Below are 56784 nucleotides of genomic sequence, written 5' to 3' on the forward strand. Positions count from 1 at the left end.
CCGCAATCGCGCCCACTGCGATCGATCCGCCCGCCGCGGTCAACGTCACCTGATTCGCGGTCACGCCGTGGCGAAAGAGCCAGTCGGTCAGCGGACGCAAGAGATTCTGAAAGCGGGGCTTGAGTGCGTAGAGGCTCATGAGACGGGTGGGATGTCGAAAACAAGGCGCTACTATCGCGGCCCTTTCCGCACGCGTCAAACGCTAAGGACGCCGAAGCTCAACATTTGAGCAGGTTTGTCACAGCATCACCGATATCTGGCAAATCTCGTCACTGCGCATTGCAAGCGAACGGCGGATGTGAAAGGAATAGCAGCCTGACAATCACTATTCGCACTCTTACCCGATGAAACTCATGCACGTCTGGCAGCGCGACCTGCTGCTCGCGCTCGTGCGGCTCGTTGCGGGCGCGTATCCGGTATGGCATTGCGCCGCGCCGACCGCCACGCAGAAGCTCTATTTTTCGAATCACACGAGCCATATCGACACGCTCGCGATTCTCGCCGCGCTGCCACGCGAATTGCGCGATGCCGTGCGCCCCGTCGCCGCGCGGGATTACTGGGACACCGGGCGCATCAAGCGACATATCGCGCGCAATCTGCTCAGCGCCGTATTGATCGACCGCCGCCGTGAGACGGAAGGCGATCCGCTCGATCCGGTGCGCGACGCGCTCGCCGACGGCCACTCGATCATCATCTTCCCCGAAGGTACGCGCGGCGCCGACGCGCTGCCGCAAGCGTTCAAGAGCGGGCTCTTTCATCTGGCGAGCGAGTTTCGGCAAGTGGCGCTGACGCCCGTGTATCTGGAGAACCTTCAGCGAATCATGCCGAAGGGCGCCATCTGGCCGATCCCGCTCATCTGCAAGGTGCACGTCGGCGCGGGCGAAACCCTACGCGACGGAGAAGACAAAGCGCCGTTTCTCGCCCGGATGCGCGACGCCGTGATCGCGCTCGCTCAATCAGCACATCGAAATTAAGCTATGCCGACTTCATTCTGGAATCTCGTCGCGGGCGTCGTGGGCACGCTGACCTTCGCCACGCTAATCGGCGCGCTCCTCGGCGCGCGCGCGAAGGGCACGAGCGCGACCATCGTCAACCTGAATCAGCGCATCCGTGCCTGGTGGGGCATGATCGCGGTGATGGTCGTCGCCATCGGTCTCGGCGACAAGGCCACGTTCGTCGTCTTCGCGCTGCTTTCGTATCTCGCGCTGCGCGAATTCATCACGCTCACGCCGACCACCGCGAGCGATCACACCACGCTTTTCGTCGCGTTCTTCGTCGCGGTGCCGGTGCAATACGTGCTGCTCGGCATCGACTGGTACGGCATGTATTCGATCTTCGTGCCGGTGCATCTTTTCTTCGCGATGTCGCTCGTCTCCGCGCTCACGCAGGACACGCGCGAGTTCCTGAGCCGCAACGCGCGCATCAACTGGGCGCTGATGGTGTGCGTGTATGGTCTGAGCCACGCGCCCGCGCTGCTGACGCTCGATATTCCCGGTTATCGCGGGCAGAACGCGCTGTTGTTGTTCTACTTCCTGCTCGTCGTGCAGATCAGCGATGTGTTGCAGTACGTCGTCGGCAAGCTCTTCGGGCGGCGCAAGATCGCGCCGGTGCTGTCGCCTTCGAAGACCGTGGAAGGTTTCGTCGGCGGCGGATTGCTCGCGACCCTGTGCGGCGCGGCGCTGTATCGGGTGACGCCGTTCGGATTCGGCGCGGCGTTTCTCATGTCGCTCGCGATCGTGCTCGCGGGCTTCGTCGGCGGGCTCGTGCTGTCGGCGGTCAAACGCTCGCTCGGCGCGAAAGACTGGGGCGTGATGATCGCGGGACACGGCGGCATGCTGGATCGCGTGGATTCCGTCTGCTTCGCGGCGCCGGTGTTCTTTCACCTCGTCCGATATCTCTACGTTTGACGTTTGAGCGCCGCAAAAGAATGCGGCCCCTCGCGGGGCCGCCAAGCGTCATTGCGGGCGAAGTGCGGAGATCAGACCGCCATCACCGTCACCGACTTCGACACGAGATACGGCTCCAGCGCCTCGGGGCCGCCTTCCGAGCCGTAGCCCGAATCCTTCACGCCGCCGAACGGCATTTCCGGCCACGGCGTCGCGGGCTGGTTGATCCACAACATGCCCACTTCGAGCTGGTTCGTGAGCAGATGCACGTTTTTGAACGAGCGCGTGAACGCGTAGCCGGCAAGGCCGTACGGCAGGCGGTTGGCCTCGGCGATGGCGTCCTCCAGCGAATCGAAGCCGCGAATGGCCGCGACCGGGCCGAACGGCTCGTTGTTGAACACGTCGGCTTCGAGCGGCACGTCGGTCAGCACGGTCGGCGCGAAGAAGTTGCCCGCCGAGCCGATGCGCTCGCCGCCCGTCGCGATCTTCGCGCCCGCCTGACGCGCGTTCTCGACGACGCTCGCCATCGCGGTGATGCGCCGCGCGTTGGCGAGCGGTCCGAGCGTCGTGCCTTCGGCGAGGCCGTCGCCGACCGAGAGGCTTTCCGCGTGCTTGACGAGCGCCTTCGCGAAGTCGTCGCGCAGGCTGTTGTGAACCAGAAAGCGCGTCGGCGAGATGCAGACCTGGCCCGCGTTGCGGAACTTCGCCGCGCCCGACGCCTTCACGGCAAGCTCGACGTCCGCGTCTTCCGCGACGATCACGGGCGCGTGGCCGCCGAGTTCCATCGTCGCGCGCTTCATGTGCTGGCCGGCGAGCGCGGCGAGTTGCTTGCCGACGGCCGTCGAGCCGGTGAACGTCACCTTGCGGATGACCGGATGCGCGATCAGGTACTTCGAGATTTCGGGCGGATCGCCGAACACGAGTCCGAGCACGCCGTTGGGCACGCCCGCGTCGGCGAACGCGCGGATGAGTTCGGCGGGCGATGCCGGCGTCTCTTCCGGCGCCTTCACGATGAACGAGCAGCCCGTCGTGAGCGCGGCCGAGAGCTTGCGCACCACCTGATTGACCGGGAAGTTCCACGGCGTGAACGCGGCGACCGGGCCGACCGGCTCCTTCACGACCGTCTGCTGCGCGTTGACGTTGCGCGGCGGCACGATCCGGCCGTAGACGCGGCGCCCTTCGTCCGCGAACCATTCGATGATATCCGCCGCCGAATTCACTTCGATGCGCGCTTCGGCGAGCGGCTTGCCCTGCTCCATCGTCATCAGGCGCGCGATGCTGTCGGCGCGTTCGCGCACGAGCGCGGCGGCCTTGCGCATCAGCGAGGCGCGTTCGAGCGCGCTCATCTTGCGCCACGTCGCGAAGCCCGCTTGCGCGGCGGCCACGGCGCGATCCAGATCCGGAATGCCGGCGCGCGCGACGGTGCCGATTTTCTCGCCGGTGGCCGGGTTCACCACGTCGAGCGTGGCGCCGCCCTGCGCGTCGCACCATTCGCCGTTGATATAAAGACGCGTGTTCTGATACGTACCTGCAGTCATTGAGCACCTCTTGCTGGAAAGATGGTCCGCGCCGGTGCGTTTCCGGCGCGGCGTCTATTGCACGACGATTGCCGCTTCGGCGCTTCGGCGCATGCGCCGCGCTGCATCGTCGTCGAAAAGGAAAAGGATACGGATTAAATCGCGGGCGTGCATGGGTCGCCCTTCACTCCCCGCGCTTGCCGAAAAAGTCGATGAGCGCGTCGGTCGCGGCCTTGTCGTTCGCGAGCCGCGCGTAAAGGCCCGCCGCACCTTCGTAGATGCGATGTTCCGGGTACGCATCGCCGATGAACGCGGCGATCTCTTCCATCTCCGCGACCCAGCGATACGCCTTCGGCGGCATGCGCGGCACGTTACCTTCAAGCCACGCGGCAAGCTCGGGCTGGCTCTCGCGGAGCTCGTCGAAAAGCGCCTCTCCCGCGCCGTTGCGCATGGCGGCAAGCGCCATGGCCGAGCCGATCGCGGTCAGCCCCTTCGTGATGCCCGCGTACGACATCTTGAGCGCGGAGGCCGCGCCGACCGGGCCGTCGAGCACGCGCACGTTCAGGCCCGCGTCGCCGAGCACGGCTGAGCGCGCGGCGTGCGGTCCGGAGAGATAAAACTTCGGCGCCGACGGCGGCCCGATGATGGCGGCATCGACGAACGGCGCGCCGGTGGCATCGACCGTTCGGGCGATGGTCGCGGCGGTGTCCGGGCTGATGGCGTTGCAGTCGACGAAGACGGCTTTTCGGTCCGCCTGCGTGAGCGCGGGCGCGAGACGTTCGGCTGATTGCACGGCGACGGCCGGCGGCACGATGGAAAGAATGAAATCGCACGCGGCCAGTTCGGCGAGGCTCGCGTCCTCCATGCCTGCGTCTTGTGCACGAGCGGCGCTCGCGGCGCTGCGACCTTCGAGCGTCGTGAGCACGCGCGCGCCGGAGGCAGACAGCGCCCGGCCGACCGCCGATCCCATGCTGCCCGCGCCGAGCAGCGCAATGGTCAAACGAGTCAAGTGCGGCTCCTTGCGGATCGGTGACGAGACCCACAGGATACGCGGATGAGCGCGCGCTCGCAGCGCTCATCCGGCAACCGGACGCGTGGCTTTAAGCCTCGTCGCCCTTGATCTGCGGCAGCGCGGACGCCTCGCCCGGCGTGAGCAGCCCGACTTGCGCGTAGATGCGCAGCTTGTCGCGCGTATCGGTGATGTCGAGATTGCGCATCGTCAACTGGCCGATGCGGTCGCGCGGCGAGAACGTCGACGCCACTTTCTCCATCGACAGGCGTTCCGGCTGATACGTCAAGTTCGGCGACTTGGTGCTGAGAATCGAGTAGTCGTTGCCGCGGCGCAGTTCGAGCGTCACTTCGCCGGTGATCGCGCGCGCGACCCAGCGTTGCGCGGTTTCGCGCAGCATGATGGCCTGCGAATCGAACCAGCGGCCCTGATACAGCAAGCGCCCGAGGCGGCGGCCGTTCTCGCGGTATTGCTCGATGGTGTCTTCGTTATGAATGCCCGTCACGAGCCGTTCATACGCGATGTAAAGCAGCGCGAGCCCCGGCGCTTCATAGATGCCGCGGCTTTTTGCCTCGATGATGCGATTCTCGATCTGATCGCTCATGCCGAGGCCGTGACGCCCGCCGATGCGGTTCGCTTCAAGCAGCAACTCCACCGCGTCGGTGAACGTCTTGCCGTTCAGCGCGACCGGGCGGCCCTCCTCGAAGCGGATCGTCACTTCTTCCTTGTCGATCTTCACGTCGTCGCGCCAGAACGCGACGCCCATGATCGGATTCACGATCTTGATGCCCGATTCGAGGCTTTCGAGGTCCTTGGCTTCGTGCGTCGCGCCGAGCAGGTTCGAGTCCGTCGAATACGCCTTTTCCGCCGACATCTTGTATTCGAAGCCCGACTGGCGCATGAACTCCGACATCTCCGCGCGGCCGCCGAGTTCGTCGATGAACGTCTGGTCGAGCCACGGCTTGTAGATCTTCAGGTCCGGATTCACCAGCAGGCCGTAGCGGTAGAAACGCTCGATGTCGTTGCCCTTGTACGTGCTGCCGTCGCCCCAGATGTTGACGCCGTCTTCCTTCATGGCGGCGACGAGCATGGTGCCGGTCACGGCGCGGCCGAGCGGCGTCGTGTTGAAGTAGGTGACGCCCGCCGTCGAGATATGGAACGCGCCGCATTGCAGCGCGGCGATGCCTTCCGCGACCAGTTGCGCGCGGCAGTCGATCAGGCGCGCGCCTTCCGCGCCGTATTGCGTGGCGCGGCGGGGAATCGAGTCGTAGTCGTCTTCGTCGGGCTGGCCGAGGTTGCCCGTGTAGGCGTACGGCACCGCGCCCTTCAGGCGCATCCAGTGCAGCGCGGCGCTGGTGTCGAGGCCACCTGAGAACGCGATACCGACTTTTTGCCCAGTCGGAAGGCTTTCAAGAATTGTGCTCATTAGCGAAACCGTTAAGTCGACGTACGGGAAAAGGTGCAACTGGGCAGTATCAACCATGACCGGTGATATGACAAGTTTGCGCCAAAACCGCGTGTGTAGACGGTCGTTCGCCGCGAGCCGCCGTTAGTGCAGGATGTCGGTCGCCTTGTGCGTCGTGTCGACGCCGTCGATCAAGAACACCGCGCCGCGCGCGTGGCGGGTGCGCAGCGGCAGGATGCGCCGATACGCGTCGGACTCGTACCATCCGCGCGCGTGCGCGAGATCGGGAAACGCGATCGCGATGAGATCGCCGTGCCACTCACCCTCGCGCACGTCGCACGGCCCGCCGTGAATGATGAAACGCCCGCCGAACGGCGCGAGCGTGGCGTCGATCTGCTCCAGATACGCGACGATATCCGCGCACATGTCGACTTCATATAGATGGCCAACGGCGTAAGCGGTCATGTTGCGGCTCCTTCTTCTGTGTGGGGATGCCGCCGATCTTGCCCGCGCGTGCGCGTCGCGTCGATTACGTGCGAGGTAAAGCGAGTCAGCCGTTGCGAAACAGGTAGCTGTACGCATTGAGCGCGGGCACGCCGCCCAGATGCGCGTAGAGCACCTTCGATCCTTCCGGAAACTCGCCGTTGCGCACCATCTGGATCATGCCGTCCATCGACTTGCCTTCGTAGACGGGATCGGTCAGCACGCCTTCCAGCCGCGCGCACAGGCGAATGGCGTCGAGCGTGCCTTCGTTCGGCAGGCCGTATTCGGGGCCACCGAAGCGCGTGTCGAGAATCACGTCGTCGCGCGTGATGTCCTGGCCGAGATCGACGAGTTCCGCCGTGTGCTTCGCAATGCGCGTGATCTGATCGTGCGTCTGCTGCGGTTTCGCGGACGCGTCGATGCCGATCACGCGCCGCGCGCGGCCATCCGCCGCGAAGCCGACGACCATGCCCGCCTGCGTGCTGCCCGTCACCGAGCACACCACGACGTAGTCGAACTTGAAGCCGAGTTCGGCCTCCTGCTGCCGCACTTCCTCCGCGAAGCCGACGAAACCCAGCCCGCCCCGCGGATGCTCCGAGCAGCCCGCCGGTATCGGGAACGGCTTGCCGCCCGCCGCGCGCACGCTGTCCATCGCGTCCTGCCAGCTTTTGCGGATGCCGATATCGAAGCCGTCGGCAACCAGGCGCACGTCCGCGCCCATCATGCGCGACAACTGGATATTGCCGACGCGGTCATAGACGGCGTCCGAGTAGTTGACCCAGTTTTCCTGCACGAGCACGCACTTCATGCCGAGATGCGCGGCGACGGCGGCGACTTGACGCGTCTGATTCGACTGAATGCCGCCGATGGACACGAGCGTATCGCAGCCCTGTTCGAGCGCCTCGGGAATGAGATATTCGAGCTTGCGCGTCTTGTTGCCGCCGAACGCGAGACCGCTGTTGCAGTCCTCGCGCTTCGCATATAGCTCCACTTTGCCGCCCAGATGCGCGCTCAGGCGCTTGAGCGGCTGAATGGGCGTCGGCCCGAAAGTGAGCTTATAGCGGGGGAAACGTTGCAGGTTCATGGTCGGCATCCTGTGCGATTTGGGTCGGGCTGCCGCGCGTGATCCGCGACGCCTGACGGAAATCGTAGTCAATCTGGGAGAGGTCGGCGTTGCGAAGAAATTGGCTTTGGCCTAACGTGACCGCTTATCGGTTAGATAAAGCGCAGTTTTATTTCTTCGGATGGTGAATGCACGCAATGAAAAAAGCCACGCCGCGGCGAGAGCCGCCAGCATCGGGCATCGAGATCGATCGCGTCGATCGCGCGATCCTGCGTCAGCTTCAGCGCGATGCATCGATCTCCAATGTCGCGCTCGCCGCCAAGGTTCACCTGAGTCCGCCGGCGTGTCTGCGGCGCGTCGAGCGCCTGCGCGAAGCCGGGCTGATTCGCGGCACCGTCGCGCTATTGAACCCGAAGGCGCTGGATGCGGGCATGCTCGTGCTGATCGGCGTGGTGCTCGACCGCTCGACGCCCGAGTCCTTCACGGACTTCGAAAAGGCCGCGCAGAAGGTGCCGGGCTGCATGGAGTGTCACGTCGTTACCGGCGAGTTCGATTTCTTCATGCTGATTCGCACGCGCGACAGCGACAGCTTCAACCGGCTGCACGCGGAGAAGCTGCTGTATCTGCCGGGCGTCCGGCAGATACGGACCTTCGTGGTTCTGCGCGAGATTCTTTCGACGACAGCATTCCCCGTGTGACGCGCGCATGTGTCCTACCAGCGATAGTTCATGCCCGCGAACACTTGCCGCCCGTAGCCGAACGCGCACCAGCTTCCGTAGTAGCACGACGCCACGTACTCTTTGTCGAAGAGATTCTGCGCGTTGACATACAACTCCGCGCCTTTCAGCTGCGCGGCCGCGCGGCCGAGGTCATAGCGCAGCGTGGCATCGACCAGAAAGAAGCTCTGCACTTTGAAGTCGTTCTGCGTGCTGTACGTCGTGCCGGTGTATCGCCCGCCCGCGCCGAGCGAGAGGCCCGCAAGCGGCCCGCGATTGATCGTGTAATACGCCCACAACGACGCCTGGTTCTGCGGCACCGCCGGCAAATGCTTGCCTTGCAGGCCGCCGTTGTCCTTCGTGTAGACGGTATTCAAATACGTATAGCTTCCCGTCACGTTCAACGAATCGGTGAGACTGACCTTCGCTTCCAGTTCGACGCCGCGCGAGCGCGCTTCGCCCGTTTGCGACTGAAAGTTCGGGTTCGTGGCATCGACCGTCAGCAGGTTTTCGCGCGTCAGATCGAATAGTGCCGCCGTGAAAAGCGCGTCGTAGCCCTTCGGCTGATACTTCACGCCCACTTCGTATTGATGCCCGCGCTCCGGGTCGAACGCGCGGCCGTTGATGTCCGTGCCCACTTGCGGCGTGAACGACTCCGTGTAGCCCACATACGGCGCAATGCCGTTGTTGAATACGTACGTCAGACCGGCGCGGCCCGTGAACGCGCGGTCGGACTGGCTCGACGACGTGCCGAACGTTTCGTTGCGCGTCTTGCTGTTGATCCAGTCCTCCCGCCCGCCGAGCGTGAGGATCGCGTTGCCGAAACGCGCCTGATCCTGCGCATACACGCCGTATTGCGTGCCGCTCAAGACTTGCTTCGACAACTCGGGCACGGTAATGGTCTGGTTATACACGGGCGCGTACATGTCGATGGAAGGCGCCGTGCCGAAGCCGGAGACGAAGTTCGTCGCGTAGTGCTGATAGTCGAAGCCGACGAGCAACGTGTGGTCGATCGGCCCGGTCGAGAAGTTGCCTTCGAGTTGATTGTCTAGCGCGACGGTATTCAGATTGTCCTGCGAATAAGCGGTGCCGCGATCCAGCGTGCGCAGATCGGCTTCCAGCGCGCTCGCGTAGACGCTCTTGTAGTCCTGCGCCAGATGCATGTAGCGGCCGTTCGCGCGGAACGTCCACGCGTTGGTCAGGCGTCGGTCGAACTTATAGCCGACGGATTCCTGCACGCGGTTGAAGCTCTCGAAGCTCGGATCGCCGTCGTAGAAATTGCTCGGCAGCTTGCCCTTCGGGTTATAGAGGACGGTCCCTTGCGGCGGCACGCTGCCGTACGAAGAACTGCGCGGATCGTGCTGATAGAGGCCGAACAGCGTGAGCGACGTCTTGTTGTCCGGGCGCCACGTGAACGACGGCGCAATCGCAATGCGCTCGTTCTTCGTCATGGCAACCTGTCCGTCTTCCTTGCGTCCGATGCCGGTCACGCGGAAGAGATAGCGGTCGTCGCCGGCAATCGGCCCGGACAGATCGAACTTGCCCTGCACGTGCCCGTAGTTGCCGACTTCGACGCCCACTTCGTGCAGCGGCTCCACAGTCGGCAGCTTGCTTTCCATGTTGAGCAGCCCGCCCGCCGCGGCTTGCCCGTACAGCACGGACACCGGCCCTTTCAGGACTTCGACGCGATCCATCAGATACGGGTCGAGTTGCGGTGTCGAATACCAGCCGTTGCCGATGAGCTTCAGCCCGTTCCAGTACGTGTCGGCGTCGAAGCCGCGCACCTTCAGCAGATCGTAGCGCGTGGCGATGGCACCGCGCGTTTCCGGCGTCACGCCCGACACGTAGCGCACGGCGGCATTCAGCGTCTGCGCGTTCTGCTGATCCATCTGATCGCGCGTGACGACGGACACCGACTGCGGCGTCTCGATAATCGGCGTGCCGGACTTGAGCGCCGTCGAGCTGGACTTCGCGACGTAACCTTTCGTCGGTCCGTATGGCGCGTCCTGATCGCTTTGAGCCGTCACTTTCACCGCGGGCAGCGTGCTTTCCGCTGGTGCGGTGTCGGCGTCGACCGATTGCGCGTTCACGCACGCGCTCGCCGTAAACAAAAGCAGCGCCGCCGTTCTCAGCGGTCGCAGGGCGAACCGGCTGGTCTTGTCTGAATTCATGCTTCTTCTCGTAGCCGTCGTGGTTTTAAATGCGAATCATTATTATTCAACGGCGGATTGTGCCCGCTGGCTTTACGTTTGTAAAGCTAACGACGACGCGCGTTAATGCGAGCGTCGACGGGCGCAGTCAGAAGATCGCGATGAGGATGACGCCCGCGACAGCCAGGCCGGCGCCCAGCAGACGCAACGCGCTGGCCTCCCGCACTTGGAAGCCCATGAGGCCGAAGTGGTCGAGCGCGAGCGATGTCACGACAGCGGAGATGACGACGATCGTCGTGAAGGTGGCCGACCCGAGCTTTCGCGTGATGAGGAGCGAGCACATCAGAAAGAGCGCGTTGCAGATGCCGCCGACATACGCCCACCACGGCAGGCTGCCGAGGCGCGAGAGCGCGGGCCGCACGCCGAAGCCGAAGAACGGCACGCACACGGCAAGGCACGCCGCGCCGATCAGATAGACGATCAACGCGGACACGATCGGCTCGTGCAGCCCCTTGAGCAGCGCCGAGTTGCTGCCCGATTGCAGCGGGTTCGAGACGCCCGCCAGTACCGCGAAGACCGCGAGTAGCCAGTGCATGATGTGGCCTCAGACAGTGAGCCGGGCGTCGCGGAACGCGTCCCGCTCGGCGACGGCGGGAAGCTGCACCGGGCGATTTTCCGCCGCCGAGCGATAAATCGCTTCCATGATCCTTTGATCCTGCAGTCCCTCTTCGCCGGGCGTCGCGGGCGTCCTGCCGGTCAGGATGCATTCGGCCATGTGGTCGATCTCCGCGCCGAACTGGTTGGCGTCTTCGAGCACGCGCTCTTCGCGCACCTCGACGTCCTCGCGTTCCGGCGAGCGATGCTGCACCGACAAGCGCAGGCCTTTGTACGCGAACGCCGGATCGAGCACCACCGTCCCGCGCTGAAAGTGAAGGCGTGCGACGCGCGATTCGTGTGCATCGTAAGCGGCCGAGCAACGCGCGACGACGCCCGACGGAAAGCGCATCTGCCACGAAATGTTCTCTTCGACTTCCGCGAAGCGCGCGTCGCCCGGCGTGCTCCACGCCCAGGCCGACACTTCGATCGGCTCTTCGCCGGTCACGAATCGCGCGAAGTTCAGGCAATAGAGTCCGATGTCCGGCAACGATCCGCCGCCCGCGAGGCGCTTGTCGTGCCGCCATTGATCCGCCTCGCCCTGCACCTGACCGTTATGCGCTTCGATGATCTTCAGTTGTCCGAATGTTTTCGATCTCGCCAGCCGCGCGGCCTCGCGATTATGCGGCTCATACTGCAAGCGGTATGCGACCATCAGCATGACGCCCGCATCCGCGCATGCGCGAATCATCTCTTCCGCTTCGGCCGATGTATTGCTCAACGGCTTCTCGCACAGCACATGTTTGCCGATGCCCGCCGCCGCGATCACCTGTTCGCGGTGCAAGCCGTTGGGCGTCACGATATAGACCGCCTGCACGTCGTCGTTGGCGGCGAGGCGCGCCCATTCGTCGTAGCCGTACACCGCTTCGGCAGGCGCGCCGTATTGCCGCGCCACGCGTTCGCCCTTTGCCTTGTCGCCGGTCATCACGGCTGCGAGCCGCGCGAGCTTGGATGAAGCCAGCGCGGGCAAGATCGAATCGAGACTCAGACGGCCGAGGCCGACGATGGCGAAGCCCACCTTGCGATCAGGCGCAAGCGGCGGTAGCTCGACAGGCGAGCGCCGCTCCGAAGCGCCGACAAAGGGCGGGCGTGTCTCGGGTTTGTCCTGCCCGGTCGATGGCAAGCCTGACATGATGTGCTCCGTGAGTCGCAGTGCCGTATGGCGTTGGCATCAGCTAGAGCAACGGCTATTCCTGTCGATGATCGCCGGGTCTTCGATTGCGTCCTCGAGCAGAGCGACGAATGCCGCGACCGGCTGCGGCAGCGTGCGTCCTGCCATCGTCTGAATTTGCAGTGTGCGTTGATGCAGTTCGGGATTCGAGATCGGCACGGCGGCGAAGCCCTCCGCGCCGAGACGGCTGCGCACCGTGAGATAGCCGGTGAGCGTGATGGCGTCCGTGAGCCGCACGAAGCTTTGCAGCGCCATGTGGTAATTGCCGACGAAGACGGGCTCGAACACGAGTCCTTCGAGACTGCACGCGATGTCGAAGAGTTGTCGAAGCGTCACGCCCTGGCTATGCATCGCGAGCGGCCATGCATGCAGGTCCGCGAGTGACACCGATTCGCGCGATGCGAGCGGATGGTCGCGCCGCATCAGCGCATAGACCGGCGCGCGCTGCGCATACTGCACGTGCACGTCCGGCTCGGGCGCCATGCTGAAGCACACGGCGATGTCGTGCGAGCCGTCGCGCACGCGCTGTGTCGCGATGGACGGCGCGGACACGTCGAGCTGAAAGTGCGCGCGCGGATGCGTGGTCAGGAAATGCGCGAAGGCTTGCGGCAGGAAGTCGGGCGCCACGCCTTCCGAAGCCGCGATGCGAATCGTCGCGCGGCCGCTTGCGGCGAGTCCGCGAATCTCGTCGATCACGCGCTCGTCTTCCAGTTGACTGCGGCGCGCGTGATTGGCGAGCAGGCGGCCTGCTTCGGTCAGCACCATGCCGCGCGGGCGTCGCTCGAAAAGCGGCGTGCCCATTTGCTCCTCGATTTTCGCGATCTGCCGGCTGAGCGCGGACACCGCGACGAAGAGCCGCTCGGACGCCTTGCTGAGCGATCCGCTGCGAGCCACTTCGAGGAAATAGCGTAAAGCCGTCTGGTCCATGCGCCGTCCGTATCCGCGTTCGAAGTCGAAACCGCGCTTTGCCGAAAAGGCAAAGGTTCCTGAGAAATATTGTAATTGTCCAGAAATATCGGCGAGGTCAGCATGAATTGGTCGGCGGCTACGGCTGCCTTTTCAGCTTCGACGGAGACCGACGTGACCCGCGACACCGCCCTTCAGATTGCCGACCGCTACTTTCAGTCCGGCGCCTTTCTCGACGACTTGCAGCGGCGCGTCGCGTATCGCACCGAAAGCCAGGAGGCCGACAGCGCCGCGCGGCTCATGGCTTATCTCACCGAGGAACTGACGCCGACGCTCACGATGTGGGGCTTCCGCTGCCGCGTGGTCGAAAATCCTGTGGCTGGCGCGGGGCCGTTTCTTGTCGCGCATCGCCATGAAGGCGACGACCTGCCGACGGTGCTGAGCTACGGCCACGGCGATGTCGTGCGCGGCTACGACGCGCAGTGGCGCGAAGGCTTGTCTCCGTGGAGCGTGACGGTCGACGGCGACCGCTGGTACGGCCGCGGCACCGCCGACAACAAAGGGCAGCACTGCATCAACCTCGCCGCGTTGAAGGCGGTGCTCGACGCGCGCGGCGGCAAGCTCGGCTTCAATCTGAAGCTGCTCTTCGAGACCGGCGAGGAAGTCGGCTCGCCCGGCCTTTCCGCCATTTGCGAGCAGCTGCGCGACGAACTCGCCGCCGACGCGCTGATCGCCTCCGACGGACCGCGCCTCGCCGCCGACCGCCCGACGATGTTTCTGGGCTCGCGCGGCGTCATCAATTTCCGGCTCGACGTGAAGCTGCGCGACGGCGCACATCACTCGGGCAACTGGGGCGGCCTGCTGCGCAACCCGGGCATCGTGCTCGCCAACGCGATCGCGACGATGGTCGACGAGAACGGCAAGATTCTGATCGAAGGCTTGCGCCCGCCGCCGATTCCCGATTCGGTGATTCGCGCGCTCGCGGACATTACTGTCGGCGGCAATCCGGGCGAACCGGAAGTGGACGCCGATTACGGCGAGCCGGGACTCACGCCCGCCGAGCGCGTGTTCGGCTGGAACAACATGGAAGTGCTGGCCTTTCGCACGGGTAATCCCGACAAGCCGGTGAACGCCATTCCCGCGACCGCGTTCGCGCACATGCAGATCCGCTTCGTGGTCGGCACGGACTGGCGCAATCTGCAGCAGATCGTGCGCGATCACCTCGATGCGCACGGCTTCCCGATGGTCGATGTCGAAGTGGAGCGCGGCATGCCCGCGACGCGCGTCGATCCGGACAATCCGTGGGTCAAGTGGGCGCTGCGCTCGCTCACGCAGAGCACGGGCACGCGGCCCGTGCTCTTGCCGAATCTCGGCGGCACGCTCCCGAACGACGTCTTCGCCGATGTGCTCGGCATGCCGACGCTGTGGGTGCCGCATTCGTATCCCGGCTGCTCGCAGCACGCGCCGGACGAGCATTTGCTCGGGTCGGTCGCGAGCGAAGGGCTGCGCATCATGGCGGGCCTCTTCTGGGATCTCGGCACGCGCGAAGGCGATGCCGCCAACGGCAATCCCGCCGATCATCTGCCGCGCAAGACGAACGGAGGGCTTCGCCATGAGTGATTCGGTCACGATTTCGACGTCGCCCAAATCGCACGGCAAGGAGCTCGGCGTCGCACGCCTGATCGTCGCGACATCGATCGGCAACGCGCTCGAGTTCTACGATCTCGTCGTGTACGGCTATTTCGCCGGAACCTTGTCGAAGCTCTTTTTCCCGACGCAGGATCACACGGTCTCGCTCTTGCTCACGCTCGGCACGTTCGCGCTCTCGTATCTCGCGCGGCCGGTCGGCGCGCTCGTGCTCGGCTCGTACAGCGACCGCCGCGGACGCAAGGCGTCGCTCACGCTTTCGATCGCGATGATGACGCTCGGCACCGCGATGGTCGCGCTGATGCCGACCTACGCGACCATCGGGCTCGCCGCGCCGGTGCTGATCTTCGTCTCGCGTCTGTTGCAGGGCTTCTCGGCCGGCGGCGAGTTCGGCAGTTCGACGGCCTTTCTCGTCGAGCACGCGCCCGAGCGCAGTGGCTTCATGTCGAGCTGGCAGTTCTCCAGTCAGGGCGCGAGCACGCTGCTCGCGTCGCTGTTCGGCGCGGTGCTGACCGGCTCGCTGACGCCCGCGCAGCTCGAAGGCTGGGGCTGGCGCATTCCGTTTCTCTTCGGTGTGCTGATCGGACCGATCGGGCTTTATATCCGGCGACGCATCGACGAAACGCCCGAGTTCGAGCACGCGGAGAAAGTCGCGTCGCCCGTGCGCGAACTGCTCGCGACGCAGAAGGAGCGCCTGCTCGTGTCGATCGGATCGCTCGTGCTGACGACGACCGCCAACTACATGCTGCTCTACATGCCGACGTATGCCGCGCGGCAGTTGGGACTCGCGCCCTCGTCCGGCTTCATCGCGACGTTGACGGCCGGTTTCATCATGATGGTGCTCGTGCCGGTGGTCGGGCATCTCTCCGACAAGTACGGGCGCACGCGCATCATGCTGATTACCGGCGTGATCTTCTTCCTGACCGTCTATCCGGCCTTCATGTTCATGAACGCGCATCCGTCGCTGCCGACGCTGCTCGCCGCCGTGATATGGGTCGCGCTCCTCAAGGCGACGTACTTCGCGCCGATTCCCGCGCTGATGTCGGAGCTTTTCCCGACCGCCACGCGCACGACCGGCATGGCGTTCGGCTACAACATCGGCACCACTGTGTTCGGCGGCTTCACGCCGCTGGCGGTGGCGTCGCTCATCGCGTTGACGCATAACAATCTCGCGCCGGGACTGTATCTGATGATCGCGGCAGTCGTGAGTCTCTTCACACTGTTCTGGGCGCGAAAGCGCCTGGACGTGCGTTGAACGTTTCGAATTCAGCCAGGAAGTTCTCACATGAATGAAGCATTGCAGCGTGCGATCCAGTTTTCCGTCGATCACGAATCGACTTGGGATCGGCAAGTGCACGGCAACTGGGGCGTGCACGTCAACGATCCGCCGCCGTGGAATCGGCTGCTCGGGCCGGTGCATGATCGCGGGCCGGTTTCGGGCGCGCTTGCCGTCGATGGTCGCGTGATCACGACGTGGGGCGAGCCGGACCGCGCGGACCTGACGTTCAGCATCGCGAAGACGTATCTCGCGCTGCTCGCGGGCGTCGCGCATGATCGCGGACTGCTGCCGGATCCGGACGAGCCGGTGCGCGTGCGCGTGCCGGGCATCGGCTTCGACGATCCGCATAACGCGCCGATCACGTGGACGCATCTGCTTCAGCAAACCAGCGAATGGCAGGGCGAGTGCTTCGGGCTTTCGGATCAGGCCGACCACTACCGCGCGGTCACGTTCGGCGAGCCGCCCGCAGGGAAGAAGGGCGAGCTGCGGCCGTTGCGCACGCCCGGCACGTACTGGGAATACAACGACGTTCGCATCAATCAGCTCTCGCTCGCGCTGCTGCATCTGTTCCGGGAGCCGCTGCCCGATGTTTTCCGCGATGCCATCGCGCGACCGCTCGCCTTAAGCGACAACTGGAACTGGGCGGGCTATGACCACGCGTGGGTCGACATCGACGGCAAGCGCATGCAGTCCGTGCCGGGCGGCACGCATTGGGGCGGCGGGATGTCGATCAGCGCGAACGATCAATTGAAGATCGCGCAGATGCTGCTGGATGACGGCGTGCGTGTTGGGAAGCGCGTGCTTTCATCGGAATGGATTGCGCGGATGCGCACGCCGTGCCCGCTTGCACCGTTCTATGGCTACCTCGTCTGGCTCAACACCGGGCGGAAGATGTTTCCGGGGGTGCCCGAGACGAGCTACTTCGGCATCGGCGCGGGAAGTTCGTTTATGTGGATCGAGCCCGAGTCGCGGATCGCGTTGAGCGTGCGATGGCTCGATTCCGCGCATGCGGCGGAGTTTTTTGCGTTGATGTTTGAGGCGGTGACGGGGACGCGCGGGGCGGTACAGGGCTAAGGAGCGGCGGGCGGGTCTTTGGTGAGGGCTTTGTAGCGACTGTTGCCCGCACCGCTGTTTGTGTTAGTAAGTACTCTGCCGTTTTGGTGGGTGCGATGCGGAAGGACCGTTAGTTGCGTATTGGTGGTGTTGCGCCAATGCGTTTGAGCCCTCAAGAACGGCTTCGCCTGTTCGTTAACAAGAGGAAGCCAACCAACGACCGACGCATGTCCTCCACTCTTCCTTTTCGCCGCTCGGCTCACGCGACGCACACGCGGCTCTCGAAAGCTCAATTGCTGCCCATCGCTCGCGGCGTGGCAGATGAGCTCGCTCTTCACGCCCATCTCGCACTCGAGACGCTGCGCGCGGGATCGCCGGATATCGGGCCGGCTCAGCATGTGGCCGAAGTCATGCTGCTCGCTAAGTTTCTCGCGGATGCAGGGCATGGCAACTTCCCGGACGAAGCCCTCATCGAAGCCGATCAAACGATTGCGCGCGTGTTCGACGGCGGGCGCGAAGGCGGCTCGTGGTGCATTCGCGCCGATGAAGTCGATCGGCTGGCGGCGATCGTGTCGCTCTACGATCATCAACTGAAACGCGCGACGCTTGGCGCGTTGACTGCGGCGAGCGACCGGCTCGAGCGGTTCAAGGCGGGAGAGCCGTATCAGGGATTGCGGAAGAAGCGGGCTTGAGGGTGAGGGTTCGGGCGCTGGTGGGTGATTAGCGGCGGGCGCCATTGGGGCCGATAATGTATCGTTTGTTACGATACGGCGGGGTCGGGCCTGGAAAGGGGCAAATTCTTCTAATGTAACGGCTTGTTTTCGCCGCCGTTAGCGGCGCGGCGGACTCGACGCGTGAAACAAGTTTAGCAAGTCTTCGGAAGGCATTGATTCTTCGCTGTTTTCCGAGGTGGATGACGGTTGTATAGTGTTCCACGGCTGGCGATACGACCGTCACTGCGCGTCCAAGTGAAGCGCTCAATGGACTGCTTGTTGTAAGAGTCGTGCCGCCACGCGACGCGCATGAAGTGAGCGCTGTAGCCGGCAATGCACGCGCCGAACGTCGCTGACTTGTTCCCGACAGTGCGTCTGGCGCACTCTGCCCTTGCTATCGGTGTGATTCGCGATGAGCGTTGTCGGGTGCTTGGAGCGGCTCGAGATGATGCTGTACGACGTTGCACCATTGACGCGCCGGCTCGAACCCCGCCCGCATGCGGCAGTCGCGCTGCCCCGATTCACATACTGATTAGTCCGAAAGCCCAACTTCCGGCCAACGGAAATGCGGCCCATCTCCGCAGCCCCTCCGCTGGTTCGCTCGCCGTTTGGCCCATCGAACGTCGGAACGCTCGGAGCAACGCGAAGCGGGCCGGACGGTTCCGATGCGGCAAATTGTAGGCGCCGCTTGTCTCCAAAGTTTGACGCGATCCGCTAGATTCCCCTCGATGATTGCAAGCCGTCCCGCTGCGCGGACGATGTGGAGGGCGGTTGGTACACCGCGAGCGCCTCACCGCCGCGCCGGCTTTACTTGGAACACAGCCGCTTGCCTTCGCCCATCAACTTCGCCCTGATGGCTGGCGTCGCCCCGCACTGCTCGCAGGACTTTACCCGCGTCTGCTAGTTGGCAGGCTGTGTCTAAGCCTTGATTGTTGCGACGAACCTCAATGGTAGAAGCGCCAACATACGTGGTCTGCTACGAATGGTGAGGCTCATAAATGGTTGCTACCCCGTCGAACTCCAGTTAGGCCAGCGATCTAGTCACGTAACCACCGCGTTCCCACTTCACAGGCTGACGTCGATGGCACTATGGACACGTGGGCACTCCCGGCAACGGTCACCTAAACTTTAACTACGAGGGAGGGTTACCTGCATTCGATCGTTCACATGACTACCGATCCAACGCTGTTGGACCGGGACCGTCCTAATGACAGCCCTTTAAACGCAAGAAATGCCACGCTAGTGGCGATTGCGCTCGAGGGCGGATAAAGTGAATGCGAGCTTTTCCGCGACGTCGTAATGCGGTTTTCGCTGCGGTGCCAAGCCACAAACGGCTGAGAGTCACGGTCGGACGGATGAAGGTCTGCCAGGCCCGGAACGCTGTGAGGATGGCAACTCACAGTCGTGTGTAACTTGGCTCACAGCGCTGCTTCATGAGCGGCTAATCGAAGCTCTTGGATTCGCTAGTACGTCTTGGACGGTGTCCGAATTCGGACACTTGTGGTTCGCTGGTCAGGCGCGTATCAGCGAGCGGGGGATCGGCGACACGCATCAGAGATGGTTGCGATTGAGGCACACCCAGCCGTTAATCCGAAGCTCTCGGATTGGCTTGTACATCTTGGACGGTGTCCGAATTCGGACACTTGTGGTTCGCTGATCGGGCGCGCGTTAGCGAGCGAGGGTTCGCCGATATGCGCTCGAAACGGTTGCGAATAAAGGCACGCCCAGCCGTTGATTTCTGCGCGTCATATTGAGGCACCGGGTCCGTTCTCTCGCTACTTCGCATCGGGCCACGCAATTGGCACCTCCTGCTCGTCGCCGCCGATCGACTTCTGAACACGAGTCGATCGACACCAACCACTGACACTCCGGCGGCCATCAGAACTCACGTTAGCAATCCCCGTTTGCAAGCACCTGCGTTGCGGCAGGCCGCAGCGTGGGGCTGCTTGCCGCACGGATGCATGCGAGTGCGCGAACCGTGGCACCGCCCCTGTTGCGCCTTTAGTCGCGCCAGGCTTTTCGGCCCGCTAACCCGCTGCCGGCTTTGGCTGCGCCAAGAGCGGAATAGCCGGCGCGGGAAGATTCATAGCTGATAGTGCCCAAATTCGGACACGAAGCAACCGGAAGCAGAGCAGCCTCCGCCGTTCGGAAGCGCGTAGCAATACGCAATCAGCTACGGCGCCACAAACTGCCGACTCCCGGCGCCACCTTGAATTGTGTCCGAATTCGGACACTCCACTGCGGGCTCACTTGCCAGCTTTTCAGAATAAGACAGCCCACGCAACGTCGCGGCGCTTGCCGCCCCGACGCACCGGTTACATCAGCACGCGGATCGCGCCACCGGAAAACGGGTCAACGAAGAGTGCCCGGCACAGCCGAAAAAAAAGCCCGCGTCGCGGGCCAATCGATTCATTCCGATCTGATAGAGAACATCTTCCCTATATGTTCTCTCAGCTGGTTTTCCTGCTCTTCAGTGACCACGCCTGCTTTAAACTTGAACGTCAAACCTTTAACATCCTTCGTGATACTCCCGGCCTGCACCTTCCCGGCAAATATCTTCAGAATACTGCGCCCTCCGGCGTCCGTAGTCGCACCACCGCGACTGACATGCGCGCCCAAACTCGCGGCGAGCTTCGTCTGCACAAGGTCGCCCGACAAGACCTGAGGCCACAGTTCCTGCAACGCCTTCAATCCAGCGTCCCCCGACTTCTTCAAAGCATTCGCAACGTCCTGTGCCGACGACGCTCCCAAAACAGAAGGCGTCAAATCCAGATCGCGCTTCACAAAATCAGGCAGCGCGTCGAAAGCCAAGAACCTGTAGAGATCGCTGCGCGAGATCCCCATCGCCTCAGCCAATCGCGTCCGATTAGGAAACTCCGCTTCCGCACGTCTGATAGCAATGGCAATCTCATAGTCCGACAGATCGTCGCGCGTGACGTTTTCCATCAACGCAAGCGCCGCCATGTCCTGATCCGAGCAATCAATCACAACCGCCCGTATCGTCTCCTTATTGATAAGCTTGTGCGCGCGCAGTCGACGCTCGCCGGCTACCAACTGGAACGACTCTCCGATCCGTCGGACGGTAACCGCTTGCAGCAACCCGACTTCATCGATGGAGCGAGCCAGTTCCGACAGCTTGCTCTCGTTGAACTGACGACGCGGTTGCCACGGATTCGGCACGATCGCGTCCAGGGGAATCTCCGTCTCGACGCCCTTTGACTCCAACTCCTGAATCCGCAGCTGCGCCGCCGCAAGCGCGCTCGTGATGCCCGGCATCGTCTGCGGACCGCGGGCGTTGCGATCCTTCTTCGCCTCGCCCTTGAAGTCGGCCGGCTTCGGAAGGTTGGCCGTCTTGGCCATGAGTTGTTCTCTGATGTTGTTACTCACGCCGCCTCCTTCCAGGATTTAACGAACATATCGTCGAGCCACTTCGCGTACTGCATCATCGGCTGCCGAACCCGTTGCAACGACTTCGCCGTCGAGTGCGTGCTGACTACATCCAGCGCAGTGGAGAACGACAACGCACCGCCACTCATCACAGAGCTTGCCGGAATCTCGAAGGGATCAAGCCAGCGTCCATATGCGCTCTGCGCCCATTGCCGGACCACCGGCGCCGACGATGTCTTACCGTAGTCGACCTTCGACAGCAGGATTGAAATAAAGTCGTACACCTTGTCTTCCTCGTACGGCAAGAAGTCTTCAGCGACATCGGAAAAAAGCCGCCAGAATGCCAACGAGCTGATGAAGTCGAGATTCTCGGGAATCATCGGCATGACGAGCGCGTCCGCGGCCAGCAACGCGTTGAGGTTCATGTACGACAGCGAGGGCGACGTATCGATCAGAATGTAGTCGTACTGCGCCCGCAGCGGCTCGAGGCCTTCCCGCAGCACAGCCCAGAACCGATAGCCCTGAATCGTCTTCTGGCGTGCCGGAAGTAGGAACTCCGCTCCGTACAAGAATGTGTGGCCGGGGATGATGTCGAGGCCATCCCAGTAAGTCGACTGAACGCTCGCGCCCAGCCCGCCCTCCACGTTCTGGTCATAGATATAAGGCAGCACCGTGTCGTCCCCCGAGATTTCCTTCTCGGCATAGAGTCCACACAACTCCGACGCCGACGCCTGCGGATCAAGATCGATCAGCAAGACTTTTCGACCCAGCAGCGTCAGCGCTTGTGCGAGGCAGACCGTTGTCGTAGTCTTTGCCGAGCCGCCCTTCAACTGAGCCGTGGTAAGCACCTTGCCGCGGAACGTGCCGTCGGCATCGTCGAGCCGCGTCTGATAGATATCGGACGCCATCTTCACCCACAGACGAACCTCGGGTAGCGTGAACGTCCGGCTGCGTCCGTTCCCGTTGAGCGTGCCGCTCGGCAGACCGCCTTCGCCCTTGGTCACAAGATATTGAATCTGCTGGCGAGTGAGATTGCACATCTCGGCGAGCTCGCTGATGGTATAGAAGGGCGCAGTCTTGCGCGGGCGCGGCGCGAGAATCTGCTCGCGAAGGTTGTCCGAAAACGGTTCGAGGTTGTCCGCAAACTCCGCGACTTCCCGGAGCGACACCTTGCGATCTTCCATTGGTAAGCTACCTACGTTGGCCATTCTGCGCTTTCTCCCTGTATTGACGCTGAAGCGCAGAATACACGAATATGCGTAAACAGGCTTGCAAAGCGGTGAAATTTCGCAGTTTCTTGTGGCGAAAGGGGCCTGAAGCGTGGTGTTTCGGCTCTTGAATTGCCGACCTCACCATCTAAGAGCCAACGTTTAAAACGCGTTATTGCCACGCGGAAACGCGTCCCGCACAAAAACCGTCCCGGAGGTGGTTTTTGTGTTTAGCCAAATGCTCGGCAAATCAACGACTTAGCGATAGCGAATAGCCAATCGGCCGCCGTGCAATCTTGGTTTGTTCCGTTTTTTTGTAAACCCTGACCCACAAACCCACTAACAGCGCGGCAAAAATCCTTTCTAATCAATGCCCGCCCCTGTGAATAGGGACGGTTTTTGTGAAGCGCGGGGCGGTTTTTGTGCGGGCTGAGTCGCAAACTGGGCGGCTGGAGACGGTTTTTGTGTGCATCGGGGCGGAATTTGGGCAGCGCGCGCTTTTTGCGGGGCGGTTTTTGTGCAATCCGACGGGATGAAACCGGGGCGGTTTTTGTGTTGACACGCTTTTCGCGCCTGTTAGAGTGCCGGGACAGTAGCCGAACCGAAGAATGGACAATCAAGATTTCACCGTCACCCCTCAGCAACTCGCGCTGGACATCTACGAAGATATGTCCGGACAAGGCGCGGCTATTTGCGAGGCGACGCGCGACATCGGTTTTCTGCGCAACAACATCTTTACGCGCGTCGGCGGCCTCGGGATCGCGGCGCGGCGCGTGCTCGACGCCGCGTATTTCATCGTCGCGACAAAAGCGCCCGACGAACTGATCGACGACAAGGTCTACACCTTCACCGCAGACGTGAACTACTTCAAGTGGCTGATGCGTTACGACAGCCGCAATCACAGTCACCTGATCGCGCAAATGAGAGCGGCCGCGCGCGCGCGCGTCGAAATCATGACGGCGCCGTCCATCGAGGAACTGACGGAAAAGGACTCGTGGGGCACCATCAGTTTGCTGGGTGACTGCTACATCGAGCGGAACGTTGTCTGCGTGCTGCTTTCAGGGCGCGTCATCAAGTATCTGATCAGCCCCTACAAGGCCCACTGGTTGAGCCTGCGCGCCTCGACGGCCTTTTCGCTGTCGCTCGCGCGTGCGATCTATGACCGGCTGATCCCGTGCGAAGGTCACGGCGTGACCGAATGGTTCCCGTTCGAAGAGGTGCTCGAATGGCCGGGCAAGGTGGGCGAGTCGCGCAAGGAAGTGAAGGAATTCAAGAAGCGGTTCCTGGAGCCGGCTATCGACCAACTCAATGAAGTCTCGGACTTCGACGTGAGTTGGGAAGCCAACGCCGACCGCGCCACGCGCGACAAACTCAAGATTCGCTTTCGCTTCACGAAGAAGCAGGGCGCGGATGCGGCGCGGGCTGGCATCGCCGACGAGATGTACCTGCTTCTGCACAACGAATTCGCGTTCGACACGCCGGACTTCGAGCGCCTCGCCAAGCGCCGCGATGTGTGGACGGACGAGCGTCTCGAACAGGCGATCGAGTACACGCGCTTCAAGCTGAACGAAGGCAAGGTCACCGTGAGCCCGCGCGGCTATCTCTTCAAGGCGCTGGAAGGCAACTATCGTATCGGCGATGCCGACCGCAAGATGGCCGCGATCAAGGCCCGGCAACTCGAAGAAGAGAAGAAAGGCCGGCGCGAGCGCGACGCCGCGCAGGCGCAACTCGAAGCGACCATTCAGGCGCAGAACGATTCCGCGAAAGCGAAGATCAGCGAAGAAATCAGGGCAGGGCGGGAGTTCTTCGAGTCCGCGGATGCGCAGTCACGCAAGGAGCTGTGCCATTCGTTCGTCAGCCAGCTGATTCCGCAACGGCTCATCGAGAAACAAGGCCTGTCGCGCGAATCGTTGAGCGCGGACAACATCCTGACGGTCAATCGCGTCGTCGCCGATGCGTTCTGCTCGCACGTGTACGTCAAGATGAAGAAGGCGCGGTCGAACTGACTCGCCGCGCCGGCTTCATTCTGTCGGCGGTGCCGGGTCGCTCAGCGGCTTCTGGCACGCCGCAAGCGCAGCGCCGAGCGCAAGCATGGCCGCCGAGTAGACGAGACCGCGACTGAGCCCGCCGCTGTCCGAAATGCGCCCGATTACCGTGGGACCGACGATCTGCCCGACCGCGAAGACGATCGTGAACGCGTTGATGCCGCTCGCCCATTGGCTCGCAGCAAGGTTGTGCCGGACGAAGGCCGTCGTCGACGCCACGGCGGATAAGAACGTCGCGCCGAACAGCAGACCCGATGCGAACGCGGCCACCGGATGCGCGAGCAGGGCGGGGACGAGCGTCGCCACGGCAAGCAGCGCGTTGAGCAACGCGAGCGCCTGACCGCCGCGCACCCGGTCGAGCAGTCCCGACCACACGCGCGCCGAGACGACCGTCGCCAAGCCGAGCACCACGTAAAAGCCGCTGACGACGGTCGCGGTCATGCCCGCCGTGCGCAACAACGCGACGATGAACGTCATGTACCCGATATAGCCGACGCCGAAGCACCCATATCCCGCGAGCGCGAGGATATAGCGCCTGTGCCGCACCGGCCGATGCGCCGCGACTGGCGCTCCGCGTGGTGCCATCGGTGGCGCAGATGCGGAGTCGATACGCCGCGCGGCCCAGACTGCGGCGATTCCGCAGAGCGCGCACGCTGCCGCGAGCGCGAACCAGGCGTAGCGCCAGCCGTGCGTATCGGACGATATCGTCAGCGGGACGAGTATCGACGAAACCGCGATGCCCCAACCCGTGCCGCCGTAATACAAGCCGATGATGAGCCCCGAATCGCGAGGCGAAAGCGACGCGAGGCGGGCCGCCAGCACCCCGCCGCTCACGAAGACGAGCGCGCTCGCGGCGCCGGTCACGACCCGCAGCAGAAGCAGCCCGTTGGTCTGCGTGACCGCGCCGCTCAATGCCATCAACACCGCCGTCGCGAAACAGCCGGCGACGAAGAGCGTTCGCGGCGCGGGCCGTTGCGACAGCCGCCAGAACGCAAACGCGCCGAGCAGATAGCCGAGCGCGTTGGCCGTGTTCATCGCGCCGGCCTGCGCGAAGTTCCATCCGAGGTCGAGCTTCATCGGAGGCAGAAGCAAGGCATAGGCGAAGCGTGCGAACCCGAGCGCGATCGCGCTGCCGAGCGACAAGGCGACGGCGAGCCGCCGCGCGTGCGAACGGCTTGTCGATGCGCTCGCGAGCTGCGGCTGCGCTCGAGGTCCTGCGCCGCTGTCGAAAGTCTCTGGATTTCGCACGCTCGTCGCTTCTCCGGCTCGCTTGAATCGCTGATGGTGCGGCTTATGGTAGCGCGTCGAGCTCGCCTGTACCGTTCGCTACGCCGTCCATCGTCGAGATCACGCGATGAGAAGTTACATCGGATGCGCGGCGACGAAATTCTTGAACGCCGCATACACCGGCTTTTGGGTGACGCCGTCGTTCATCAAGAGACCGTAGTTGCCTTCGCCGCCGACCGGATCGTCGTAGAGCTCGTAGACCTGGATCGCCTGAAGGTTGTAGCGCGACGCCACCGCGACGAACTGCGCCATCATCGTGTTGCCGACCATGTACGACGCGATCTGCGCGTCCGAGCCGTAGGACGGGCGCACGCCGAACTCGGTCAGCCAGATGGGCTTGCCGAACGCCTGCAATGCGGCGAGCACGTCGTGGCAGCCGGTGCCGCCGCACGCGCGCGTGATGTCGCCCTGCTCGGAATACCAATGCCAGCCGGTGATGTCCCACGTGACTTTCGGATGCCCCGCCGTGCCGTCCGGCTGCGTGCCGTTCCAGAGCATGTCGTCGAAGCCGTAGTGCAGCCACGTATCGCCGCCGATGATGATCTTGCCGTTCGTATCGACCGATTTGATGCCGGCGATCATGCCGCGTATCACGCCGCGCGCCTTCTGGAAGAGCGCATTGTCGAACTGTTGCGGATAGACGCCGTCCACGTTGCCGACCAGCGTCATCGCGCCCAGTTCGTTCGACACCTCGTAGTACGGGTACCGATACGACGTCGCCGTCTGCTGGCCGAGCGCAAAGCCCGCGCTGTACGCGTCCGTCTCGCTGTTGAACGTGCGCGGGTCGGACAACAGCACCGGAAACACCGTCACGCCGCCTGCGGCCATCGACCTTGCGATGCCCGCCAGCTTCGTGGCCGTGGCCTGGCTATACACCTCGTTGCGGTACAGCTTCGCGCCGAGATCCTGCAATTGCGAAAGCTGGCGCGCGGGAGTCGAGATGTCGTAGGCGCCGCCTTCGTTGTTGTGGCCATTGGCGCCATAGAAGATCGATGCAGACGCATTGACCGGCGCGGGTGCGCTTACCGGCGTGCTCGCGCTCGATCCTGTCGAGTTGTTCAGGCTAACGGGCGCCGCGTTGCTTGGCGTCGCCGTGCTGTTCGCCGAAGTGCTCGCCGCGGTAGCCGCCGTGGAATTCGCTGCGGACTGCGTGGTGGTTGTGCTGCTTGGATACGCGACGGCAGCGCCGCTTCCCGAGTACGAAGCCGATGAAGCCGCGGAAGCCGCATCGCTGCCCGGATTGCTGACGGCGGTGCCGGTGGCGGCGCTTTTCGCTGCACCCGCCGTGCCGTCGGCTCCGCCGCCGCCGCCGCACGCCGTCAGGAGCGCGGTGATCGCCAGCGCTACGGCGAACAGGGCGCACGGGCGCGCCTGGAAAAGAGCGCGTGCATTCGAGTTGATCGTCATCATGATGTCACTTAGGAATGCTGATCGAGGCCGCGATCGCCCAACGCGAAAGCGCGAGCCGAATGTCCAAAAGACAACGGATGGATGAGCGGACCATCGCGCGGCCAGCCCGATCGGCGATGCAAAGGGAAAGTGCGGCGGGATGAGAGACGCTGTCCCGCTTGGTGTTCGGACGTAACTACGGCCGGAAAGGGCGGGACTTTAGGGTCCGGTGTCGTCAAATTTGCGCGGACGGCGCGCACTGAACGAGCCGGGCCGCCAACGTTTGCTTGACCCGGCGGGAAAGCGGAAATATGTGCCGGAAAACTGCGGCCGATACCGCTATCGGCGAGCGCCGGCTACGTTTGTCGACCGTGCGCCCGTCTGCCAAAGCGGCGATGCTTATTGACGGCTCGCCGAAGCCGCCGGAGCGGGATCGGCCGCCGCGGCGGTTGTGGTTGCTGTTCCGGCGGCGGAGGCTGTCTGCGACGGCAATGCCGGCAATCCGGGCGGCGGGCCGCTGTCGGGCAAGTTGAAGAACGGCATGGAACTCGGGCAGCGGAACGTGGTGAGCAAATCGCTCGTGAGCGGGTTCGCCACGCTGCCGGCCGTCGCGATATCGAGCACGGCCTTGCGGCCCTCGAAGCCGAAGACCACGCGCGTGCGGCCCGGCGTCGCCGTCGGCACGACTTCGCCAAGACGCATCAGGCGCATGAGCGCCCACGGGCCGTCGGCTGCGATCGTCGATGTATCGGCGCGGATGCGCGGGCTCGCTGTCAGTTCCGCATGGACGCCGCCGCGCGGGCCGGGCCAGCTGATGCGCGTTGGCGCGACGGGGCCGTGCTGGTAGAGCGCGTTCTGACCGTCAATGTCGATGGAGAGGCTCAGGATCGTCGGGTCGAGTTCAGCGATGCGGAGGTCGGCTTTCCAGGGCGCAGCGTCATTCAGCGTCGCATTCCGTGTGCAGCGCGACGCGCAACGCGCGAGTACGTCCCTTGCTAACGACTCCGATACCGACGCCCCAAGGAGCCCCCATGTCCGACCCGACCCAACCCCAAAGACCTACCCCCGAGCAAACCGAAATCGCGAGCGGCACGCCGCCCGCGCGCACGCCGGAGACGCTGCCTGACAACACCGATCTCCAGCCGGACCAGAACCCCGTGCGCGGCACGCCCGACATTTCGAAGCCCGGCGCGGACGGCTAAAACTCACACGCGATGCGCACCGCGGCCCGGCACAGAGGCGGCCGGGCGCCTGCGCCCATCATCAGCACTCCCGCGTTTTCGCACCCTCGTTCTGCCGGCTGGCATCCGCGATGCTAAAGGCAAGCAGCACTTCCCAGGAGAATAGCGATGAACAAGACATCCGCGCGGGATTCGACATCCCTCATGAGCCGGGCGATCGCGTGGCCCGTCCGCACTTTCAAACGCTTCAGCGCCGACCGTTCCGCGCCGATGGCCGCGAGCATCGCGTTCTATTCGGCCTTCTCGCTCGCCCCGACGCTCGTCATGGTGATTGCCGTGGCCGGACTCGTCTTCGGCGAAGAGGCCGCGCGCGGGCAGATCTTCCATCAGGTGAGCGGCATGCTCGGCAAGGACGCCGCCGCGAGCGTGCAGACCATCGTCGAGCACGCGCACCGCAGCGGCGGAGGCGGCATCGCGGCGGTCATCTCGTTCGTGCTGCTGGCCGTGGGCGCGTCCGCTACCTTTTCGTCGCTCAATACGGCGCTTTCCGTCGTATGGCCCGCCGAGGACAAAGAGAAGTCGGGCGTCGCCACGCTCGTCAAGGTGCGGCTGATTTCGTTCGGCCTCGTGATGGGCGTCGCGTTCCTGTTGATCATCTCGCTCGTGCTGGATACGGCGGTGCAGGCGGCCGGCAAATGGGTGTTCGGGGAATCGCCGCTCGTCGTCATCGGCGATATCGCGCAGTTCCTCCTCGGCCTTGTGATCTTGTCCTGTGCCTTCGCTGCGTTGATGAAGTATCTGCCCGATGGCCACGTCGCCTGGCGCGATGCCTTCGTGGGCGGCGTCATTGCCGCCGTGCTGTTCTCGGTTGGCAAGAAGCTCTTCGCGCTGTATCTGACGCACGCGGGCACGGCCAACGCTTTCGGCGCGGCCGGATCGCTCGCCGTGCTCATGATGTGGCTGTACTTCGCCGCCGCCGTGCTGCTGCTCGGCGCGGAAGCCGCGGCCGCGCGAGCGGAAGCGCGCGAGGGCAAGCCGACGAAGGAATCGAGCGCAGCCGATCAGCCGGGCGCGCCCGCGATGCCCGCGCCGGGGACCGGCGCATCGAACCATGGGTCTCACGAAGGCGTTCACGGCGCGCCGCACGCGCCGGTGCTCGCGAGCGCGGCGCACGCGCAGCCGGTCGCGCCCGCGCCGCTGCCGCCTGTTCCGCCTGTTTCGCCTGTTCCGCGGTCGACCTCGGGCAGCACGCGCTCGTCGCCGTGGGCGAATGCCGTTGCAAAGGGCGTCCATACGGTGAAGGCCAATCCGATGCGGCTCGCGATCGCGGCTGCGGGCGCGGGCGCGAGTCTCTTCGTGTTCGCGAAAGGGTCGAGCCGGACGCCGGGGCGGCATCATCGGTCGGTGAAGGTGTAGGCGGGCTGGCGTTGTCCGAGCGGATGAGACGGGCGGCTGAGGCTGCCCGAATGACCCTCGCGCCCGTCGTCGTCACGGCGACGCGCGGCGCGCAACCGCTCGCAGGTGATAGGACGCTGGCGTGCGCGAAGATGGACAACGCCCGGTTGCGGTTACATCCGGGCCGATGGAGCGCCCGGAGATCGATGGCGCCGACTCGTTCACGATCGCGGTGATCGCATCTGCGGAAGCGCTGTCGACGTCGCCACGTTAGCGTGGCGCAACACGAGCCGCATGGCGGTGCAGTTCGGGTTCACACGCAAAGACGGCGCGTGCACATCGTTAAGATGCAGTCGGTCGTCCCGAGATGTGCCGGTCATGAATCGCTGCAAGACAGCGCGATCAATCTGGACGGTGAAGAGCGAGCCGTCAAAGAAATGGCGCGCTAGTATGCTGCGCCCCGGCGCGTCAGTTTGTCAGCCGCGCGTCGGTCAGGCAGAACTCGACACCGGGTCAATAGCCGAGAGATGGAGCTTTCTCCCTTCTTTGCACTGAGCCCGTCTTGCGCTCGGTATTAGACAATTGCGACGCTGGAGTGATTTCGGGTGTCTAGCCGCGTCGAAAGGGACCCTGTTGCGAACCAGGGGTTTGTTGCCTTTCACTTCCAGTTGCTCGTGCGTAGGCATAGAAACAAAGGTGCTGGACGTCATTGCGGACGTGACCGGTTCATTGCCGCGTGGGCAGGTTAGAAGGCGACGCACACGCATACATTCATCCGCCGCATTCACTGCCGCGCAGACAACTCCAAAGAGTGGCAAATGGCTTCTTCACAAGCAACTGATGATGGCTACCGCATCGCCAGCTTAGAAAGTGCCCCATCCTAACGGGCTGGCACACCATCGTTAGCTGCCGCGTCGGTAACCTAGCAATTCGTAGGATCCGTTTGACGAGCGACAGCGCGTTGTCGGCCGACTTGGTGGCCTTGGCAAGCTGCTCTGCGCGGCACAACAAGCCGGCAGGCAGCTTGCACATCCATTTACACGCTGCGCCCGTGCAGGCCCCAATCCATCAGCGCGTGCAACGCCCAACCGTCCACGAATCGCTGTCGCCCATCACCGCGCACAACACCCCTCACCGCTTCTCCGGCAACGCATAAGCGATCACATAATCCCCGAGCTTGGTCAAAAACGACCCATGCCCGCCGGCCGCGATCAGCACGTACTGCTTGCCGTTCGCCTCATACGTCATCGGCGTCGCCTGTCCACCTGCCGGCAGACGCGTGTGCCACAACTCCTCGCCGGTATCGGTGCTGAATGCGCGCAGATAGTCGTCCGACGTCGCGCCGATAAAGAACACGTGACCCGCCGTCGTCATCGGGCCGCCGAGCATCGGCATGCCCATCTTGAACGGAAGCGGAATCGGCGATGCATCGCGCGTCGTGCCGATGCGCTTCTTCCAGATCACCTTGTTCGTCTCCAGATCGAGCGCCGACACATAGCCCCAGGCCGGCTGCTTGCACGGCAGACGCAGCGGCGAGAGGAACGGATTTAGCGTCACGCCGAACGGCACGCCGTACTGCGGCTGAATGCCGGTTTCCGCGCCAGTGCCCGACTGTCCGGCCTGCGGCGGCTCCATCGGGTTGTTCGGCCCGCGCGGAATCAGCTTCGAGACGAACGGCAGCGCAATCGGGTTCGCAATCGCAATGCGTCGGTCGGTATCGACGGCAAGCCCGCCCCATTCGAACATGCCCAAATTGCCTGGGAACACGAGCGTGCCTTGCTCAGACGGCGGCGTGAACGGCCCTTCATAACGCAGCCGATGGAAGATCACGCGGCACACGAGCTGGTCGTACATCGTCGCGCCCCACATGTCCGCGCCGGTCAGGTTCTTCTGCGGCCGGTAGGTGAGTTGCGAGAACGGCTGCGTCGGCGACAGGCGATCGCCCTGTGCCGCGCCCTGCGGCACCGGCTGCTCGGGCGCCGGAACGATCGGCTTGCCGGTGCGGCGGTCGAGCACGAAGATGTTGCCCGTCTTCGCCGGCGCATAGATCGCGGGAATGATGTTGCCGTTCGAATCCTTGATATCCGCGATGGTCGGCTGCGCGGGCAAGTCCATGTCCCACAGGTCATGGTGCACGGTCTGATAGAACCACGCGAGTTTGCCGGTCGATGCATGCAGCGCGAGCAGACCGCTCGCGTAGCGTTCCTGTTCGGGCGTGCGATTGCCGCCCCAGATGTCCGGGGTCGAGACGCCCATCGGCAGATACACGATGTCGAGTTGCGCATCGTAGGCAGCGGGCGCCCACGAGTTCGGCGAGTTCATCGTGTAGCCGTGCTGATCGCTCGGAATCGCGTTCGGGTCGCGCGCGCCCGGATCGAACGCCCAGAGCAGCTTGCCCGTGTCCACGTCGAAGCCGCGAATCACGCCCGAGGGCTCGCGGGTGCCGTAGTTGTCCGTCACCGACCCGGCCATGACGATGACCTTCGACGTGATGATCGGCGGCGAGGTCGGCTCGTACATGCCCGGCGTCTTGACCGGCTGCAAGTGCTGCAAGTCGAGCATGCCGTTCGCGGCAAAGCCCGCGCAGCGCTGGCCGGTCGCGGCATCGAGTTCGAAGAGACGGCCATCGTTCACCGGAAGGATCACGCGGCGCGCGCACGCCGGCAGCGACGACAGGTTGTTCGTCTGACGCGCCTGCGCGGCGGCAGGCGTCTCGTAGTAGGAGACGCCCCGGCAAGTCACGTGCTGAAAGCTCGGGTCCGGCTTCAGGTCCGGATTGAAGCGCCATTTCTCCTTGCCGGTCGCGCCGTCGAGCGCGATGGCGTTCTGGTGTGGCGTGCAGAAAAAGAGCGTGCCGTCGACGGCGAGCGGCGTCACCTCATCGGTGATTTCGAGCGGATCGTGCGGGCCTTTCATGTCGCCCGTGCGGAAGGTCCACGCTTCTTGCAGATTGCCGACGTTCTTGTCGTTGATTTGCGAAAGCGGCGAATAGCGCGTGCCGTGCTGCGAATTGCCGTATGCGAGCCAGTCGCCCGGACGGCCGCCGGTCGCCGCCGGCGCAGCCGCCGCACCGGCCGCACTCGACGCCTGCGCCGACACCGTGCCGCTGACCTCTTGCGGATCGTTGAACACGGCGTACACGAGCGCGATGCCGGTCAGAACGAGCGCGGCGCCGAGCGCGAGCCCGCCGCGGCGCACCGGGTTCGTATACAGGCGATACGTGAAGGGCAGCAGCAACCAGATTCCAACGATGACGAGCACGTCCAGACGCGGCGCGAGCGCCCAGAAGTCGAAGCCCGCTTCGGCGACCGCCCATATCAGCGTGCCGAAGAGCAGCACCGCGTACACGATCAGCGCCAGCGTATTGCGCCGCCAGATGAGCCACGCGACGGCGAGCATGAGAATGCCCGCGACGACGTAATACGGCGAGCCGCCGATGGCGACGAGCCATATGCCGACGCCGACCAGATACAGCCCCGACAACGCGAGAAACAACACGGTAACCCATTTGACGACAGGCGACGGCGATCGCGTGTTCGATGGCGATGGCGACGACGGATCAGCGGGCGACCGCGCTGGCGGCGAGTTCGTATTCATTCAACACCTCTGCTTAGAGCACCTTCAGGGACATGCGACGCGAACGGCGGCTGGCATCGAACGTTTATCCGATGCCAAGCGCAATACGCGTTACGCGACGCAGTGCAGCAATCTATGCGCCATCGCCGTCTTTCGATCCCGGCGCAAGGATGTTCGGCAGCACCGGATTCTCCGGCTGCGTGTAGCGCTCTTCGACGGCCTTTCGAATCGCTTCGATGCTCTCCTTCGCCGAAAGGCCCTCGTTGGCTTCGACGGCTTGCGCTTCGTCCGCAAGGGACGTATCGCCGATCACGTCGCGAAACCACGTCGAATAGTCGCCCTGGCGCAGATGGAACATCCAGGTCTCCTCATCGACGCCCTCGGCGAGTTCGAGAAAGAGCACGAGATTGTGCGCGCGCAGGTTCAGCTTGTCCTCGGGGCCGCGAAAGTAGAAGCTGCGCTCCGGAATCAGCATGCCTTCCGCATATTTGCGCACATGACGGCGGCGCTGCGTTTTCGCGGGCTCCACATGCACGACGACCGGCTCGTCCCAGCCGCCGTCGTCCGCCTTGCGACGCCACACGAGCGCCTGGCCGGGCTTGATATCGTCGGGCAGCGCGCCGGGCGCATCGTGGCCCGCCGCGCGCGCGAACTCTTCGAGCGAAGTCTGCGCGCCCGGACCCGCGCCGATGAACACCGTCACGCGATCCAGGAGACGCGGCGAAAGCTGCTCCGGATGCACGGTGACGAAAAGCGCGGGCGCGAGCTGGTCGGGCAGCACTTCGTCGGCCGGATTGATGCTGGCGGGAAAGAAGTGATGCGCCTCGTCGAAGAGCATCCAGTGCGGGCGGCCGGTGAGCGCGCGCGATTTCTGCATGTGCGCGAGCACGCTCGCGCAGTACGCGGGCCGGTCCGCGAACGTGACGCGCATGAGGTTCACGAGCACGGACTGGCTCGGCTGATGCAAAAGCCGCGTGATGTCGTCGGCTTTCGGCGCGGTCTCGGCATCGCCGATGGGCAGCGCGTTCTCGAACGTATCGAAGTCGCCTTCGGGATCGAGCGCGCAGAACTGGTAGCCGGCCGCCACGAGCCGCTCCATGAGACCCGTGATGAGCGTGGACTTGCCGCCGCCCGATTGCCCGGCGATCAGCGCGACGGTCCGCTGCGGCGCGAGCGTTTCAGCTTCGCCCCCTTCTTGCTGCGAATCGCCGTTGACGCGCTCTCCGAGCAGCACGTTGCGCCGCGTGACGCGCTCGCTCGCGGCGGCCAGATCGTCGGCCAGAATCGCGTCGATCAGTTCGGTCACGCCCGCGCCGCATTCGCTCTTCAGCACGATATCCGCATGCGACTTCAGCGCGGGAATCGCGTTGCTCACCGCCGCCGACATCTCGCACGCATCGAGCAGCGGGTGATCGTTCTGCGCGTCGCCGACTCCCACGGCATTGCGCGGCGACAGCGAGAGTTCATCGAGCGCGGCGAGCAGGCCGCTCGCCTTGCTGACGCCGGGCGCGAGCACCATCACGGCGTCGCCGTTATAGACGACGTGCAGATCCAGCCCGAGATCGCGGATGGCGGCGTGCGCCTGTTCGTCGTAAGGCCGCACGGTCGCGACGAGCGTCTGGCTCACGCCGAGATGGCGCACGCCGGCCTTCTTCATCGCCTCGACGAACGCGGGCGGCGGCGGCGGCGCGAGCAGCTTGCGCTCGCGCGTGACGGGCGAATAGATCACGCCGCCGTTTTCCGCGACGATCAACGTGAAACGGTCGACGCGGTCGCACAACGTGAGCAGATCGTCGAGCTCACGGCCCGTGACGAGAATCATGTGACGCCCCGACGCGCGCAGGCGGTCGATGGCGTCCCACGTAGCCTCGGAGACGCGGCCGTTCTCGGCGAGCGTGTTGTCGTAATCGCTGGCAAGCACCATGAATCGCATGCGCGTGTCCTCTCGTTAAGCGTCCTGTTCGATGAGCGATGGCTGCGCGCAACGCGCCGCGCGGGCATCGACGAGACGCTGATACACATCGACGTAATCGCGCGCCATGCGCTCTGCCGTGAAGCGCCGCTCGAAGGTTTCGCGGCAGCGGCGGCGATCGATTTGCGGCAGACGCGCGAGCGCTTCTACCGCTTCGTCCTCGTTGCGCACGACGAAGCCGTTCACGCCATCCTCGATGATCTCCGGCACCGAGCCGCGCCCGAACGCGATCACGGGCGTCCCGCATGCGAGCGCCTCGATCATCACGAGGCCGAACGGCTCCGGCCAGTCGATCGGAAAAAGCAGCGCGCGCGCTTGCCCGATGATTCGGCTCTTGCCCGCATCGTCCTGCTCGCCGACGTATTCGATCAGCGGCGCTTCGACGAGCGGCGCGACCGCGCTCTCGAAGTACGGGCGGTCGGCTTCATCCACTTTCGCGGCGATCTTGAGCGGCATGCCCGCGCGACGCGCGATGCGAATGGCCGCATCCGGTCCCTTGGCTGGCGCGATCCGTCCGACGAACGCGAGATGGTCGCCCGCGCGTTCATGGAACGGATAGAGTGTGTCCGGCAAGCCGTGATATACGGTGCCCGCCCACGCGAGCCACGGCAGCGGCGCGCGCTGCGCGTTCGAGATGGAGACGAGCGGAATATCGGCGAAGCGGCGGTACATGGGTTCGAGTCCCGGCACGTCGAGCCGCCAGTGCAGCGTCGTGACATGCGCGCACTGCATGCGGCGCGCGAACGGAAAGCTCTGGTAATCCGTGTGGAAATGCACGATATCGAAGTGCTTCGACGCGGCGACCACGTCTTCGAGCATCGCGAAGTGGAAGGCTTGCGGATCGGCGGTGTCCTCGACGAGCCGCACGGCGCAATCGCTTCCCGCGACCAGCTTCGCGCTCGTGCGCGAGTCCGCGCTCGCGAAAAGCGTCACGTCGTGACCCAATGCCACGAGTTCTTCGCTGAGATAGGAGACGATCCGTTCGATGCCGCCGTAACGTCGTGGCGGCACACTTTCATGGAGCGTTGAGACTTGAGCGATGCGCATGGTGGTTCGTGTCGAAGGTCAGGCTTCCAGCGGGTCGGTATCGGCGGCGGCGATAAAGGCGTCTGCGCTCGCGCGGCTTTGCAGCAGATCGTGATACACCGCGAGATAGTCGCGCGCCATGCGTTCGGACGAAAAGCGCTGCTCGAACGTCTTGCGGCAGCGCGCGCGGTCTATCGCGCCAATGTCGCGAACGGCGCGCACGGCTTCGTCCACATCGTCGACGATGAAGCCGTTCACGCCATGCTCGATGACTTCGGGCACCGCGCCGCGCCTGAACGCGACGACCGGCGTGCCGGAGGCCATCGCCTCGATCATCACGAGACCGAACGGCTCTTCCCAGTCGATAGGAAAGACGAGCGCACGTGCGTTCGCGAAGAGCGCGCGACGCGTCTCGCCGCCCACTTCGCCGAGATACTCGACGAAAGACTCCGATTCCGCGATGAGCGGCCAGATCGTCTCCTTGAAGTACGCGCGCTCGCCGGGATGCACGGCAGCGGCGATCTTGAGCGGCAGCCCCGCGCGACGCGCGATCTCTATCGCGCGGTCGATGCGCTTTTCCGGCATCACGCGGCCGACGAAGAGCAGATAGTCGCCGCCTTCGCGCGAATAGCGCATCTCATCGAGCGCAAGGCCGTGATGCACGGTGGCCCGCCAGTTCGCGTGCGGCGCGCCGCGGCGCTGGCTGTCGGAGATCGAGACGAGCGGCGCATTCGCGAAGGTCTCGAAGAGCGGACCATGATCGGCGGGAAGAAGACGCCCGTGCATGGTCGTGAGCGATGCGCATGCGAGAAAGCGCTGCATCGGCAGATGAATGGGCTCGGTGTGAAAGTGAATCACATCGAACTGCGATGAACGTTCGATGACAGCTTCGAGCTGGCGCAGATGATGGCTCGTCGTATCCCACACGCGTTCGTCGCGCCAGAGCGCCGTTGGCGCGCTCGCATGCAAGCGGGCGCGCGTTCTCGAATCCGCCGTGGCGAACAATGTGACTTCATGCCCGAGGGCGACCAGTGCTTCCGTCAGATAAGAAATGATGCGCTCGGTGGCGCCGTATGCGATAGGAGGGACGCTCTCGTAGAGCGGTGCGACCTGTGCGATTTTCATTGTGCGTTCCGCATTGACCGTATGCGATTCGGTTAGCAATCAGCAGGCCGACGCGCGCGCGCCGGGCGAGACAACGGCACGCTGCATGCTGCATCGGGAGTCGCCATGCAACGAGGAGGAAGTCATGACCAAGGTAGCCGAAGTAATGACACGCGGCGTGCAGACCATCGCGCCCAACGAGAGCATTCGCCGCGCGGCCGAACTGATGGACGAACTCAACGTCGGCGCGCTTCCGGTGTGCGACGGCACGCGCCTGAAGGGCGTCGTGACCGACCGCGACATCGTGGTGCGCGCGGTGTCGGTGGGCAAGGAGTCGTCGTGCGCGGTGCAGGACGTGGCGAGCGAACCCGTCGAATGGTGCTTCGAAGACGACGAGATTCACGACGCCATGCGCAGAATGGAGCAGCTGCAGATTCGCCGCATGCCTGTCGTGGACAGCGAAAAAAACATCGTCGGCATGCTCGCGCTGGGTGATATCGCGATCTATTCCGACGGGGAAGTGTCCTCGACCATTCAGGCCATTTCGACGCCTTCCGTACCCGACAGATAAGGACACGTTAGCCCGTTCGATCTACAGCGGATTGCCGTCCTCCGGCGTCTTCAGGCGATCGTTCTCGCTTTGCGAGCCGGGCGGCGTGCCGGGTTTGGTATCTGGCGTCGCGTCCGGCGCGCGGTCTTCGGTCGGGCCGCGCTTCGGGTCATCCGCCGGGTTCGTCGGAATGTTTTCGTTGTGGCCGGGAATCGGCTGGCTCTCGATGTGGCCATCCTCCGATACGGCGCTTTGCGGGTCTTGCGTTTTCTGGTTCATGGTCAGGTCTCGCTGAGTGGAAGTCGTGTTCAACGGCAGCAAGCACCGTTCCGAGAGTTGAGAACCGCGAGGGGCACGGCCTTTGCTCGCCCACTCACTTCGTGCGCTTCGCGCTTCAATCAAGACCATCGGGGAAACATGCCTCAGACATCATCCAGCGCCTTGTCATCGGGCAAACTGCTTGCCGGCTCCGTCGCGGCTGCATCGCTCGGCGTGGCCGCGTGGGCTGCGCTGCGCGCCCGCCGCGCCGAGCGCGATCATCCGCCGGTCGGGCGCTTCATCGACGTGGACGGCGTGCGTCTGCATTACATCGACGAAGGCGAAGGCCCGGTCATCGTGCTGTTGCACGGCAATCTCGTCATGCTGCAAGACTATGTGGCGAGCGGACTCTTCGACCGGCTCGCGCAACGGCATCGCGTGATCGCGTTCGACCGTCCCGGCTTCGGCTTCAGCGAACGTCCGCGCGATCGCGCATGGACGCCGCAGGCGCAGGCGGCGCTCTTTCAACAGGCGCTCAAGCGCATGGGACTGACGCGGGCGGTCGTGGTCGGCCAGTCGCTCGGCTGTCTCGCCGCGCTTTCCATGGCGCTCGATCCGCGCATCGACATTCGCGGGCTCGCGCTGATCAGCGGCTACTTCTATCCGAGCGCCCGCTTCGACGTGCTGCTCACCGCGCCCGCCGCGATACCCGTCATCGGCGATGTGATGCGCTACACGGTCTCGCCCATTGCCGCGCGTCTGATGATCAATCCGAACCTGCGCCTGATGTTCGCGCCGCAGCCCGTGCCGGACGTGTTTCGCGAGATGCTGCCGCGCGAGTTGCTGCTGCGTCCGTCGCAAATGCGCGCGATCGGCGAGGACGCCGGCTACATGGTGCCGGCGGCGCATGACTTGTCGCGGCGTTACGGCGAAGTAAGCGTGCCGGTGCGCATCTTCGCGGGCCAGGACGACACGATCGTCGATGCGGATTCGCAGTCGGGACGGCTGCACGGAGACATCGCGCAGAGCACGATCACCGTGGTGCCGAATCGCGGGCACATGCTTCACTATGATGAAGCGGGCCGCATCGCCGATGCCATCGAGGCCATGGCCATCGAGTGACGCCGATCAACGCGCCTGTTCGCGCAGGCGCGGCTGCCGCAGGTCGGCCCAGTCGAGCTTGTCCCACGCGACATCGAGCGGCTTCTGCGCGAGCCTCTTTCGCAAGGACGCAGGCGAAAGCGCCATCGCCATCCAGCGCATCACGCGACTCGCGAAGCCGTGCGTCTCGATGCGCACCGCGGCGATCACCCAGTCGCCGCCGCGGTTCTCGGCCAGCAGCGCGGAGATGCGGCCGACGCGCCGGCCATCCATCGCGGTGACGCGCAGGCCGACGAGTTCATCGAGATTGACGGTCTGCATCAGCGCGCTCCGGGAATGCGGTCGATGGTCCGCTCGCGCAGCCAGCGTTGCCAGTCGTGCACGGGCGTGTCGTCGGCATCCACGTCGAGTTCGATATCCACGGCGACCTTGCGCACGTCCTTCCACGCAATGCGATACGGTGTGGTCTTGTGGCCCGCGCCGATACGCGCGAGCAACGCGCTCATCAGCCGATGCGCCCGCCTGCCGAAGCGCCGCGCCATGACGATCATACCGGTTTCGATGAACACGAGCCTCGGCAATTCGCCGTCGCGCAGTTCGGCGACGAGGCCATCCACGCGTCCCATGCGCACGCCGTTCTTGTCGACGAGCTGCTTGTCGAGGATATCGTGCACGACGTCCATCATGTGCCTCCGAAGTATTCGAGCGGGATCGTGACGATGCCGAGCACGAACGCGAGCGCGGTAATGGCGATCACCGCCACGTTGGATATCGGTCCGTTGCAGTGCTCGCCCATGTAGTGCTCGTCGTTCATCAAGACGATGAACGGCACCACCATCAACGGCAAGTTGACGGCGGTGAGCGCCATCGAGAATACCGTGAGCTTGAGCGGATCGGCGCCGGCGGCAATGGGCAACGCGCCGAGCAGCAAGGCGCAGGTATAGACGAGGCTGAAGCCGGGATTGGCGCGCGGCGGGCAGTCCTGCCCCCAGTTCCAGCCGAACGCCTGCGCGAAGAGATACGCTTCGAGCAGCGCGACTTCCAGCGCCGCGCCGAGCGATGCAATGCCGAGCGACGCCACGAAGAGCACGAATCCCCACATGCCGAATGCATCGACGAGAAGCAGCGGCAGTTGATGGAAGTCTTCGACATCCAGAATGCCGCGCCCGTTGAGCACCTGCGCCGCCACGAGGAGCACGGCCGCCGAGATCACGCCGCCGAACAGCATGCCCAGTGCGGCAATCGCGCGATTGGGCCAGAGATAGCTGCGGTCCCAGCGGTCTTCTATTGCGCCCGACGAATAGAACAGGAAGAGCGTGGGCGAAAGCGACGCGCCCAGTATGCTCGCGGCCATGAACCAGTACGTCGCGGCGTGTTCATGCGGGCGGCTCGGCACCGCAGCGGCGGCCACCTGCGTCCATTCGGGCCGCAGCCGGATGATCGCGACGACGAAGCACAGCGTGACGAGGCCGAGCAGCGAGATGCCTTTCTCCAGCATGCCGAACGTGCCGCGCCACAAGAAAAGCCACGAGAGCAGCGCGACGGGCAGCGCCCACCATCGATACGAGATGCCCGTCGCGAATTCGAGCGCCACCGAAACGCCGCCTATCTCGGCGCTCAGTACGAGAAAGCTCACGATCACCGTCGAGATGAGCGGCAGCGCGAGCAGCTTGATGCCGAAGCGGTCGCGAATGCCGTCGACGATGGTGTGTCCGCTCACCGCCGCGAAGCGTCCCGACATTTCGGTGAGGAACGCGATGCAGACCGTGCCGAGCACGACGGTCCATAGCAATTGATAGTGAAACGCGGCGCCGGCCTGCGCGGCAGTCGACATCTCGCCCATTTCGAGGAAGCCGCCGACGCTCGTCACGATGCCGAGCGATATCTCCAGCAGCTTCTTCATGACGCGTCACCGGCTTGCGCGCGCAGCCACGCGTCGAGGCGTGAGGCGGCGTCATGCATCGTCGAGCGCGCTTCGGTGACGCGCGCGCGGTCGCCGGATTCGAGCGCATTGCGCGCCGTATCGAAGGCGGCCTGTACCGCGTGAACCTGCGAGGCGGCATCGGCGGGCGCGTGCGCGCGTTGCAGGTCGCCCGCTATCTTGCCGATCTGTTCGCTGGCCGAATCGACCGAGCGTCTGGCGTACGACGACGGCGAGCTGCCGTCGAGCCACGAGTCCATCCACTGCGACGCCGAGCGCGCATACGACAGCACGATGCGGGCATCGGAGGCGGCATCGTCGGACGACGAACACGCGGCGCATGCCAGCGCGAGCGCGACAACGAGCGGCGCGAGCGACAGTGAACGGAAGGGCTTCATGGCGCCGCAGCGAGCAAGGCGCGTTCCTTCGTCGCCTTCGTTCAGAGCCAGCGCGCCAGCACGGGCACCAGCACCGGCACGAGAAACGAGGTGAGTATGCCGTTGAGCCCCATGCCGAGACCGGCGAACGCGCCCATCTGCTGGCTCACCTGAAAGGCGCGCGCCGTGCCGATGCCGTGCGACGCCACGCCGAGCGCGAAGCCACGCGCTTCCGGCTCCGCGACGCGCAGCGCGTTGAGAATCACGCGCGCGAACACGGCGCCGAACACGCCCGTCGAGATGACGAGCACCGCCGTCAACGACGGTATGCCGCCGATGGACGTCGCCACTGCCATCGCGATGGGCGTGGTGGCGGACTTCGGCGCGAGCGATGCAATCGTCTGTCGCGATGCGCCGAGCCATAACGCGATAGCGACCGCCGATACGATCGCGGTCATCGACCCGGCGAACAGCGCGACGAAAAGCGGCGCGGCGAGCCGTCTGAGGTTGCCCAGTTGCCGGTAGAGCGGCAACGCCAGCGCAACCGTCGCGGGCCCCAGCAGAAAGTGCACGAACTGCGCGCCTTCGAAATACGTCGGATACGGCGTGCCGCTGATCTGGAGCACTGCGACGATGAGCGCCACCGCGATCAACACGGGGTTGGCCAGCGGATTGAAGCGGCATCGCGTATAGACGGACTGCGCGATCAGATACGCAAAGAGCGTGATGGTCAGGCCGAGCAGCGGCGAGGCCGCGAGGTAGACCCATATCGCGTTGAGCCGTGGGATCGCGCTCATGACGATTCGTCTCCCGCCTGGCGGCGCATCAGCGCGCGCATCACGATGGCCGTCACGCCGATGCCGAGCGTCGTGCTCACGATGATCGCCAGCACGACCGCCACGAGATCGCCGCGCACGGCGCTCGCGGATGCCATGATGCCGACGCCCGCCGGAACGAAAAGCAGCGAGAGATGACGCAGCAGTTCGTTCGCGGTCGGCTCGATGGTATCGGCGGCGCGCGGCCGCGCGATAAGAAACGCGAGCAGCAGCAACATGCCGACGACCGGCCCCGGCACGGGAAGCCGGAACACATACGAGACGCCTTCCCCGAAACACTGGAAGAGCAGCAGCACGGCAAGGGAAAGAAGCATGGCGGGACCTGTCGACGTTCACTGCGCGGTGTGCGATGCCAGCAAAGTGCGCTCCCGCAGGCATCGACGATCGTGCCTCCGAACGCAGTGAATGCTCCTAGAATGAATCAGGCCGCTTGCCAGCGCGGCCATTCAGAACGTTTAACGACAAGGAGACAATCATGGCGCCCCGCAGACTGCTTCCGCTGATTCCGCCGCTTCTGTCCTGCCTCGTGGCCGCTTGCGGCGGCTCCGATCATCACGATGCCTACAATGACGCGCCGAAGGTCATCATCGATTCCGACTTCAACACGATGGGCGATGACGGCCAGCTCTTCGCGATGACGAGCCAGTTGATGGGGCAGGGCAAGGTGAATCTGCTCGGCTTGTGCGTCGTGACGGGCAACGACTGGCTCTTGCAGGAAGAAGCCGATGCGCTGAAGGCCGTCGAGCGCATGGGCGTGCAGAACCGGGTCGGCGTGTACGCCGGCGCGAACTATCCGCTTCAGTACGATGTGGCGAGCATTCGCGCGCAGCAGGCCGCGAATCCGAACGGGTACTTCGGCGCGTGGATGCGCCCGGAGCCCACCGACGCGTCGCAACTCACCGCGCCCCCCGACGGCTTCGCGCAGTCGACCAAACTGCAAACGGAAGCCGCCGCGGACTTCATGATCGACAGCATCAAGCGCTATCCGAACCAGGTGACGATCATCGAAGTGGGACCGCCGACGAACCTCGCCACTGCCGTGAAGAAGGCGCCCGAGATCGTGCCGCTCATCAAGCAGATCGTCTACATGGGCGGCGCGATGAACGTGCCGGGCAACGCGAACGCCGTGGGCGAACTGAACTGGTGGTTCGATCCGGTGGCCGTGCGCACGCTGTTGCAGACGACCATTCCGCAGCGCGTGATTCCGCTCGATGTGACCAACACCGTGCCGCTCACCGAAAGCATCTATGACCAGATCGTCAATCCGCCGACCGGACAGACGCCCGTCACGAAGGTCTATGCGGTGGAGAACGCGAATGCTTTCGCGAGCCATACCGATATCTACGACACGCTGACGATGCCTTACTTCCTCGACCCGACTTACGCGACGGAAACGCAGAGCGCGTACCTCGATATCGACACCACGCCGGGCGAAAATCAGGGGCACGTGCGCGTGTATCCGGACGCGCCCGCGCCCGGCGCTTCACCGCTCAAGATCACTTATGTGACGAAGTACGACAACGCCAGGTTCTTCAATCTTTACGTGAACCTGCTGACGAGTCCGGTGCCCGTGAAGTTTCAATGACCGATGGCCAATGACTGATGGCCAATGAGCGATGACCGCGTTGCGCGGTCATCAATCCATGTGTGCCTTGGGCGTGATGGCGGCGGCGACCGGCTCGGCGCTTCTCGTCATCGCGCCTTCGAGCGCGCTGCGGTAGATGTCGAGATACGCGTTCACCATCGTGTCGGGGTTGAAGGTATCGGCGTGTTTGCGGAGCCGGTCGTGCACGGACGGCTCTTTGAGCAGTTCGATGGCTTCGCGGATCTTCTGGATGAGCGTCTCCGGCCGATCCATGTCGAACACGAGACCGGAACGCGGTTCGATGACTTCGGGAATGCCGCCCCGGTTCGCGCCGACGACGGGCAAGCCGTGCGAGTACGCTTCCACGATCACGCGCCCGAACGGTTCGTGCCAGATGGAAGGGACGATGAGAATGTCGATGCTATTGAGGAAGTCGCTCGCCTTCACGTGTCCGAGAAACTGCACGCGCGGGTCGCGATACTTCGTCTTGAGCGATGCGATGTAGCCGGCCTCGCCATTGCCGCCGAACGCGAGCGTCCAGTCGAGCGTGTGATCGGCCGACAGTTGTTCGAGCACGACCTCCGAGCCTTTGTCGCGCGCCACGCGCCCGAGCACGCCGAGCCGCACCGGGCCGCCTTCATAGCGCCGCTTGTTGACGAGCGCCGCGCTATCCTCGCTCGGGATATAGCAGTTGCTCACGACCGCCGTGCGCGACGCGTGCGGGAAGTATCCGTTGTCGAGATGCTTTTGCAGCACGAAGCGGCTCACGCCGATGGCCACTTCCACGCGTGCCGACGCGCCGCGCTTCGGCGCGGAATACAGCGCGCACGATGCGCATTGCCGTTTGCAAGGCTCGGCGTCCGAGAACATTGTCGTGGACGGACACATCAGGTAATAGTCGCGAGCGGTATGCACGATCGGCACGCCCGCGTTGCGCGCCACGCGCCACACGTCCACCGAGAGACACGCGAGATTGCTGGTATGAATGACGTCGGGCTTTTCCTGCGCGATGATCCCGGCGAGCTTGCGCGACATCACGACGTTATAGACATCGAGCGCGTGCCAGGCAAATCTCGCCACGCGCGAGCGTTTTTTTGGCCGATGCGGCCAGTACAGATTGGCGTTACGCAGACGATAGACCTTCACCCCGTTCAATTCGGAAATGCTGTCCATGCCCGTTCCCGTCGCGCAGGCCACGCTGACTTCCATGCCGGCTCTCACGAGGCCTTCGGCGAGAAGTTGCGTCGATACCTCGGCCCCACCGACCTTGTCCGGGTAATACAACGTGTTGACGATGAGAATTTTCACGGCGTTGGAAGTGATATTGTCGTTCTTCTAGAGGCACCCTGGCTGTCACCCGTGAGGCGATGCGGCGAGGGCGAGGAGTGCGCTAACTGTGGTCATCTTCCCCCGAAGACGAACTCGGAATCCACAGGTCCACGTTTCGCTCTGACTCGTAAGCAAGAGTTTAGGATAAGCCAAAAAGCTTGAGAAGGCTCAAAGCGAAACGTAAGGAAATGAAAGTCCTATTTAGTGGAACGAAGTCTTTTTGTCCGATCGTTGGTCGGCAACCATGTCTTATCGAAGCGTCCGACGAATCTGCACGATTTACCCGTGAATGTAACCGCCGTTACTTATGTATCTTGCTACGAAAGGACGCGACATCGTTCGTGGTGACCGGCCGCGCGTCGTTGCCCCACGACGAGCGGATGTAAGAGAGCACCTGCCCGATCTGCAAATCTGACAGACGGCCCGCGAAGCCCGGCATGTTTTGCCGCGGCGGCCCGTGAGTGGTGTCCGGGCTGTTTCCGCCTTCGACGATCAGCCGAATGAGCGACGTCGTGTCCTCGCTGATGACGGCGGGGTTGCCCGCGAGCCTCGGAAACGCCTTCGGCACGCCCTTGCCGGTATCGAGGTGACATTGCGCGCAGAAGGTCGCGTAGACGGCCGCGCCCTGACCGGGCGGCTTGTCGGGCGCGCGCGTCTTGAGGCGCCCCGGCGGCGCGAGCGAGGGATCGAACGTGCCATCGGCGGCGCCGGTCGCGGGCAGCGTCTTCAGATACGTGGCGATGGCGGTGAGATCGTCGTCGTTCAGATACTGCAGGCTGTCCTCGATGGTCTGGACCATGGTGCCGAACGCGATCGTCTTGTCGCCGCCATGCCCCGTCTTCAGGAACGACGCGATCTCCTCTGTCGACATGCGCCCGAGACCCGAGCCCGGATCGCCGCGCAGGTTCATCGCGTACCAGTTGTCGGTGACCGCGCCCGAGAGATATGTCTTGGACGATTCGTCGTAGCCGCGCTCCTGATACGCAAGCCCGCGCGGCGTGTGACAGGCACCGCAATGGCCGGGTCCCTGCACGATATACGCGCCGCGATTCCATGTGGCATCGCGCTCGGGCCGCGGCTCGTACACCTTCTTCGGCGCGATACCCCAGCGCCACACGCGCAGCGCCCAACGCTGATTGAACGGAAACGACACGTCCGTCGGCGGCGGCTTGTAATGCACCGGCGGCACGCCGTGCATCATGTACGCGTAGAGCGCGCGCAAGTCGTCTTCGTTCATCTTCACGAAGGACGCATAAGGCATCGCGGGATACAGTCCCTTGTTGCCGGGCGCGACGCCTTCGCGCATCACGCGGACGAAATCTTCATAGCTGTATTTGCCGATGCCGAGCTCGGGATCGGGCGTGATGTTGCTGCTGTAGATGGTGCCGAACGGCGAGTTCACGCCGAGGCCGCCCGCGTACGGCGCGCCGCCTTTCGGCGCGGTGTGGCAACCGGCGCAATCGCCGATTCGCGCGACATACGCGCCGCGTGCGATCAGTTCGGGCGAGGGCGCCTGTTCCGCCGCATCCGCGACATTTGCCGCCACCGTCATGACCATGACGAGCGATGCGGCCGCGATGCCTCGCATGGTAAGCGATCGGCGCAGGCGGACTCTCGTGAACGAGCGCATGTCAGGACTCCTCGTGCGCCCGCAGGCGAGTGGTTGACGCCGCCGGGCGCGCGGCAGACGTGGCGGACGTGGCGGACGTGGCGGGCGCGAGCGTCGATGCCGGCCGCCTCGCCAGCCAGCGCGCGCCGACCAGTAGCCCGCCGACAAGATAGGCGAGACCGCCCGGCACCCACATCACGAGTCCCCCGAGTTGCTGATCCTGTAGCGGATCGAAGCCGAGCGCGAGCGTGCTTTCGATGCACGACGGATACCAGACCTCGGGCGCGAGCGTCAGCAGGGCGCCGAGCGCGCCGGTATGGACCATCGTGGTGAAGAGCGACAGCATCGCGTGCGCGCTGTGGGAACGCGAGCCGTCCTCCGAGGCGGGACGAAACACGGTCCACCAGAAGAGCAGCGCGGTGCCGAGAAAGCTCGTGTGTTGCAGCGTATGAATCCCTTCGCTGGCGAGCGCGGCTTCGAAAAAGCGCGGCGCGTGCCAGCACCATAAGGCCGCCGCATGCAGCACCCACGCAACGGCAGGCATGGTCAGCCAGCGCCACGGCGTGTTGATCCACGCGCTGCGCGTCACGGCGCTGATGCCTTGCCGCGCGCGCGGAGGAAACGCCCACAGCCACACCGCGAGCGGCCTGCCGATCACGAGCAACGGCGCGGCCACGAGCATGAAGATCTCATGCTGAAGCATGTGCGCCGAAAAGAGCGCCTCGCTTAACGTATGCAGCGGCGACACGAGCGCGATGACGAGCGCGATCCAGCCGGTCACGAATGAAACGAGACGCAGGGCGCGGTCGCGCCGTCCGCGCGCCCCGCGCACGCGAAGCCGCGCATAACCGGCGAGATAGAGTCCGATGCTCGACGCGAGACACACGACGACCCACGGCTCGAATGTCCAGCCGAAGCTCGCGGGGACGCTGCTCGCGCCTGGCGAGACCGCGTGAGCGCACGCGGCATCGGCGAACGCGATCGCGGCGACGCCCGCCGCCGTCCTTGTCAGCAAGCGGAAAGCAGCCATTGCGGTAACGAGATGAAAATGATGCCGATCGACGAGAGCGTGCCCACTCCCGTCGCCACGAGGGCCATGAAGCCTGCGCGCGAGCGCAGCGCGGGCGCGGACGGGTCGGCTTCGCGCCGCGCGCTGCGCCAGCGCCCGAAGGCGAGCAGTGTCGAGAGGACGCTTACCGCGAGACTCGCCACGCTCATGCCGTGCAACAGCAGCATGCTCTGCAAATGGCACGACGGCTCGACGAGCGCGTAGTTCAGGCTCAACAAGCCGAGGAGGACGGACGGTGCGAAGAGGAGAGCGGGCCAGGTCAGCATGATCGCGAGTCAAAAGCGGGGTGCCCAGTAAATGACGCCGTAGATCGGCAGCCAGCTCAGTACGACGAAGTACCAGTACACGGCGTTCTCGCTCACGTCCACGAAGCGCTTGCCCTCGAACGGGCCGGTGAAAAGCAGCACGGTCAGCACGGCGGTATCGACGAAATCGGTGACGAGGTGCGTCGTGTGCAGGCCGAGCAGCAGCCACACGACCGAGCCGTACGCATTGGTGTACCAGCTGACGTTGAGCGTCGCGAATTCGAAGCCGCGCAGCACCATGAACACGATGGTCGCGATGAGACACACCGTCATCCATAGCTTCGCGCGTCCGCGGTCGAAGCGCTCGGCGGCGCGCTTGGCGAGCTGGTTCGGCAGCATGCTCGCGAGCAGCACCACCGTATTGAGCGTGCCCCAGCGCAATTCGGGCGCGGAGGCGGCCATCGGCCAGGCGGGCGCATGCGTGCGCAGATAGAAGTACATCATCACGGCGATGCCGAAGACCGTGCCTTCGATCAGCATCAGCCCCGCCGTGCTCCACCACATGACGCTGCGATGCCCGAACGCGAAGGTCGGAAGCCCGCGCACGTCGAGTTCGGTAGCGTTCGCTTCGTCGGGGCGCGTCTGCGCGTTCCGAAGGTTGCTGGCGGTACTCATGGGCGCTGCTCCCGTGCGGCTGCGAACGCATTGCTCGATCGCTTCGGCCAGAACCACGCGATCATCGCCGCGGCGACCGGCGGCGAGCCCCACACGATGGCCCACGGCGAATAGATCGAGCCGATGAAGAGAATCGTCGTCACCACCGCGCTGATGAACGGCCAGATGGAAGGCGACGGAAAGAGCGGTCGATGGTCCGGCTTCGCATCGAGCACGCTCGTCATCAGCACTTCGCGCGCATCGGCCGCCAGACCGCCGACGAAGCGCGGCTCGCCCGCCGGTTCCCACAACGGATCGCGCCCGTGCACGACCGGAATCGCGTCGAAGTTATGCGGCGGCGGCGGTGACGGCATGCTCCATTCGAGCGTGCCCGCGCCCCACGGATCGGCAGGCGCGGGTTGTTTGCTTCGCAGCGTCAGCACCACATTGACGATAAAAAGCAGCACGCTCACCGCGATGATCCATGCGCCGATGGTCGACATCAGGTTCATGCCGTCCCAGCCGAGCCCGTGCGGATACGTCCAGACACGGCGCGGCATGCCATGCAGTCCGAGCAGATGCATCGGAAAGAAGGTGACGTTGAAGCCGATGAAGAACAGCCAAAACTGCCAGCGCCCGAGCCGCTCGGACAGCATGCGGCCCGCGAATTTCGGGAACCAGTAGAAGAACGCGCCGAAGAGCGGAAACACGGCGCCGCCCAGCAGCACGTAGTGCAGATGCGCGACGACGAAGTACGTGTCGTGCACTTGCAGGTCCAGCGGAACGGAGGCGACCATGATGCCGGTCATTCCGCCCATCACGAGAATAAAGAAGAACGCGAGCACGAAGAGCAGCGGCGTGCGCAGGTTCAGGCGGCCGGTCCAGAGCGTGCCGATCCAGCAAAAGATTTGAATGGCCGATGGAATCGCGATAGTGAGGCTCGCCGCCGTGAAGAAGCTCTTGCCGAGCTCCGGCAGATTGGTCGCGAACATGTGATGCACCCACAGCCCGAATGCGAGGAACGCGGTGGCGATGAGCGCGAGCACCATCGCGGGATAGCCGAACACCGGGCGGCGCGCGAAGGTAGGAATGATCGACGAGATGAAGCCTAACGGCGGAATGAAGACGAGGTAGACCTCCGGGTGCCCGAAGAACCAGAAGAGATGCTGCCAGAGCAGCACGTCGCCGCCCTTCGCCGGGTTATAGAAATGCGTGCCGACTAGCCGGTCCAGAATGAGCGCGGTGCTGCACAGCATGACCGAAGGCATCGCGAAGATCACCATGAACTGCGTGACCAGCGTGGCCCACACGAAAAGCGGCATGCGGTTGAGCGACATGCCGGGCGCGCGCATCTTGAAGATGGTGCTGATGAGGATGACCGCTTCGATCAGGCCGGAGAGTTCAGTGAACGTGATCATCTGCGCCCAGATGTCGGAGCCCTTGCCCGGCGAATAGTCGGGGCCCGCGAGCGGCACGTAGCTGAACCAGCCGGCGGCCGGCGCGCTGTTCACCGCGAGCGAGGCGAACAGCAGGATGCCGCCGAAGAGAAACACCCAGTACGCGTACGCGTTCATGCGCGGGAAGGCGACACTTCGCGCGCCGATCATGAGCGGCACGAGGTACGCCGCGACGGCCTGCATCACCGGCACGGCGAAGAGAAACATCATCGTCGTGCCGTGCATCGTGAAGAGTTCGTTGTAAAGATTCGGGCCGATCAGCCGCAGATCGGGCCGCGCGAGCTGCATGCGCATGGCGAGCGCGAGCAGGCCCGCGAGCACGAAGAAGGCGAACGTCGTCACGATGAAGCGGCGCGCCACCGTCTTGTGATTGATCGCCGACAGCGCGCCGATGAAGCCGGGCGGATCGCTCCACGTCGCGGCAAGCGTTTCGCGCACGGCGGGCGAGGCGTGCGGACCGTCGACGGGACGGGAGCCGTTGTCATCGGCCGGGCCGAAGCGGGAAGAAGCGGGCGCGCTCATTTGAGAGTTCCGAGCCAGACGACGAGGGCCTGGAGATCGCCAGGGGCGAGTTGCGTCGCCGGCATCATGACGCCGGGCTTGAGGGCGGGCGGATTGGTGATCCACGCCGCGAGGTTGTGCGCGTTGTTGACGAAGGTGCCGGCCGCAATGGTCTGCCGGCTCGCCAGATGCGTGAGGTCCGGGCCTACCGAGCCGTTGGCCGGCGTGCCGCGTACCGTATGGCAGCGGGCGCAGTCGCCGTTCAGGAAGACGTCGCGTCCGTGCATCGCGAGTGCGTCGCTCGACGTGCTCGCTGTCTGCCGTTGTTGCGCGGCCCACGCTGCATATTGCGCGGGCGGGTCGGCGACGACCGAGAACGCCATCATCGCGTGTTCGTAGCCGCAGAATTCCGCGCACTGCCCGCGATACGTTCCCGCGCGGTCGGCGCGGAACGTGATGGTCGAGTCCTGGCCGGGGATCATGTCCTTCTTGCCATGTAAATTAGGCACCCAGAATGTATGTATAACGTCCGCGGCCTTCAACGACACGACCACCGGCCGGCCGACCGGCACATGAAGCTCGTTCGCCACCGCGAACCCGTCGGCGCCGCCTTCGGGCGCATAGCGCGCCTGCCACCACCATTGATAGCCGGTCATTTCCACATGCAGCGCGTTGTCGACCGGAAGCCGCGACAAGGCGCGATCGGTGACGACATCGGCGATCAGCAGGCTGACGAGACCCAGCGCCGACAGAACGGTCCCCACGATCACGAAGCGGTGAATGCCGCGCTCCGGCCGCTCGCGCTTGCTCATATCGGCGGGCGTCGCCTGATTGCCGCGCGGGGCGCGCAAGAGCGCGAACATGCACGCGAGGAGCACGCAGGCGAACACCACGCAGCAGACAGTCAGCGTGATGTGCCATAGCTCCAGGACGCGACTTGCCTGGATGCCTGCCGGACTAAGAGCGCTCTGCATGGCCGTTTGTTTGATTGTGCGGAGTTATGGTTTTCATACGGCTCGGGGACGTGTTCGTCGGTTAAAGCAATAGACATTCCATGGACGGACCGCTGCTCTTTGGTGCAGCGATTGCTTTGCACTTGCCTGCAAGGTCATTGGCAGCGAGAACAAGGAGACAGTAAACATGGACGTACCACGACAAGTCGTTTCTTTTCTGACCTCGCGTGGCCTGGTGCTTGCGACAGCCGAATCGTGCACGGCGGGTTACATCGCGTCGCTCATCTCGTCCGTGCCGGGCAGCGGCAGTTGCCTCGACGTGGGCTTCGTCACCTATTCGCCTTCGGGCAAGGCCGGCTTTCTCGGTGTGCGCGAGGAGACGATGAAGCAATACGGCCTCACGAGCGAGGAAGTGGCGCGCGAGATGTCGGAAGGCGCGCTGAAGCAGGAAGGCTGCTCCGCGACCGTCTCGGTGTCGAACACGGGCGTGGCCGATGCTCCGCCCGGCGACGGCCCCGAGGCGGGCACGCAATGCTTTGCATGGTCGTACAAGCTGCGCGACGGGCAGATCGTCACGTTCAGCGAGACGAAGGTCTTCGATGGCGAACGCAACGAAGTGCGGCGCGCGGCGGCGCTCTACGCCATCTCGCGCCTCGAGCATTACTTCGACCGTCTGCCGAGACATTGATCGATACCGTTGGGGGACGAACATGGATCAGAGCCAAAGCGAATGGAGGCAGTGGCAGCAGCAGATCGCTCAAGAGCTGGGCGTCAGCCAGGACTTCGATGCCGACACCGAGCGCGAGCGGCGCGTCGCCTTCTTGTCCGACTATCTGACGTCGCAGGGGCTGCGAACCTACGTGCTCGGGATCAGCGGCGGCGTGGATTCGTCCACGGCCGGGCGTCTTGCGCAACTTGCCGTCGAGCGGCTGCGCGCGCGCCGCTACGAGGCGCATTTCGTCGCGGTGCGGCTGCCGTACGGTTCGCAGCGTGACGAAGACGACGCGCAGGCCGCGCTCGAATTCGTGCGCCCGGACGAGACCCTGACGGTCAACGTCAAGGGACCGTCGGACGAAATGATCGCGGCGCTCAAGCAAGGCGGCGCGCAATACACCGACGATTTCCAGGAAGACTTCGTTCTCGGCAACATCAAGGCGCGCGAGCGGATGATCGCGCAGTACGCGATTGCCGGCGCGCGGCGCGGCGTCGTGATCGGCACGGACCACGCGGCGGAATCGCTGATGGGCTTCTTCACGAAGTACGGCGACGGCGGCGCGGACATCCTGCCGCTCTCCGGACTCACGAAGCGCCGCGTGCGTGCGCTCGCGCGTTCGATGGGCGCGGACGATCGTCTCGTCATGAAAGTGCCGACGGCGGACCTCGAAACGCTCACGCCGCAGAAGCCGGATGAAGACAGCTACGGCATCAGCTACGAGAACATCGACGATTTTCTGGAAGGCAAGGACGTGAGCGAAGACGTGCTTACGACCATACGCCGCTTTTACATGGCGACGCGCCACAAGCGCGCGCTGCCGCTCGAAGTGCCGCGCGTCTGAGACTGGAATGGCGATTGCGCGATAGACATGCGCGGCTGGCCCACCGGCCGGTGCGAACCCACTCACCCTGAAACGGAGGCATCGATGGCATCGAAGACTATGCAGGACTTGTTCATTCACGCACTGTCCGACGTTTATAGCGCAGAGAAACAACTGACGAAGGCGCTGCCGAAGCTGGCACGCGCGAGCACCAACGAGCAGCTCAAGCAGGCGTTCCAGCAGCATCTGGAAGAAACCAACGGTCAGATTGAACGGATCGATAAGGTGGTCGAACTGTGCGGCGTCAAGCTCAAGCGCATCAAGTGCGTGGCGATGGAAGGGCTGGTCGAGGAAGGGCAGGAGCAGATCGAAGACTTTGAACAAGGCCCGATTCGCGATGCCGCGCTGATCGCCGCGGCGCAGAAGGTGGAACACTACGAGATCGCGACGTACGGCACGCTCGCGACGCTGGCGAAGCAGCTCGGCCAGGAAGAAGCGATGAACCTGCTGCTCGAGACGTTGCAGGAAGAGAAATCCACCGACGAAAAGCTCACGCAACTCGCGAAGACGCAGATGGCCGAGGAAGTCAAGGCGGCTGGCTGACGAGATCCCCACACTCGTCGTCGCTACCTGAGCAGGAACGAGCGCGCCGCATCCCCCGTCGCGCTTTTTTTTATCTCTCAAGCGCCGCGCGCCCGACCGACGCGCGGCTTGGGCCCCTACCGCTTTACGCGTACTCCCTCGCCCGGCGCGAGGGCGAGGGCCGGAGCATTTGCGCGACGGCAAGCGCGCCGAGCGAGATCAGCGCGAGCGAAGCCAGCGGGAACGTGCCGACCGTGTTCACCGCAATCGAAGCGGGACGCTTCTGCCCGACCAGTTGCATCCTGCGCTTGGTCATCTGCTGCCCGAGTTCCGACAAACGCGAAGCCAGCGCGCGCTCGGCCGTCGGCAACAGCACGGTCTCTTCGTCCGCCACGTGGTGAATGACTTCCCGCATCAACTGCATGAAGCGGGCATCGTAGGAGGCGTCGTCCGGACCCATCGCGCGCAGCTTGGCAATGTCCTCGCGCATCTTGTCGTGCTCGGGCTTGCTCTTCTCCAGCGTGTCGTCGCCCGGAATCGCTTCGGCGAGCGCGGGATAGAAGATCTCTTCTTCGAGTTGCGCATGAATTTCGAGCGCCGTGCAGGCCAGCTCGACGATGGCGCGTTTGCGCCACCACGCACTATCGGCATGGTAACGATGAAACGCCGCCATGACGTGCGTGTGATCCATGCGGATCATCGTCGTGATGGAGGGCGAGCAGGATGACATGTCCACGATGACTCCTTCGCGTATTCGCGCGTGCTTCGATGGTGGGGAAAGTTGTCTTGCCGGCGGGCGTCAGGCGCCTTTCGCCTTTTTGTACTGCGCATGCGTGTACGGCAGCATCTCGTCGGGCGCGCGCATGTCGCGCGGCGTTTCGAAGTCGCGCAACGCCGTGCCGCGCATGGCTTCGGGCGAGCGCGGAAAGCCGCTGCGGTTGCGATACATCGAGGCGAACCGCTGCCCTCGAAGCTGCGCTTCGCGACGCTCGTCTTCGGCGTGCGAGGAGAGCGCCGTGGCCGAATGAATGTCGAGCGCGGTGACGCCCGCCACGTTCAGCAGCGCGGTCAGCGCGCGCGGGCTCGTTCTGTCCGATGCGGTGACGAGCGTCGCGAGGTCGAGCGCGTCGCCGCCGACGCGCGCCCACAGATACGGCGTGGGATCGCGCGAGACGAGAATGCCGATGCCGCATGCGATTTCGCGCAGGCCATAGAGGCGCATCAACGTCGAGCCCGTGCGCACGCCGGCCGCGCGCGCGACCGAATTCGGCGCGAGCAGTTGAGCGGCGCCGAGCGCCAGGCTGTACCAGCCGAGACCGCGCGCGATAGCGGCGGGTTTGCTTCGTCGCGAGACGTCGTTGGCGGGAGACTTCGGAAAGGGGAAGGGGTCACTCATGATTTACCTCTTCTGAGGAAGCGGAGGAAGGTGCGACGCACGGGCGCGCGTGGCGCCTGAGCGTGATCGTTCAAGCAAACCGCATTCCGCCGTGACGAGTGGTACGTGCAATGCTCGAACGCAGCCATTGCCAAGAGGATGAGGGGAACCGTCATGGTGGCGACGGCGAACGACAGAGAAGAGCAACCGTCGATGACAGAACAGCTTGCCGCGTTCATCGGCCGCGTGCATATCGGCGATCTCGGCGATGCGGCGCTCGACAGGCTCAAGCGCAGCATCGTCGATGCGCTCGGCTGCGCGATCGGCGCGATCGGACATCCGCCGATGCTGAAGGTGCGCCGCCTCGTGACCGAGTTCGGCGGGCCGCCGCTCGTCACGTTCATCGGCGGCGGAAGCGGCGCGCCGGATCGCGCCGCGCTGTATAACGGCTGCCTCGTCCGCTATCTCGACTTCATGGACAACACGGCGATTCGCGGCGAGGTGTGCCATCCCGCGGACAATATCGGCGCGCTCGTCGCAGCTGGGGAATATGCGGACGCGACCGGCGCCGCGTTCCTCACGGCGCTCGCCATCGCGTATCAGGTGCAGACGCGTCTGCTCGACATACCGACGATGCGCGCGGGCATCAATTACACGACGCCGCTGGCTTTTTCGGTCGCGGCGGGCGCATCGAGCCTCTTCGCGCTCGACGAATGGCGCTGCGCGCAGGCGCTCGCGCTCGCGGGCGTCGGCGCGGTGTCGCTCGCCGCGATTCAGGCCGAGCCGGTATCGGAGTGGAAGGGGCTCGCATCGGGCGAAGCGGCGAGCCGCGCGCTTCTCAACACGTTCCTCGCGCGCAACGGCGTTACCGGGCCGATGGGCGTCTTCGAAGGACCGATGGGACTCTTTCATCTGGCGGGCGCGAAGCCGCCGCTCGACTGGAGCCGCGAACGGCTCGACGTGCCGCTTCGCGTGTCCATCAAGAAGCACGACGCCGAATTTCAGTCGCAAAGCGCCGTGGATCTCGCCATCCGCTTGCGCAACCAGCATGACATCGACGCGCGGAAAATCGCGGAGGTGAACGTGCAGGTGTCGGATGGCGCGTATCAGGTGCTTGGCGGCGGCGCATACGGCCCGAAGGATCAATGCTGGACCAAGGAGCAGGCCGATCACAACCTGAAGTATCTAATTGCCGTTGCTTTGCTCGATGGCGAAGTATGGCCCGAGCAGTTCGCCGATGAGCGCATACGGCGCAACGACGTGCAAAGCCTTCTGCGACGCGTGAATGTCGCGCCGAACGCGGACTATACGAACCGCATCCCGGATGAGATGCCGGTGTCGATGCAGATCGTGATGACGAATGGCGCGATCATCGACGGCGAGCAAGCGGACTACGAAGGCTTCCACACGCGTCCGATGACCTGGAGCGCGGTCGATGCCAAGTTCGAGCGCCTGACGGCCGACCGACTGGACGCGGGCCGATCCACCGCGATCCGGCAAGCCGTCCGCCAACTCGAAACCATCCGCTTGCGCGAGCTGACCGGTTTGCTTGCGTGGTAAAGCCTCCAAAGATTGCGGCATGCGAGGTGCTGCGTTCGCGAAGACTCACAGCAAGCCACGGAGGC

General features: G+C 64.3%; 51 protein-coding genes and 1 pseudogene (1 of these 52 cut by a window edge). 17 read left to right on the forward strand and 35 right to left on the reverse strand.

Annotated elements, in window-relative coordinates; translation table 11 throughout:
- Nucleotides 1-139, reverse strand: the beginning of a protein-coding gene (locus NCR34_RS26980) for a CDP-alcohol phosphatidyltransferase family protein (protein ID WP_250501340.1). It extends 491 nt beyond the left edge of the window; the window shows 139 of its 630 coding nt (coding positions 1-139); the start codon lies at nt 137-139; its stop codon lies off the left edge, out of view.
- A gap of 205 nt (nt 140-344) precedes the next feature.
- On the opposite strand from NCR34_RS26980, the gene NCR34_RS26985 reads away from it, so the two are divergent.
- Both NCR34_RS26985 and NCR34_RS26990 read left to right on the forward strand, forming a co-directional pair.
- Nucleotides 345-974 (forward strand): lysophospholipid acyltransferase family protein, encoded by a 630-nt coding sequence (locus NCR34_RS26985; protein ID WP_250501341.1) that lies wholly within the window; start codon nt 345-347, stop codon nt 972-974.
- A gap of 3 nt (nt 975-977) precedes the next feature.
- On the forward strand, nt 978-1907 hold the full coding sequence (locus NCR34_RS26990) for a phosphatidate cytidylyltransferase (protein WP_250501342.1): 930 nt from the start codon (nt 978-980) through the stop codon (nt 1905-1907).
- 71 nt (nt 1908-1978) lie between these two features.
- On the opposite strand, the gene NCR34_RS26995 is transcribed toward NCR34_RS26990, so the two are convergent.
- The 5 genes from NCR34_RS26995 to NCR34_RS27015 all read right to left on the reverse strand — a co-directional run bounded on the left by NCR34_RS26995 (nt 1979) and on the right by NCR34_RS27015 (nt 7384).
- On the reverse strand, nt 1979-3424 hold the full coding sequence (locus NCR34_RS26995) for an NAD-dependent succinate-semialdehyde dehydrogenase (protein ID WP_175943797.1): 1446 nt from the start codon (nt 3422-3424) through the stop codon (nt 1979-1981).
- 163 nt (nt 3425-3587) lie between these two features.
- Nucleotides 3588-4412, reverse strand: a complete 825-nt coding sequence (locus NCR34_RS27000) for an NAD(P)-dependent oxidoreductase (protein ID WP_250501343.1) — start codon at nt 4410-4412, stop codon at nt 3588-3590.
- Nucleotides 4413-4503: 91 nt separating this feature from the next.
- Entirely contained in the window at nt 4504-5838 is a 1335-nt protein-coding gene (gene argG, locus NCR34_RS27005) for an argininosuccinate synthase (protein ID WP_250501344.1), read from the reverse strand.
- 123 nt (nt 5839-5961) lie between these two features.
- Nucleotides 5962-6282, reverse strand: a complete 321-nt coding sequence (locus NCR34_RS27010; protein WP_250501345.1) for a DUF1330 domain-containing protein — start codon at nt 6280-6282, stop codon at nt 5962-5964.
- A gap of 85 nt (nt 6283-6367) precedes the next feature.
- Nucleotides 6368-7384, reverse strand: a complete 1017-nt coding sequence (locus NCR34_RS27015; RefSeq protein ID WP_250501346.1) for a 1-aminocyclopropane-1-carboxylate deaminase — start codon at nt 7382-7384, stop codon at nt 6368-6370.
- Nucleotides 7385-7551: 167 nt separating this feature from the next.
- Here NCR34_RS27015 and NCR34_RS27020 point away from each other — a divergent pair, with 167 nt between their 5' ends.
- Nucleotides 7552-8061: an Lrp/AsnC family transcriptional regulator gene (locus NCR34_RS27020; protein WP_250501347.1), complete on the forward strand. Its 510-nt coding sequence runs from the start codon at nt 7552-7554 to the stop codon at nt 8059-8061.
- A gap of 14 nt (nt 8062-8075) precedes the next feature.
- Here NCR34_RS27020 and NCR34_RS27025 read toward each other — a convergent pair whose 3' ends face one another.
- The 4 genes from NCR34_RS27025 to NCR34_RS27040 form a co-directional block, all read right to left on the reverse strand.
- Nucleotides 8076-10250 carry a TonB-dependent siderophore receptor gene (locus tag NCR34_RS27025; protein ID WP_250501348.1) on the reverse strand — a complete coding sequence of 725 codons (2175 nt, stop codon included), beginning with the start codon at nt 10248-10250 and terminating at the stop codon, nt 8076-8078.
- Nucleotides 10251-10377: 127 nt separating this feature from the next.
- Nucleotides 10378-10824: a DMT family transporter gene (locus NCR34_RS27030; protein WP_250501349.1), complete on the reverse strand. Its 447-nt coding sequence runs from the start codon at nt 10822-10824 to the stop codon at nt 10378-10380.
- Nucleotides 10825-10833: 9 nt separating this feature from the next.
- On the reverse strand, nt 10834-12015 hold the full coding sequence (locus tag NCR34_RS27035) for a Gfo/Idh/MocA family protein (RefSeq protein WP_250501350.1): 1182 nt from the start codon (nt 12013-12015) through the stop codon (nt 10834-10836).
- 39 nt (nt 12016-12054) lie between these two features.
- Entirely contained in the window at nt 12055-12981 is a 927-nt protein-coding gene (locus NCR34_RS27040) for a LysR family transcriptional regulator (protein WP_250501351.1), read from the reverse strand.
- Between the two features lie 153 nt (nt 12982-13134).
- Here NCR34_RS27040 and NCR34_RS27045 point away from each other — a divergent pair, with 153 nt between their 5' ends.
- The 4 genes from NCR34_RS27045 to NCR34_RS27060 all read left to right on the forward strand — a co-directional run bounded on the left by NCR34_RS27045 (nt 13135) and on the right by NCR34_RS27060 (nt 17631).
- Entirely contained in the window at nt 13135-14580 is a 1446-nt protein-coding gene (locus NCR34_RS27045) for a M20 family metallopeptidase (protein WP_250501352.1), read from the forward strand.
- Nucleotides 14573-15862 (forward strand): MFS transporter, encoded by a 1290-nt coding sequence (locus NCR34_RS27050; protein WP_250501353.1) that lies wholly within the window; start codon nt 14573-14575, stop codon nt 15860-15862. Before NCR34_RS27045 ends, NCR34_RS27050 begins: the two co-directional genes overlap by 8 nt.
- A gap of 30 nt (nt 15863-15892) precedes the next feature.
- Nucleotides 15893-16960, forward strand: coding sequence for a serine hydrolase domain-containing protein (locus NCR34_RS27055; RefSeq protein WP_250501354.1), 1068 nt, complete (start codon nt 15893-15895; stop codon nt 16958-16960).
- A 206-nt stretch (nt 16961-17166) separates the two neighbouring features.
- A complete protein-coding gene (locus NCR34_RS27060) occupies nt 17167-17631 on the forward strand; it encodes a hypothetical protein (RefSeq protein ID WP_248324217.1) in 465 nt (154 codons plus the stop codon).
- Between the two features lie 2430 nt (nt 17632-20061).
- Here the strand turns inward: NCR34_RS27060 and NCR34_RS27065 are convergent.
- Together NCR34_RS27065 and NCR34_RS27070 are read right to left on the reverse strand one after the other, a co-directional pair.
- Nucleotides 20062-21039, reverse strand: a complete 978-nt coding sequence (locus tag NCR34_RS27065) for a ParB/RepB/Spo0J family partition protein (RefSeq protein ID WP_248323649.1) — start codon at nt 21037-21039, stop codon at nt 20062-20064.
- Nucleotides 21036-22247, reverse strand: a complete 1212-nt coding sequence (locus tag NCR34_RS27070; RefSeq protein ID WP_244851785.1) for a ParA family protein — start codon at nt 22245-22247, stop codon at nt 21036-21038. Before NCR34_RS27070 ends, NCR34_RS27065 begins: the two co-directional genes overlap by 4 nt.
- 608 nt (nt 22248-22855) lie before the next feature.
- Here NCR34_RS27070 and NCR34_RS27075 point away from each other — a divergent pair.
- Nucleotides 22856-24253: a RepB family plasmid replication initiator protein gene (locus NCR34_RS27075; protein ID WP_248323648.1), complete on the forward strand. Its 1398-nt coding sequence runs from the start codon at nt 22856-22858 to the stop codon at nt 24251-24253.
- Nucleotides 24254-24268: 15 nt separating this feature from the next.
- Here NCR34_RS27075 and NCR34_RS27080 read toward each other — a convergent pair whose 3' ends face one another.
- From NCR34_RS27080 to NCR34_RS27090, 3 genes and pseudogenes are all read right to left on the reverse strand, one after another.
- Nucleotides 24269-25540 carry a YbfB/YjiJ family MFS transporter gene (locus NCR34_RS27080; RefSeq protein ID WP_371747475.1) on the reverse strand — a complete coding sequence of 424 codons (1272 nt, stop codon included), beginning with the start codon at nt 25538-25540 and terminating at the stop codon, nt 24269-24271.
- A gap of 114 nt (nt 25541-25654) precedes the next feature.
- The gene (locus NCR34_RS27085; protein WP_248324215.1) at nt 25655-26569 is read right to left on the reverse strand and encodes a glycosyl hydrolase; all 915 of its coding nucleotides are present in this window, start codon (nt 26567-26569) and stop codon (nt 25655-25657) included.
- A gap of 798 nt (nt 26570-27367) precedes the next feature.
- Nucleotides 27368-27895, reverse strand: a pseudogene (locus tag NCR34_RS27090) (type VI secretion IcmF C-terminal domain-containing protein); the annotation flags it as partial.
- Between the two features lie 104 nt (nt 27896-27999).
- Here NCR34_RS27090 and NCR34_RS27095 point away from each other — a divergent pair.
- Together NCR34_RS27095 and NCR34_RS27100 are read left to right on the forward strand one after the other, a co-directional pair.
- Nucleotides 28000-28170 carry a hypothetical protein gene (locus NCR34_RS27095; protein ID WP_248323647.1) on the forward strand — a complete coding sequence of 57 codons (171 nt, stop codon included), beginning with the start codon at nt 28000-28002 and terminating at the stop codon, nt 28168-28170.
- Nucleotides 28171-28317: 147 nt separating this feature from the next.
- Complete coding sequence (locus NCR34_RS27100; protein WP_248323646.1) at nt 28318-29565, forward strand: YihY/virulence factor BrkB family protein; 1248 nt, start codon at nt 28318-28320, stop codon at nt 29563-29565.
- A gap of 1110 nt (nt 29566-30675) precedes the next feature.
- On the opposite strand, the gene NCR34_RS27105 is transcribed toward NCR34_RS27100, so the two are convergent.
- From NCR34_RS27105 to NCR34_RS27120, 4 genes are all read right to left on the reverse strand, one after another.
- Nucleotides 30676-33141, reverse strand: coding sequence for a glucose/quinate/shikimate family membrane-bound PQQ-dependent dehydrogenase (locus tag NCR34_RS27105; protein WP_250501355.1), 2466 nt, complete (start codon nt 33139-33141; stop codon nt 30676-30678).
- 112 nt (nt 33142-33253) lie between these two features.
- Nucleotides 33254-35053 (reverse strand): HAD family hydrolase, encoded by a 1800-nt coding sequence (locus NCR34_RS27110; RefSeq protein WP_248323644.1) that lies wholly within the window; start codon nt 35051-35053, stop codon nt 33254-33256.
- 15 nt (nt 35054-35068) lie between these two features.
- Nucleotides 35069-36139 (reverse strand): glycosyltransferase family 4 protein, encoded by a 1071-nt coding sequence (locus tag NCR34_RS27115; protein WP_250501356.1) that lies wholly within the window; start codon nt 36137-36139, stop codon nt 35069-35071.
- An 18-nt stretch (nt 36140-36157) separates the two neighbouring features.
- A complete protein-coding gene (locus tag NCR34_RS27120; RefSeq protein ID WP_248323642.1) occupies nt 36158-37243 on the reverse strand; it encodes a glycosyltransferase family 4 protein in 1086 nt (361 codons plus the stop codon).
- Nucleotides 37244-37367: 124 nt separating this feature from the next.
- On the opposite strand from NCR34_RS27120, the gene NCR34_RS27125 reads away from it, so the two are divergent.
- Nucleotides 37368-37793, forward strand: coding sequence for a CBS domain-containing protein (locus NCR34_RS27125; protein WP_175943742.1), 426 nt, complete (start codon nt 37368-37370; stop codon nt 37791-37793).
- Nucleotides 37794-37814: 21 nt separating this feature from the next.
- Here the strand turns inward: NCR34_RS27125 and NCR34_RS27130 are convergent, their stop codons facing one another.
- Nucleotides 37815-38051, reverse strand: a complete 237-nt coding sequence (locus NCR34_RS27130; protein WP_248323641.1) for an MARCKS-like protein — start codon at nt 38049-38051, stop codon at nt 37815-37817.
- A 138-nt stretch (nt 38052-38189) separates the two neighbouring features.
- On the opposite strand from NCR34_RS27130, the gene NCR34_RS27135 reads away from it, so the two are divergent.
- The gene (locus NCR34_RS27135) at nt 38190-39152 is read left to right on the forward strand and encodes an alpha/beta fold hydrolase (protein ID WP_248323640.1); all 963 of its coding nucleotides are present in this window, start codon (nt 38190-38192) and stop codon (nt 39150-39152) included.
- Nucleotides 39153-39158: 6 nt separating this feature from the next.
- Here the strand turns inward: NCR34_RS27135 and NCR34_RS27140 are convergent, their stop codons facing one another.
- Genes NCR34_RS27140 through NCR34_RS27165 form a run of 6 tightly spaced genes read right to left on the reverse strand, consistent with a single transcriptional unit; the run spans nt 39159 to nt 42579 of the window.
- Nucleotides 39159-39452, reverse strand: coding sequence for a PRC-barrel domain-containing protein (locus tag NCR34_RS27140; RefSeq protein ID WP_248323639.1), 294 nt, complete (start codon nt 39450-39452; stop codon nt 39159-39161).
- Entirely contained in the window at nt 39452-39817 is a 366-nt protein-coding gene (locus tag NCR34_RS27145; RefSeq protein ID WP_248323638.1) for a hypothetical protein, read from the reverse strand. The genes NCR34_RS27140 and NCR34_RS27145 overlap by 1 nt, the downstream gene beginning before the upstream one ends.
- Nucleotides 39814-41034, reverse strand: a complete 1221-nt coding sequence (locus NCR34_RS27150; RefSeq protein ID WP_248323637.1) for an Nramp family divalent metal transporter — start codon at nt 41032-41034, stop codon at nt 39814-39816. The genes NCR34_RS27145 and NCR34_RS27150 overlap by 4 nt, the downstream gene beginning before the upstream one ends.
- The gene (locus NCR34_RS27155) at nt 41031-41450 is read right to left on the reverse strand and encodes a hypothetical protein (RefSeq protein WP_248323636.1); all 420 of its coding nucleotides are present in this window, start codon (nt 41448-41450) and stop codon (nt 41031-41033) included. Before NCR34_RS27155 ends, NCR34_RS27150 begins: the two co-directional genes overlap by 4 nt.
- 41 nt (nt 41451-41491) lie before the next feature.
- Nucleotides 41492-42226, reverse strand: coding sequence for an LrgB family protein (locus tag NCR34_RS27160; RefSeq protein ID WP_248323635.1), 735 nt, complete (start codon nt 42224-42226; stop codon nt 41492-41494).
- Nucleotides 42223-42579, reverse strand: a complete 357-nt coding sequence (locus tag NCR34_RS27165; protein ID WP_248323634.1) for a CidA/LrgA family protein — start codon at nt 42577-42579, stop codon at nt 42223-42225. The genes NCR34_RS27160 and NCR34_RS27165 overlap by 4 nt, the downstream gene beginning before the upstream one ends.
- A 161-nt stretch (nt 42580-42740) precedes the next feature.
- Between NCR34_RS27165 and NCR34_RS27170 the strand changes: the two genes are divergently transcribed.
- Nucleotides 42741-43850 carry a nucleoside hydrolase gene (locus tag NCR34_RS27170; RefSeq protein WP_248323633.1) on the forward strand — a complete coding sequence of 370 codons (1110 nt, stop codon included), beginning with the start codon at nt 42741-42743 and terminating at the stop codon, nt 43848-43850.
- Between the two features lie 51 nt (nt 43851-43901).
- Here the strand turns inward: NCR34_RS27170 and NCR34_RS27175 are convergent, their stop codons facing one another.
- The 7 genes from NCR34_RS27175 to coxB form a co-directional block, all read right to left on the reverse strand.
- Complete coding sequence (locus NCR34_RS27175) at nt 43902-45158, reverse strand: glycosyltransferase family 4 protein (protein ID WP_248323632.1); 1257 nt, start codon at nt 45156-45158, stop codon at nt 43902-43904.
- 322 nt (nt 45159-45480) lie between these two features.
- Nucleotides 45481-46767, reverse strand: coding sequence for a cytochrome c (locus NCR34_RS27180; RefSeq protein WP_371747474.1), 1287 nt, complete (start codon nt 46765-46767; stop codon nt 45481-45483).
- Nucleotides 46768-46810: 43 nt separating this feature from the next.
- Nucleotides 46811-47818, reverse strand: a complete 1008-nt coding sequence (locus NCR34_RS27185) for a cytochrome c oxidase assembly protein (protein WP_248323631.1) — start codon at nt 47816-47818, stop codon at nt 46811-46813.
- A complete protein-coding gene (locus NCR34_RS27190; RefSeq protein WP_248323630.1) occupies nt 47797-48123 on the reverse strand; it encodes a hypothetical protein in 327 nt (108 codons plus the stop codon). The genes NCR34_RS27185 and NCR34_RS27190 overlap by 22 nt, the downstream gene beginning before the upstream one ends.
- Before the next feature lie 9 nt (nt 48124-48132).
- The gene (locus NCR34_RS27195) at nt 48133-48777 is read right to left on the reverse strand and encodes a cytochrome c oxidase subunit 3 (RefSeq protein ID WP_248323629.1); all 645 of its coding nucleotides are present in this window, start codon (nt 48775-48777) and stop codon (nt 48133-48135) included.
- Entirely contained in the window at nt 48774-50735 is a 1962-nt protein-coding gene (gene ctaD, locus NCR34_RS27200) for a cytochrome c oxidase subunit I (RefSeq protein WP_248323628.1), read from the reverse strand. Before ctaD ends, NCR34_RS27195 begins: the two co-directional genes overlap by 4 nt.
- Nucleotides 50732-51688 (reverse strand): cytochrome c oxidase subunit II, encoded by a 957-nt coding sequence (coxB, locus tag NCR34_RS27205; RefSeq protein WP_250501357.1) that lies wholly within the window; start codon nt 51686-51688, stop codon nt 50732-50734. The genes ctaD and coxB overlap by 4 nt, the downstream gene beginning before the upstream one ends.
- A 166-nt stretch (nt 51689-51854) precedes the next feature.
- Between coxB and NCR34_RS27210 the strand changes: the two genes are divergently transcribed.
- The 3 genes from NCR34_RS27210 (at nt 51855) to NCR34_RS27220 (ending at nt 53805) form a co-directional block, all read left to right on the forward strand.
- On the forward strand, nt 51855-52355 hold the full coding sequence (locus NCR34_RS27210) for a CinA family protein (protein ID WP_248323626.1): 501 nt from the start codon (nt 51855-51857) through the stop codon (nt 52353-52355).
- Between the two features lie 22 nt (nt 52356-52377).
- Nucleotides 52378-53223 carry an NAD(+) synthase gene (gene nadE, locus NCR34_RS27215; protein WP_175943709.1) on the forward strand — a complete coding sequence of 282 codons (846 nt, stop codon included), beginning with the start codon at nt 52378-52380 and terminating at the stop codon, nt 53221-53223.
- 84 nt (nt 53224-53307) lie between these two features.
- Entirely contained in the window at nt 53308-53805 is a 498-nt protein-coding gene (locus tag NCR34_RS27220; RefSeq protein ID WP_175943707.1) for a YciE/YciF ferroxidase family protein, read from the forward strand.
- A 124-nt stretch (nt 53806-53929) separates the two neighbouring features.
- On the opposite strand, the gene NCR34_RS27225 is transcribed toward NCR34_RS27220, so the two are convergent.
- Nucleotides 53930-54514, reverse strand: a complete 585-nt coding sequence (locus NCR34_RS27225) for a hemerythrin domain-containing protein (protein WP_248324213.1) — start codon at nt 54512-54514, stop codon at nt 53930-53932.
- A gap of 69 nt (nt 54515-54583) precedes the next feature.
- Nucleotides 54584-55180, reverse strand: a complete 597-nt coding sequence (locus NCR34_RS27230) for a hypothetical protein (protein ID WP_241270029.1) — start codon at nt 55178-55180, stop codon at nt 54584-54586.
- Between the two features lie 192 nt (nt 55181-55372).
- Between NCR34_RS27230 and NCR34_RS27235 the strand changes: the two genes are divergently transcribed.
- Nucleotides 55373-56719: an MmgE/PrpD family protein gene (locus NCR34_RS27235; protein ID WP_250501358.1), complete on the forward strand. Its 1347-nt coding sequence runs from the start codon at nt 55373-55375 to the stop codon at nt 56717-56719.
- Nucleotides 56720-56784 lie beyond the last annotated feature (65 nt).

This window comes from Caballeronia sp. GAWG1-5s-s (genome assembly GCF_023631445.1).
Classification (GTDB): Bacteria; Pseudomonadota; Gammaproteobacteria; order Burkholderiales; family Burkholderiaceae; genus Caballeronia.

Bases quoted from the DNA above. Each gene is read 5' to 3' on its own strand.
- NCR34_RS27120 (WP_248323642.1), bottom strand. From the start codon at position 37,243: ATGAAAATCGCACAGGTCGCACCGCTCTACGAGAGCGTCCCTCCTATC.
- NCR34_RS27130 (WP_248323641.1), bottom strand. From the start codon at position 38,051: ATGAACCAGAAAACGCAAGACCCGCAAAGCGCCGTATCGGAGGATGGC.
- nadE (WP_175943709.1), top strand. From the start codon at position 52,378: ATGGATCAGAGCCAAAGCGAATGGAGGCAGTGGCAGCAGCAGATCGCT.
- NCR34_RS27100 (WP_248323646.1), top strand. From the start codon at position 28,318: ATGAACAAGACATCCGCGCGGGATTCGACATCCCTCATGAGCCGGGCG.
- NCR34_RS27155 (WP_248323636.1), bottom strand. From the start codon at position 41,450: ATGAAGCCCTTCCGTTCACTGTCGCTCGCGCCGCTCGTTGTCGCGCTC.
- ctaD (WP_248323628.1), bottom strand. From the start codon at position 50,735: ATGAGCGCGCCCGCTTCTTCCCGCTTCGGCCCGGCCGATGACAACGGC.
- NCR34_RS27035 (WP_250501350.1), bottom strand. From the start codon at position 12,015: ATGTCAGGCTTGCCATCGACCGGGCAGGACAAACCCGAGACACGCCCG.
- NCR34_RS27210 (WP_248323626.1), top strand. From the start codon at position 51,855: ATGGACGTACCACGACAAGTCGTTTCTTTTCTGACCTCGCGTGGCCTG.
- NCR34_RS27060 (WP_248324217.1), top strand. From the start codon at position 17,167: ATGTCCTCCACTCTTCCTTTTCGCCGCTCGGCTCACGCGACGCACACG.
- NCR34_RS27115 (WP_250501356.1), bottom strand. From the start codon at position 36,139: ATGCGCATCGCTCAAGTCTCAACGCTCCATGAAAGTGTGCCGCCACGA.
- NCR34_RS27015 (WP_250501346.1), bottom strand. From the start codon at position 7,384: ATGAACCTGCAACGTTTCCCCCGCTATAAGCTCACTTTCGGGCCGACG.
- NCR34_RS27220 (WP_175943707.1), top strand. From the start codon at position 53,308: ATGGCATCGAAGACTATGCAGGACTTGTTCATTCACGCACTGTCCGAC.
- argG (WP_250501344.1), bottom strand. From the start codon at position 5,838: ATGAGCACAATTCTTGAAAGCCTTCCGACTGGGCAAAAAGTCGGTATC.
- NCR34_RS27105 (WP_250501355.1), bottom strand. From the start codon at position 33,141: ATGAATACGAACTCGCCGCCAGCGCGGTCGCCCGCTGATCCGTCGTCG.
- NCR34_RS27110 (WP_248323644.1), bottom strand. From the start codon at position 35,053: ATGCGATTCATGGTGCTTGCCAGCGATTACGACAACACGCTCGCCGAG.
- NCR34_RS27230 (WP_241270029.1), bottom strand. From the start codon at position 55,180: ATGAGTGACCCCTTCCCCTTTCCGAAGTCTCCCGCCAACGACGTCTCG.
- NCR34_RS27095 (WP_248323647.1), top strand. From the start codon at position 28,000: ATGTCCGACCCGACCCAACCCCAAAGACCTACCCCCGAGCAAACCGAA.
- NCR34_RS27190 (WP_248323630.1), bottom strand. From the start codon at position 48,123: ATGCTGACCTGGCCCGCTCTCCTCTTCGCACCGTCCGTCCTCCTCGGC.
- NCR34_RS27075 (WP_248323648.1), top strand. From the start codon at position 22,856: ATGGACAATCAAGATTTCACCGTCACCCCTCAGCAACTCGCGCTGGAC.
- NCR34_RS26985 (WP_250501341.1), top strand. From the start codon at position 345: ATGAAACTCATGCACGTCTGGCAGCGCGACCTGCTGCTCGCGCTCGTG.
- NCR34_RS27165 (WP_248323634.1), bottom strand. From the start codon at position 42,579: ATGCTTCTTTCCCTTGCCGTGCTGCTGCTCTTCCAGTGTTTCGGGGAA.
- NCR34_RS27125 (WP_175943742.1), top strand. From the start codon at position 37,368: ATGACCAAGGTAGCCGAAGTAATGACACGCGGCGTGCAGACCATCGCG.
- NCR34_RS27055 (WP_250501354.1), top strand. From the start codon at position 15,893: ATGAATGAAGCATTGCAGCGTGCGATCCAGTTTTCCGTCGATCACGAA.
- NCR34_RS27030 (WP_250501349.1), bottom strand. From the start codon at position 10,824: ATGCACTGGCTACTCGCGGTCTTCGCGGTACTGGCGGGCGTCTCGAAC.
- NCR34_RS27070 (WP_244851785.1), bottom strand. From the start codon at position 22,247: ATGGCCAACGTAGGTAGCTTACCAATGGAAGATCGCAAGGTGTCGCTC.
- NCR34_RS27145 (WP_248323638.1), bottom strand. From the start codon at position 39,817: ATGATGGACGTCGTGCACGATATCCTCGACAAGCAGCTCGTCGACAAG.
- NCR34_RS27235 (WP_250501358.1), top strand. From the start codon at position 55,373: ATGACAGAACAGCTTGCCGCGTTCATCGGCCGCGTGCATATCGGCGAT.
- NCR34_RS27050 (WP_250501353.1), top strand. From the start codon at position 14,573: ATGAGTGATTCGGTCACGATTTCGACGTCGCCCAAATCGCACGGCAAG.
- NCR34_RS27180 (WP_371747474.1), bottom strand. From the start codon at position 46,767: ATGCGAGGCATCGCGGCCGCATCGCTCGTCATGGTCATGACGGTGGCG.
- NCR34_RS27020 (WP_250501347.1), top strand. From the start codon at position 7,552: ATGCACGCAATGAAAAAAGCCACGCCGCGGCGAGAGCCGCCAGCATCG.
- NCR34_RS27150 (WP_248323637.1), bottom strand. From the start codon at position 41,034: ATGAAGAAGCTGCTGGAGATATCGCTCGGCATCGTGACGAGCGTCGGC.
- NCR34_RS27140 (WP_248323639.1), bottom strand. From the start codon at position 39,452: ATGCAGACCGTCAATCTCGATGAACTCGTCGGCCTGCGCGTCACCGCG.
- NCR34_RS26995 (WP_175943797.1), bottom strand. From the start codon at position 3,424: ATGACTGCAGGTACGTATCAGAACACGCGTCTTTATATCAACGGCGAA.
- NCR34_RS27160 (WP_248323635.1), bottom strand. From the start codon at position 42,226: ATGAGCGCGATCCCACGGCTCAACGCGATATGGGTCTACCTCGCGGCC.
- NCR34_RS27010 (WP_250501345.1), bottom strand. From the start codon at position 6,282: ATGACCGCTTACGCCGTTGGCCATCTATATGAAGTCGACATGTGCGCG.
- NCR34_RS27025 (WP_250501348.1), bottom strand. From the start codon at position 10,250: ATGAATTCAGACAAGACCAGCCGGTTCGCCCTGCGACCGCTGAGAACG.
- NCR34_RS27185 (WP_248323631.1), bottom strand. From the start codon at position 47,818: ATGGCTGCTTTCCGCTTGCTGACAAGGACGGCGGCGGGCGTCGCCGCG.
- NCR34_RS27225 (WP_248324213.1), bottom strand. From the start codon at position 54,514: ATGTCATCCTGCTCGCCCTCCATCACGACGATGATCCGCATGGATCAC.
- NCR34_RS26990 (WP_250501342.1), top strand. From the start codon at position 978: ATGCCGACTTCATTCTGGAATCTCGTCGCGGGCGTCGTGGGCACGCTG.
- coxB (WP_250501357.1), bottom strand. From the start codon at position 51,688: ATGCAGAGCGCTCTTAGTCCGGCAGGCATCCAGGCAAGTCGCGTCCTG.
- NCR34_RS27170 (WP_248323633.1), top strand. From the start codon at position 42,741: ATGGCGCCCCGCAGACTGCTTCCGCTGATTCCGCCGCTTCTGTCCTGC.
- NCR34_RS27195 (WP_248323629.1), bottom strand. From the start codon at position 48,777: ATGAGTACCGCCAGCAACCTTCGGAACGCGCAGACGCGCCCCGACGAA.
- NCR34_RS27135 (WP_248323640.1), top strand. From the start codon at position 38,190: ATGCCTCAGACATCATCCAGCGCCTTGTCATCGGGCAAACTGCTTGCC.
- NCR34_RS27040 (WP_250501351.1), bottom strand. From the start codon at position 12,981: ATGGACCAGACGGCTTTACGCTATTTCCTCGAAGTGGCTCGCAGCGGA.